We start from the raw sequence: 49,825 nt of genomic DNA on the forward strand, positions 1-49,825 counted from the left end.
TACGAGACCCGTACGTACGGTGGTGTGAGAGGCGCACTGGCTATCTTTTGGTAGTCAGCCGTCTACTCGATTGTGTACTGTTGTTTTCATCAAGCAATTTTATATCATATTAATCTATTAGATTTATGTAGTTTTTGCAAATGGTTTCATGTTAACATGATCACGTACACTAATTTTTACACTAATTTGTTGCACTAATGAATAAAGTTTTAGAAAAGTGCAAATTGGGAACTGCTCAGTGAATCAATTTCTCGAATTTTAATGTCTTTAAAAAATATCTCTGCGGCTTCACTTTGTAACTGAATTTTACCTTTTGTTAAAGGTTTTATGTTGGCCTGCTCATCAGTATATCTTGAGTTTTTTAAAATCATAACAACATGCCCATTCACAACATGTAAACTCTTATCTTCAAAACAATATAAATCTAAAGTATTCCATTCATCATGTTCTTTTTCATAATTTCCACTACGTAAACAATAGTTTTTATTAGGACTTTGAAAACCCAATGGTAGGAAGTCTTGAGAGGAGTGAGCCATAGGGTTTAAATGACCTTCTGGTTTATATGCCCTAATATCAATTGCCGATGTTAACTGGCTCCAAAAGTCTCCAGTATGTCCTTCCATAATCTGAAACTCTTGTGATAGCATCCATGATCTCCAATAATCAACACCAATTTGTCCTATTGAATGATATAGAATACCAGAGTCTTTTAACAAATTCTCTCTATAAGCCCATTTTTTATTTCCCCATTTATATTTTAGTTGGAAATGGTAATTTTCATACTCTTGTTTTGTTACCAAACATCCATAATACTCACCAGAATTTTTTACTATTAAGTTATCTCCTTCCTGAATTGTAGAAAATACATTATAGGAAGAATTGTTTAATCCAATGGGCTCAATAAGATTTCCTTGATCATCTTTAGGCTGTGCCCCATTGTAACCAGGTTGAATTTTATAACTTAAATAAACATCCCATTCCGAAAGATTTTGGTCAACTAAGTTTTTCCATTCGTACTTGCTGTTCTTATTAGAATACTGATTATTAGTGCTATTACATGATGTTAGTATTAGCGTTATGATAATTGAAAAATAGATAATCTTCATTTGAATATAATTAAACTTGACTCAAGTTGTGTTTTTGTTGTAAAAAAACATTCCGTATCAATTGATATAGAAATCCACCGTAAAATACAATCTCTTTTTCATATATTTGATACAATTCAGAATATTATTAAAAGTTTATGTACATTACAATTTCTATTTAATAAAGACTCATTTGTGTTAATTATGAAAAGCAATAATGAAATGAAAAGAAAAGAGAATACCTGTAAATTTAATTTTTTAAGCCTTGTAGTTTTCATAGCAGTAAGTACAGCTTTTAGTTCTGCTCAGAATTCAGAGCAACCTGTTGCAAACGATACTAGTAAAGTACAAGCACGGGTTATTGGATTAAAGAATATTTGTGTACATGTATTAGAACTTGAAAAAACGTTAAAACTTTATCGTGAGATTTTAGGTTTTAAATTAGACGATGCTGAAGTATATCAGGGCAAAGGTATTGAGGGGATGTTGGCAATGAAGCTAAAGGCAAATGACCTTACAATAACATTATCACTTACAGCTCCAGAATATATACATACCATTGGCCCTGTTGGAAATACCAACCATAACCATTTTATGCTTCAGGTGAATGATATTGGACCAATAGGAGATAAGTTGAAAGAAGAAGGTTACAAGTTGGAAAACGAAAATTATGTCCGCGACAAATATACTTTTTTTGTAGGTCCGAACGGTGAAATTATTGGACTTTCAGCTTGGTAAAAGCTTAATATATAGAAGTTCGTATGTTGTAAAGAGTTCTAATCATTATGTAGTAAAATCATCATAGAGACATTTTACCAAAATAGTACACAACTCAAAGACAAAGTTCCGTTTCAATACTGAAACAAGTTCAGCACAGGTAAACTTTATCGCTTGTTAAACGAAGGTAGTAGAATTTTTTTTACAAAGTCAAGTTTTTGGATCTCTTAAAATAACCCACAAAAAAAGCACCTAAATAGGTGCTTTTTCAAATTTATATGTTTCCGGTAATTTAGAACTGATAACGGATACTAAAAGCAATATCAAAGTCTAAATCATCAGAGAAATCGCCAAAGCCTAATTCAGGTCTAAAATCCAAAGCCAATAATAAAGGAATATCGAAACCGTATTCAATACCAATATCACCAGCAGCAAATAAAGAGGTTTCACTTTCTCCATCAAGTCCCTTTTTTCCAGAAAATGAAGCTAAACCACCACCAGCACCTACGTACCAGTTAAAAGCACCATCTAAAGGGAACACCCATTGGTATAAGCCAGTAAGTTTAACGGCATCATAACTATTGCTGTTTCTCCAGCCTAAATCTAACTCTAAACGGTTGTTGTCGCCTAAAGCCTTTTGATAAGATACTTCTGCTCCTAAACCATCGCTGTCACCCAATCGTAATCCAATGGCATTATTTGCAATGTCTTGAGCGTTAGATGTAAAAGCAAATCCTAATACTGCAATTGATAATAAAAATAATTTCTTCATAATTTAAAGTTTTGTTTCATTAATTATATACGGTCTTTCCTGTTAAAAAGACCATTATTTAATATTCAAAATAGCTTTGCAAAAATAACGCCAAAAAATGTATTTATATATAACTTCTCATTGGTTTTATATTAGTATTTATAAAAATAGATTTAATCAAAGCATTTTCTCAAACTTTAGTCTGGGAGTTTCCATTGAAATTGTCATTCCCAAGAATTTGGGAATCTAAACAAAGGTTGATATGGTGTTTATTTTAAAAATCTCAAAAATTACGATTAAAGCCATGTATTTAAGATAGATGAAATCGAAAAAAGCTTTATTTTAGCCAAAAATTGAAATTATGGCTGGTAATTCTTTCGGAAAACTATTTAATCTAACTACTTATGGCGAATCTCATGGCCCTGCATTAGGTGGTGTTATAGATGGTTGTCCATCTGGAATTGAGTTGGATTTAGATGAAATCCAAAATGAACTAAATAGAAGGAAACCAGGACAATCAGCTATTGTTACCCAACGTAAAGAACCAGATACTGTTAAGTTTCATTCCGGTATTTTTGAAGGGGTTACTACAGGAACATCCATTGGTTTTGTTATTGAAAATACCAATCAAAAATCTCATGATTACTCGCATATAAAAGATAGTTACAGACCAAGCCATGCAGATTATACTTATGATAAAAAATATGGTATAAGAGATTATCGTGGTGGCGGACGTAGTTCGGCTCGCGAAACGGCATGTCGTGTTGTTGCTGGAGCCATAGCAAAGCAAATGCTAAAAGGTATAGAAATAACGGCTTATGTTTCGGGCGTTGGTACTATGAAATTAGATAAACCATATAACGAATTAGACCTTACAAAAGTAGAATCGAATATCGTGCGTTGTCCAGATCAAGATATGGCGGCAAACATGGAAACCTTTATCAAGGAAGTGCGTGGTAAAGGCGATACCGTTGGTGGTATTGTAAGCTGTGTTATAAAAAATGTACCCGTTGGTTTGGGCGAACCTGTGTTCGATAAATTACATGCCGAACTAGGTAAAGCGATGCTCTCTATAAATGCCGTAAAAGGTTTTGAATACGGTAGTGGATTTCACGGAAGCACTATGTACGGTAGCGACCATAACGATTCGTTTAATAACGACGGTACCACAAAAACCAATTTTTCCGGTGGCATTCAAGGTGGTATAAGCAACGGAATGGATATCTATTTTAGTGTGGCTTTTAAACCCGTGGCAACTCTTATCCAGAAATATGAAACGATAGACAAAGCTGGAAACACAGTAGAAATGCAAGGTAAAGGGCGTCATGACCCCTGTGTAGTGCCAAGAGCCGTACCTATTGTTGAGGCTATGGCTGCATTGGTTTTAGCAGATTTTTATTTGATAAATAAGCTTTATAATTAGGTTTCTATAATATGCTTCTTTAAAATCCAGCCTAATATAATCCGAAAGTTCCTTGAACATCGTAATTTTTTAGTTTCCTAATAAGTCAATCCAAAACACAATCCTACTTTCGTTTCATGCAAACAACGAAAAAATTTTGGTACGGCATAGCAATTGGTGTTTTAGGAATAGTCCTTTTTTCTTCAAAAGCCGTTATGGTAAAGTTGGCCTATAATTATGAGGTCGATGCTATAAGTATTTTGTTGTTACGTATGTTGTTTGCGTTTCCTTTTTATCTGATTATCGCTTATGTCTATCGCCATCAAAATAAAGAAGTGGAAATCAAAAACAGCGATTACGCTTGGGTTGTGTTTTTTGGGTTTATTGGCTACTATTTGGCCAGTTATTTCGACTTTGTTGGGCTTACCTATATTAAGGCAAGTCTGGAGCGCATTATCTTGTTTTTATATCCAACCCTTGTTATTCTTTTAAATCGGTTCTTTTTAAAACAGCCGATTACCAAAATTCAAGCAGCTGCTATTGGTTTAACGTATTTGGGCATTGTTATTGCGTTTTCAGATGAAGTGGCTATATCTGGTTCCGAAGCCTATTTAGGAGGTTTTTTCATACTATTAAGTGCCATAACCTACGCCTCATATTTAGTGGGCAGCGGTTGGTTAATTCCAAAATTTGGGGTCATGAAATTCACTGCCTATGCTATGATTGTGTCTTGTGTTTGTGTGTTTGTTCATTATAGTATTATAAATGATACGAACTTATTTGATCTCTCTTGGGAAGTCTATGTATTAGGTTTTTTAATCGCCGTTTTCGCTACAGTAATTCCGTCTTTTTTGGTATCGGCTTCTATTAAAATGATTAGCTCTTCAAACTTTGCAATTGTGGCTGGAATCGGTCCCATTTCTACAATAATTTTAGCTGCTATTTTCTTGAATGAAACTTTAACGTTATTGCAACTATTTGGTGCTTTAGTGGTTATTGTGGGTATTCTACTGGTGTCCAAAAAAAAATCGTAAATTAACGCATGAAGATTAACGATATAACATTGTAGAGCGCGACAATTGAGACAAAAAATTGAGACTGCGACTTATTAATATATATTGTTAATTACTTTGTATGCTTCCTATTTCATTTTTTAATTGGTTGTGCTATATTAGCGTCCTATCATAAATTTTCACTCACTTAAATGGCTGTAGAAACCAAATATACCGAAGATAATATACGTTCACTAGACTGGAAAGAGCATATCCGTATGCGTCCAGGAATGTATATTGGAAAACTTGGTGATGGGTCTTCTCCAGATGATGGTATTTATATCCTTCTTAAAGAAGTTCTGGACAACTCCATTGATGAGTACGTTATGGGCGCTGGGAAAACCATCGAGATTTCCATTCAAGGTACTAAAGTTACTGTGCGTGACTATGGTCGTGGCATCCCGTTAGGAAAAGTGGTAGATGTGGTTTCTAAAATGAATACCGGTGGAAAGTACGATTCTAAAGCCTTTAAAAAATCAGTAGGTCTAAACGGTGTTGGTACCAAGGCTGTAAATGCGTTATCGTCATTTTTTAGAGTAGAATCTACGCGTGATAGTAAAAGCGCTTCCGCGGAATTTGAACAAGGTAATTTAACCAATCAAGAGCTGTTAGAGGACACATCTCGACGAAAAGGAACCAAAGTATCTTTCGTTCCAGATGAAATTATTTTCAAAAACTATAAATACCGAAGTGAGTATGTAGTAAAAATGCTTAAAAATTATGTGTACCTAAATCCAGGTTTAACCATAGTTTTTAATGGTGAAAAATATTATAGCGAAAACGGATTAAAGGATTTACTAGCTGAAAAGATTAGCGAAACAGATTTATTATATCCTATCATTCATTTAAGAGGAGATGATATAGAAGTTGCCTTAACCCATAGTAAAACGCAATACAGCGAAGAGTATAATAGTTTTGTAAACGGACAAAACACCACACAAGGGGGTACGCATTTAAATGCTTTTAGAGAATCGTTAGTAAGAACCATTCGTGAGTTTTATGGAAAAAACTATGATGCTTCTGATATTAGAAAATCTGTTGTTAGTGCCATTGCTATTAAGGTGATGGAGCCTGTTTTTGAAAGCCAGACAAAAACCAAATTAGGATCTACAGATATGGGAGGCGATTTGCCAACTGTAAGAACCTATATAAATGATTTTCTAAAAACGAAACTCGATAACTATTTACATAAAAATCAAGATGCCGCCGAAAAAATTCAGCGTAAAATTTTGCAGGCAGAGCGGGAGCGAAAGGAGTTATCCGGAATTAGAAAATTAGCAAAAGATAGAGCTAAAAAAGCAAGCCTTCATAATAAAAAATTACGCGATTGCCGTGTACACTTCGGTGATACTAAAAACGAGCGTAATTTAGAGTCTACACTTTTTATAACCGAGGGCGATTCGGCTTCGGGAAGTATAACAAAATCCAGAGATGTTAACACGCAAGCGGTATTTAGTCTAAAAGGAAAGCCATTAAACTGTTACGGACTTACTAAAAAGATTGTTTATGAAAATGAAGAATTCAATCTGCTTCAAGCGGCATTAAATATCGAGGAATCTCTTGAAGATTTACGTTATAATAATGTGGTAATTGCAACAGATGCCGATGTTGATGGGATGCATATTCGGTTATTGTTAATTACCTTTTTTCTACAGTTTTTTCCGGAAGTTATAAAGAATGGTCATTTGTATATTTTACAAACACCGTTATTCCGTGTAAGAAATAAAAAGGAAACCATTTATTGTTATTCTGAACAAGAACGGCGAGATGCCTTAGAAAAACTAAAACCAAAACCAGAAATAACTCGATTTAAAGGGCTTGGAGAAATTTCTCCAGATGAATTTAAGCATTTTATTGGTGACGATATTCGTTTAGATCCCATCATGTTAGATGATAATATGTCTATTGAAGATTTGTTATCTTTCTATATGGGTAAGAATACACCAACTAGACAGGAATTCATTATTGATAATCTTAAAGTGGAATTAGATTTAATTGAAGAATAAAGTAAAACCAACCACGAATTCACGAATATTTTTTATAAATTAAAGAAATACATTATGTATTATTTATGTAAAAAAGTGATAAAAGATGTCTTAAGGCTTTTTGTAAGCACATGATGTTACTGATAAAGCAAAGAAACGCAGAAAAAAGGACGAGTATTGCTTAGCGGCAAACCTAAAAAATAAGAGTATTTAATGACAGACGACCAAAACGACGATTTAATTAACAAGCAAGACGAACCCCAAGAAACGATTACCCGTGTTACGGGCATGTATAAAGATTGGTTTTTAGATTATGCATCGTATGTTATTTTAGAACGTGCTGTTCCTGCTATTGAAGACGGTTTTAAACCCGTACAACGTCGTATCATGCATTCCATGAAAGATTTGGATGATGGGCGTTACAATAAAGTAGCCAATATAGTTGGGCACACCATGCAGTATCATCCACACGGTGATGCTAGTATTGCCGATGCTATGGTGCAAATTGGTCAAAAAGACTTGTTAATTGACACCCAAGGAAACTGGGGAAATATTTTAACGGGAGACCGAGCTGCGGCATCTCGTTATATTGAAGCACGTATTTCTAAGTTTGGGTTAGATGTTGTTTTTAATCCTAAAATTACCGAATGGCAAGCCAGTTATGATGGTCGTAGAAAAGAGCCTGTAAACTTGCCTGTTATGTTTCCGTTATTGTTAGCACAAGGTGGCGAAGGGATTGCTGTCGGGCTTTCAACTAAAATATTACCACATAATTTCATTGAGCTTATAGATGGGTCTATTAAGCATTTACAAGGAAAGCGTTTTACAATTTTACCTGATTTCCCAACAGCTGGGATCGCGGATTTTTCAAATTATAACGATGGTTTAAGAGGGGGTAAAGTACGGGTGCGATCCAAGATTTCGCAGCTTGATAAAAACACACTTGTTATTACCGAATTGCCTTTTGGAACCACTACATCTTCATTAATTGATTCTATCTTAAAAGCGAATGATAAAGGTAAAATCAAAGTCAAAAAAATAGAAGATAATACTGCCGCAGAGGTTGAGATTTTGGTGCATTTGCCTTCGGGCTTATCTCCAGATAAAACGATTGATGCGTTGTATGCTTTCACGAGTTGTGAGTCATCTATATCGCCTTTAGGCTGTGTTATTGAAGATAATAAACCGCTGTTTGTAGGGGTTACAGAAATGTTACGCCGTTCTACAGATAACACAGTTCAGCTATTAAAACAAGAATTAGAAATAAAATTAGGGGAGTTTGAAGAGCAATGGCATTTTGCTTCCTTAGAACGTATTTTTATTGAAAACAGGATATACCGCGATATTGAAGAAGAAGAAACATGGGAAGGCGTTATAAATGCTATTGATAAAGGTTTAAAGCCTCATATAAAACATTTAAAGCGTACTGTAACCACAGAAGATATTACACGTTTAACAGAAATTCGAATCAAACGTATTTCAAAATTCGATATTGATAAAGCGCAACAAAAAATTGATGCTTTAGAAGATCAAATAGCAGAAGTAAAACATCACTTGGAGCATCTTATTGATTATGCGATTGCTTATTTCACGAGACTTAAAAAAGAGTATGGAGAAGGTAGGGAGCGCAAAACAGAAATAAGGACTTTTGATGATGTAGATGCCACTAAGGTTATTATTCGTAATACAAAGCTTTATGTAAATCGTGAAGAAGGTTTTATCGGGACTTCCTTGCGTAGAGACGAGTATGTGGCTGATTGTAGTGATATAGATGATATAATTGTATTTACTAAAGAGGGTAAAATGATGGTTACCAAAGTAGATTCTAAAACCTTTATTGGTAAAGATATCATTCATGTTGCTGTCTTTAAAAAGAAAGATAAACGCACTATATATAATTTGATTTATCGAGATGGTAAAGGTGGTCCTTCATATATCAAACGTTTTGCGGTTACTAGTATTACACGAGATAGAGCATATGATTTAACTAATGGCAATAAAGGGTCTATTAGTTTGTATTTTTCTGCAAACCCTAATGGAGAAGCAGAGGTTGTTACCGTTAATTTGCGACAAGCAGGTAGTATTAAAAAATTAAAATGGGATATTGATTTTGCTGATATTCTGATAAAAGGGCGTGTTTCAAAAGGAAATTTAGTAACTAAATATCCAGTAAAACGCGTTGAACTTAAAGAGAAAGGTTTATCTACTCTAAAACCTCGTAAAATTTGGTTTGACGATACCGTGCAACGTTTAAATGTTGATGGCAGAGGAGAGCTGGTTGGTGAGTTTAGAGGGGAAGATAAATTATTAATTATCAATCAATCTGGGATGGTTAAAACGGTTACACCAGAAGTGACTATGCATTTTGATGATGATATGATTGTGATGGAAAAATGGATTCCTAAAAAGCCAATATCTGCAGTTTATTTTAATGGCGAAAAAGACATGTATTATGTGAAACGCTTTTTAATTGAACAAGAAGGTAAGATCGAATCTTTTATTTCAGAACACCCTAATTCGCAATTAGAAATTATTTCTACCGATTGGAAACCTATGGCAGAAATTGTTTTTGCTAAAGAACGCGGCAAAGACCGAAAGGATAATCTAGAAATAAACCTTGAAGAATTTATTTCTATTAAAGGCATAAGTGCATTAGGAAATCAGCTAACCAAAGATAAAGTAAACCAAGTTAATTTATTAGACCCTTTGCCTTACGAAGCCCCAGAGGAAATTCATGCGGATGATTTAGAGGTTGTTGATGAAACTGAGGTGTCTCCTGAAAATTTAAAAGAGACAACCAGTGAAGTTTCAAAACCTAAAAGTGATTCTAAAGATGATTTAGAAATTGATGATGAAGGACAAATAACATTATTTTAAAATTTTAATAGGCTTAGAACCACTCTTATTGATTACTCTCAAGGCATTTTAATTTGTCTATAAAAAATTCTTTATAACCTATATTGGTTATTTCTCGCGAATATTTTGTACCTGTAAGTACTATAGATTTAATAGGTGATTTTTTCAAACTTAACATTTGTACACTAGATAAATTTCCTTTAAATCTAAATTCTTTATCACAATCTATATCCCAAGAATGGTAAAAAGAAATTGTTTGGTTGTTTTCGAGTGTAACTTTTACAGAAGATCTATTATTTGGTAAGTACGTAGCACAACCTATATCTTCAGAAAAATTGAAAAAAATATTTGTTTTTCGCCCTTGTTTATATAGCTCAACTGTTAAATTCTTATTAAGTGTATAGGGTTCTGTTCTAATTGTTGTTACGTTGTAAAATTTGTCATATTCATTAATTTGATAATGACAGGTATTACGGAACTTAATGCGCTCTTCTTCTCTGATTTTAGCAATTTCACCTTTCTTTGAAAGGTCATTGAGCAGTGTAACTTTGGCAATAGAATCTTTTCTTTTTAATTCGTTTAGTTCTTTTCTTTCCTTTTCCACAAGTTTTGTTATAGAATCACTTTTTCTTCTTAGTTCAAGTAATTCTTTCCTCTCTTGTGCTCTAACTTCAACAATAGAATCATACCTTTTCTTTTCAATAAGTTGCTTTCTAAGAGCTTCTTCAGTTTGATTTATAATATTATTCTTTTTTCTTGTGGCTACTGCTTTTTTTAGAGCTTTAACTTTTGCAACAGAATCGTTTCGTTGTCTTAGAAGTTCTAGAGTCCTTTTCTGATCCTTTTCAATTTTAGCAATAGCGTCTTTCCTTTTTCTTTCGGCCATTTCTTTTTCTAGAGCTTTAACTTTGGTAACAGAATCGTTTCGTTTTCTTAGAAGTTCTAATGCCTTTTCTTTCTCCTCTTCAATTTTAGCAATAGCGTCTTTCCTTTTTATTTCAGCTAATGCTTTTTCTTGCGCATTAACTTTAGCAACAGAATCGTTTCGTTTTCTTAGAAGTTCTAATCCCTTTTTTTGTTCCTCTTCAATTTTAGCAATAGCGTCTTTCCTTTTTCTTTCGGCCACTTCTTTTTCTAGAGCTTTAACTTTGGCAATAGAATCGTTTCGTTGCCTTAAGAGTTCTAGTGCCTTTTTTTGTTCCTCTTTAGCTGTGTTAATAGAGTCATTTATTCTTTTCTCATTTAATGCTAATCTTTCGTTTTCTTTCGCTTTAGCAATGGAGTCAATTCTCCTTTTTTCGATTAATGCTAATCTTTCGGTTTCTCTTATTTTAGCAATGGAGTCAATTCTTTTTCTTTCGGCTAATTCCTTAAGTTCTGCTTCTTTGGATTTGGCAATGGAGTCAATTCTTCTTTTTTCGATTAGTGCTAATCTTTCGGTTTCTTTAACTTTAGCAAAAGAACCCTTTTTTCTGATTTCATCTAATCGTTTCCTTTCTGCTTCATTTATTTTTGGAATAGAATCCTTTCTTTTGTCTTCTATTTTCCTTTTTATTTCTAGTATTTTATTTTCTTTAGTTTCTCTTTTTTCAATAGCCTTTGCTCTTTCTTTTTCTTCATAATCATAGAACAAATCCATCATATCTTCATTGATGTCTATGAATTCATCTTTTACAAAACCAACAAAATTCTTATATCTTACCTTATAAGTATATTTTCCTAAATAATCTAAAACAATGCATTTGTCATTTTCTTCAAACTCAGCTATTGTTAATGAAGACTTCTCTAAACTTTTATATAAACTGCCATTGTCAATAAATTTTGTAGCAATAGATGTTTCTTGCGAAAAGATATTTATTGTGAAGCTTAAAAATACTATTAATGGATAAATATGTTTAACCATAGGTTTGAGATTTGTGGGGCGTATGTATTAATTCGATGTAAATGTAATATATGAAAATTTCAAAATACAAAAATTAAGCTAAAGTGTAGATTTTAACCTATCAACCTAATGCATTTCTAGTAATAAACCATCGCCAACCAATAATGGCTATTTGTAGCTTAGTGGCTTTGGCTAAGTCTAATTGTTTTTTAGAATAACTGGGTAAGATTGCTTTATTAACCTTAGCTAAAAATTTGAATACTTGCTTTTTCACTTTCATGACATTTTAAACACAAAAATAGTAAAACTTATTCTAGACTAGGTTTTACTTTGTTTTTGATTTAGATAACTGACATAATAAATACTATTACATCAATTATAAGTTTGGCAAGTGTTATCATATTTTTAGGTTTTTTAAAATGTTAGTAAATAGATTAATTATATCAATGTTTTTTGAAGATATAGGTTTGCTGATGTGTTTGCCAAACGTTTTTATAAAAAACGGTTAATTTGAATTTGTAAGTAAAAATATTGAATGGGTTTTGATATTCGTGTTGCACTTATTAATTAATTGAACTTACACATGATGATTTTTTAGCTTTCATCTTAAACTAAATAGAAATTAGGATGGATACTTAATAAGAACTTAAAAATCGTAAATCAATAATCGTTAATCGTAAATTGTTATATTATCTTCGCAAAAAAAAAGTATTTCATGAGTATAGTGTTGGTTGTCCTTGGCTTTGTATTACTAGTAGTAGGTGGGGAGTTTTTGGTACGCTCATCAGTAGCCTTATCATTTAAGTTTAGTATATCCAAAATGGTTATTGGAATGACGGTGGTTTCCTTTGCAACCTCTGCGCCCGAGTTGTTAGTTAGCCTTCAAGCTGCCCTTTCTGGTTCGCCGGCCATAGCTATTAATAATGTTGTAGGCTCAAACATTGCAAACATTGGTTTGGTGTTAGGTATTACTGCGCTGGTAGGTTCAATTGCGGTAGATAAGTCTTTTTATAAACTGAATTGGCCCGTTATGATGGTGTTTTCAATAGTGTTGTATTATTTTCTTAAAAATGATGATGTACTTACTGCTATTGAAGGCGGTGTTTTATTTATTGGACTTATTGTGTTTTTAATTGTGCTATTACGAATTGCAAAAAAAGACACAGTTACAGAAGATGTTGATGATACGTTAGCTGTAGTTTCAAATTTTAAAATTGCTTTATGGTTATTAATAGGTGCAGCTGCACTCTATTTTGGAAGTGAATGGCTTGTAGATGGCTCAAAGGAAATTGCGCGCTCAATAGGTGTAAGTGAAGCCGTAATAGGAGTCTCTTTAATCGCTATAGGAACAAGTGTGCCAGAATTGGCTGCTTCCGTTATTGCAGCTGCAAAGCAGGAAAAGGCTATTTCTTTGGGTAATTTGATTGGTTCAAATATATTTAATATTGGGTCTGTTTTAGGGTTAACTTCAATTTTAAAACCTATTCCAGTTACAGAACCTCAAATATTGACTAACGATATTTTCTGGATGCTTGGTTTTTCAGCTATTTTGATACCGTTAATCTTTCTTCCTGAGCGTTTGCAGATTAGTAGAATTAAAGGTTTTGTTTTAGTGATTGGATATGGTGCATTTATGTTTATGGTGTTTACGCAAGGGAAGCTTTAATTTGTAATAATTTCACTTCTCATTTATCTCTCTTTTATCTATTGCAAATTGGTAATGTGTGGAATCGCTTGGCTTTGACAGAAAAGAAACGATAATTTTGTTTAACGCTTAATAAAAAACATTAAAACGATTTTTTTATCAGTGTAAGAATAAACGAACCTCTCTCAATAGTAGAACAACTTTCGGGTTATATAACATAAGCTAGCAAATAAATGCGTTAGGCCTGCCTGCCGGCAGGGATTGCAGTGGAAACCCACAGCGAGTTCCGGTAGCTATCGGGACGAGCGAAGACTTGCAACACAAAGCCCGACCCTTGTGGCAACCTGCCTACCAGCAGGCAAGCGCCCAAAACTTTATCATATAAAAAACGCCAACAAATTAATGTTAGCGTTCTTTGTATGTAAAACTATAAACCTTATTTAACTGGCTTAACAGTTTTAATAATTCTTGCAGCAACTTTGTATGGATCTGCATTTGAAGATGGACGACGATCTTCTAACCATCCTTTATATCCTTTTTCTACAGCGATAATTGGAATACGAATTGATGCTCCTCTATCTGAAACCCCCCAAGAGAAATCTGTAATAGATGCTGTCTCGTGCTTACCAGTTAAACGTTGTTCGTTAAACTCACCATAAACAGCAATGTGTTCAGCTGTAACAGGTCTAAATGCTTCACAAATTTCAGCATATTTTTCTTTAGATCCACAAGTTCTTAAGATTGTGTTGGAGAAGTTAGCGTGCATACCTGATCCATTCCAATCTGTATCACCTAATGGTTTTGGGTGGTACTCAATGTACATACCACGACCTTCAGTTAAACGATCTAATAAATATCTAGCAACCCAAATTTCATCTCCTGCTTTTTTAGCGCCTTTTGCAAACAATTGAAATTCCCATTGTCCAGATGCAACTTCTTGATTAATGCCTTCAAAGTTTAATCCAGCATCGATACATGCGTTAGCGTGCTCTTCAACTAAATCACGTCCGTGAGTATGTAATCCTCCAACTGAACAGTAGTACATGCCTTGTGGAGCTGGGTAACCACCTCTTGGGAATCCTAATGGTAATTCAGTATTTGTATTCATAATAAAGTATTCTTGCTCAAACCCGAACCAGAAATCGTTATCATCATCTTCAATAGTAGCACGTGCGTTAGACACATGTGGAGTTCCATCAGCATTCATTACTTCAGTCATAACTAAATAACCGTTGATTCTTTTAGGGTCTGGATAGATAGCAACTGGTTTTAAAATACAGTCAGATGCTCCACCTGAAGCCTGTTGCGTAGAAGAACCGTCAAAAGACCACAATCCTAATTCTTCTATTGTTCCTTGAAAGTTTTCATGCTCTTCTACTTTGGTTTTACTTCTCAAATTTTGAGTTGGGAAATAACCATCTAACCAAAGGTATTCTAATTTAATTTTTGCCATAATGAATCTTTTAAAATTGAAATATTGATAATAATATCACAAATATAGATTTTTATGTTTTTACTTTAAATTTATAGGGGTGTTTTAATAAATACATGAGTTATTTTTATTTATACCCTATTTTTTTAAGGTTTATTTTAAAAAAAGACTATTATTTTATAAAAAAACTGAAATAATCTTAAAAGAATTTTTCAGTTTAAAGGTTTTTTTGTCAAACCTGTTTACTTTTGCTTAACAATTCAATTTCAAAACGTTTTAAATAATGTCAATATTAAGATTTCACGCTATCAAAGAATCTCTTGCATACAAGCCAATTAAAATTGAAGCTACGGAAAGGCAGTCAGTATTATTTGGAAAAAATGTGTTTAATGAAAACACAATGCGTCAATATTTGACAAAAGATGCTTTTGTAGGCGTGATGAATGCGGTTCAGTTTGGGAAAAAGATTGATAGGAATATAGCAGACCAAGTAGCTTCTTCTATGAAAGATTGGGCATTGTCAAAGGGCGTAACCCATTATACACATTGGTTCCAGCCATTAACGGGTTCTACTGCTGAAAAGCATGATGCGTTTTTTGAAACTATTGGCGGGGGTATGGCTATTGAGAAATTTGGAGGTTCTCAATTGGTACAACAGGAACCTGACGCATCCAGTTTTCCAAGCGGAGGGATTAGAAACACCTTTGAGGCTAGGGGTTATACAGCATGGGATCCAACATCTCCAGCCTTTATTTATGGAACAACATTATGTATTCCTACCATATTTGTGGCGTATACAGGAGAAGCATTAGATTATAAAACCCCACTTTTAAGAGCTTTGCATGCGGTTGATGATGCTGCTACTGCTGTGTGTAAGTATTTTGATAAAAATGTTAAAAAGGTAACATCGTCGTTAGGGTGGGAGCAAGAATACTTTTTAATAGATAAAATGTTAGCAGCCAGTCGTCCAGATATTACAATGACGGGGCGTACTTTATTGGGGCACTCATCAGCCAAAGGGCAACAATTGGATGATCATTATTTTGGTTCTATTCCTAATAGGGCATTAAATTTTATGCGGGATTTAGAGACGGAATGTATGCTTTTAGGAATTCCCGTAAAAACAAGACATAATGAGGTGGCTCCAAATCAATTTGAATTAGCACCTATTTTTGAGGAGGCTAATTTAGCGGTAGATCATAATTCCTTATTAATGGATATTATGGGACGTGTGGCATCACATCATAATTTTAAAGTATTATTACATGAAAAACCCTTTGCAGGGGTAAGTGGTTCAGGAAAACACAATAACTGGTCATTATCAACGGATACGGGGATAAATCTTTTAGCGCCAGGAAAAACACCAATGAGTAGCTTACAATTTTTAACTTTTTTTATAAATACTATAAAAGCGGTTCATGAGAATGAAGCGCTGTTGAGAGCAACCATTGCTTCGGCAGGAAATGATCACAGATTGGGAGCTAATGAAGCGCCACCTGCAATTATTTCTGTGTTTATAGGAGGGCAACTTACTAAAGTATTAGAAGAGCTTGAGGGGGTAACTAAAGGGAAATTATCTCCGCAAGAAAAAACGGAATTAAAACTTAACGTAGTTGGGAAAATTCCAGATGTGCTTCTAGATAACACAGATAGAAATAGAACATCTCCTTTTGCCTTTACGGGTAATAAATTTGAGTTTAGAGCTGTAGGTTCAACAGCAAATTGTGGAAACCCAATGACGGTTTTAAATACCATAGTTGCTAAGCAATTAACAGATTTTAAAAAGGAAGTGGATATTTTAATAAATAAGAAAGATTTAAAGAAAGATGAAGCTGTTTTTAATGTATTAAGGGAATATATAAAATCAACCAAGGCTATTTTGTTTGATGGAAATAGTTATGGAGAAGCCTGGGAGAAAGAAGCTAAAAGACGGGGTTTAAGTAATAATAAAACCACTCCTGAAGCCTTAAAAGCTAAGATTTCTAAAAAAAGTATTTCCCTTTTTGAAGAAATGAATGTGATGAGCGAAATTGAAACTAAAGCACGTTATGAGATTGAAGTAGAAGCTTATATTAAACATATTCAAATTGAGAGTAGGGTGCTAGGTGATATTGCTAGAAATCATATTGTACCCACAGCAGTAAAATATCAAAATATTTTAATTGAAAATGTAAGAGGGTTAAAAGAAATTTTTGAAGAGAAATATCAAGGTGTAGCTAAAGAGCAAATCAATTTAATTGAAGAAATATCCAATCATATTGAAGGTATCAATGTGAATGTTGTTAAAATGATTGCAGAGCGAAAAAGCGCGAATAATTTTATAGATATTGAAGAGAGAGCGGAGGCGTATTCTAAGAAAGTAAGGGCTTTGTTTGATGATATTCGTTATCACTGTGATAAGTTAGAACTTCTAGTTGATGATGAACTTTGGCCCTTAACTAAATACAGAGAATTGTTATTTACACGATAGTGTTTAAAACTTCTTAAATCCTGCTTTAAAAAAGCGGGATTTTTTAATTCAAAAAAGTAAATTTGCACCACAATACAACATTATGAGTCAAGAAGTTTCAAAACGTTACGCGCAACGCGGAGTTTCAGCATCAAAAGAAGATGTTCACAATGCTATTAAGAACATTGATAAAGGATTGTTCCCTAAGGCATTTTGTAAAATAGTTCCAGATTATTTAACCAATGATGATGATTATTGCTTGATTATGCATGCCGATGGCGCAGGGACAAAGTCCTCTTTAGCGTATATGTATTGGAAGGAAACTGGCGATATATCCGTTTGGAAAGGGATTGCTCAAGATGCCTTAATCATGAATATTGACGATTTATTATGTGTTGGTGCTACCGACAATATCATGCTGTCTTCAACCATAGGAAGAAACAAGAATTTAATTCCAGGCGAGGTTTTATCAGCAATTATAAATGGCACAGAAGAACTGCTGGAAGATTTAAAATCTTTTGGTGTAACCATTCATTCAACAGGAGGAGAAACTGCCGATGTTGGTGATTTAGTAAGAACAATTATTGTTGATTCTACAGTAACAGCCAGAATGAAACGAAGTGAAGTCATAGATAATGCAAATATAAAAGCTGGCGACGTTATTGTTGGTTTAGAATCTTTTGGGCAAGCCAGTTACGAGAAGCAATACAATGGCGGCATGGGAAGCAACGGATTAACGTCTGCGCGCCATGATGTGTTTAGTAAGTATTTAGCAGAAAAATATCCTGAAAGTTTTGATGCTTCAGTGCCAGAAGAATTAGTGTATTCTGGAGGTGTTAAATTAACTGATTCAGTAAAAGATTCGCCTATAGATGCTGGTAAATTGGTGTTATCTCCAACACGGACCTATGCGCCAATTATTAAAAAAATCCTATCGGAATATAATAGTGAGTCCATTCATGGTATGGTACATTGTTCTGGTGGTGCACAGACTAAAATTCTTCATTTTGTTGATGAATTTCATATTGTAAAAGACAATATGTTTCCAATTCCACCATTGTTCAAATTGATACAAGAGCAATCAAAAACAGATTGGAAAGAAATGTATCAAGTGTTTAATTGTGGGCACAGAATGGAGTTATATGTAACTCCAGAAGTTGCTGATAATATTATAGCTATTTCTAAATCTTTCAATGTAGATGCTAAAATTATAGGTAGAGTAGAAGCGTCAAAAACTAAAAAACTTACAATAAAATCTGAGTTTGGGGAGTTTAGCTATTAAATCGAAAAAGAATTCCTTAAGGTTTTTGCATTGAGGTTTCGTTTGAAATTGTCATTCCCTTGAAATCGTAAGATTCGTGAATTCATTATTATTAAGTATTATCTAATGAATAAAGCAGGCATCTAAAATGAAGATTTTTGAAATGACTATCATCTATTTTTTATCAACAAGTTGAAACAAAATACTTCATTTGTGCTTTTTTTATTAAAACGGAATGGTTTTTGATAAAAAGAAAGTTTAAAAATAACCGAACATAACCATGAAGTATATTCTATTAATCTTAGTTTGCTTATCCTTTAATTTTAGTCATGCTCAGCCAGATACACTTTTTATAAAAGAGAAGATACCAAAATATACGGGACCTCAATGGACTCAAAAAAATAAAGCATCATTCGATTTAAGTGAGGTCGCCTTTGTAAATTGGAATTCTGGGGGTAGTAATTCTATTTCTGGTTTATTGGGCGTAAAATCTAAGCTTAATTATAAAGACAAGTATTTTAATTGGAAGAATAATGTAGAGGTTCGTTATGGTGTAAATAAACAAGAATCTAGAGAGCTTAGAAAAACCGATGATTTAATCGAGATAAATTCTAACATGGGTTTTAAGCCAGATAGTCTATCTAATTGGTTTTATTCTGCGAGACTTAACTTCAGAACTCAGTTAACAAATGGGTATAACTATCCAAATAAAGACACTCCTATTTCTAGATTGCTTGCACCTGGGTATTTGTTTTTTGGTGGCGGTATGGAATATGGGAAAAACATTGATAGGCTGTCTTTTTATTTTTCGCCATTAACCCTAAAGGCCACTTTTGTTTTAGATGAAGATTTGGCTAACGCTGGTTCTTTCGGTGTTGCTCCAGCGGTTTTAGATACTAATGGAAATGTAATTATCCCTGGTGAAAAAATAAGAACAGAAGTAGGTGTTTTGGTGACCAACAGCTATGAAATGGAATTAGCAGAAAACATTAATGTAAAAAATCAAGTGAGTCTGTATTCAGATTATGTAAACAACTTTGGAAATTTAGACTTAGACTGGAGATTAGATTTCGATTTTAAAGTAAACAGTTTTGTTAGGGCAACCTTAGGCTCTCATTTAAGATATGATGATGATGTTAAAACAATTAAACCATCAGAAATTGAAGGCGAGTTTGATGAGGCTGGCGCCAAAGTGCAATGGAAACAGTTTTTAGGCGTTGGTGTTGCTGTAGACTTCTGAAAAAAAAATAACTTCACGTTTTATTAGAGAAATTTGTTAACTTTTTTATGTTGATAAATTTTTAGATAATTGATTTATAGTATTTTAAGTGTATTTATTGGTAAACTTTATGATATTTGTCATGTTTTAAGTTGTATATTTATAGTTTATTTATGCTTTGTTAAATAACCTAATTATACCTAAAAATACGAATTCACTAATGATTACAGAACTTGCCCAAAAAAACCTCAAAACTTACACGCAAGACGAAGCTTTTAAAGCGGCGTTGAAATATTTTAAAAATGATGACCTTGCCGCTCGTGTATGGCTAAATAAATACGCGCTAAAAGACTCTCAAGGAAATATATATGAGTTAACACCAAACGATATGCATCGACGTATTGCTAAAGAACTGGCAAGTGTTGAGACTAAATATGCAAACCCGTTATCTGAAGAAGATATATTTAATTTTATTAAAGATTTTAAATACATTGTGCCGCAAGGAAGCCCCATGGCAGGAATTGGTAATCCGTTTCAAATAGGTTCACTTTCTAATTGTTTTGTTATAGGTAATGATGGAGAATCAGATTCCTATGGTGGTATTATGAAAATCGACCAAGAGCAAGTGCAACTCATGAAGCGTAGAGGAGGTGTTGGGCACGATTTATCACATGTGCGTCCAAAAGGTTCCGCAGTAAAAAATTCGGCATTAACATCAACAGGGCTTGTACCGTTTATGGAGCGTTATTCTAATTCTACAAGAGAGGTTGCTCAAGATGGAAGGCGAGGCGCACTTATGTTATCCGTTTCTATTAATCATCCAGATTCAGAAGATTTTATTAATGCTAAGTTAGAGCAAGGTAAAGTTACTGGGGCAAATGTATCGGTTAGAATTGATGATGGTTTTATGAACGCTGTTAAAAGTGGGGCAAAGTACACTCAAAAATATCCTATTTTCAGTGAGAACCCTAAAGTATCTAAATCGATTGATGCCAATGCACTTTGGAAAAAAATAGTACATAACGCATGGAAATCTGCTGAACCAGGAATTTTATTTTGGGATACCATTATTAATGAATCTGTTCCGGATTGTTATGCCGATTTAGGTTACAAAACAGTGTCCACAAATCCGTGTGGAGAAATACCGTTATGCCCTTATGATTCTTGCCGATTATTAGCTATCAACTTGTTTTCTTATGTAGAAAACCCTTTTACGGATAAAGCTAGTTTCAACTTCAAATTATTTAAAAAACATATTGCGGTTGCTCAGCGTATCATGGACGATATAATCGATTTGGAACTTATAAAAATTGATAACATTATTAAAAAGATTGATGCCGATCCCGAGTTGGATGAAATAAAAGCTACGGAGCGCAACTTGTGGGTTAACATTCAGCATAAGGCAGAAGAAGGCCGTAGAACGGGTGTTGGTATAACTGCAGAAGGGGATATGTTGGCTGGTTTAGGTATTCAATATGGCAGTAAAGAAGGAAATGCTTTTTCTTTAGAAGTCCATAAAACAATTGCTATTGAAGCATATCGTGCTTCAGTAAATTTAGCAAAAGAACGTGGTGCATTTTCAATTTTTGATGCAGAACGCGAAAAAAACAACCCTTTTATTCTGCGTTTAAAAGAAGCAGATAGTAAGTTGTATTACGACATGTTAGAGCATGGTAGACGAAATATTGCATTATTAACCATTGCGCCAACAGGAACTACGAGTTTAATGACTCAAACTACTTCCGGGATTGAGCCTGTATTTATGCCTGTTTATAAGCGTAGAAGAAAAGTTAATCCTAACGATAAGGAAGTACGTGTAGATTTTGTTGATGAGGTTGGAGATTCATGGGAGGAATATGTGGTTTTTCATCATCGCTTTAAGCAATGGATGGAAGTAAACGGCATAGATAGTTCAAAAAATTTTTCACAAAGTGAAATAGATGAGTTAATTAAAAAATCGCCTTATTATAAAGCAACATCAAATGATGTAGATTGGTTAAGTAAAGTGAGCATGCAAGGCGCCATTCAAAAATGGGTAGACCATTCCATTAGTGTAACCATAAATCTTCCTAATAATGTTACAGAAGATTTAGTTGGAGATTTATATTTGAAAGCATGGGAAGTAGGCTGTAAAGGTGTTACGGTTTACAGAGATGGCTCGCGTTCAGGGGTTTTAATTTCTAACGATGATAAAAAAGAAGATAAAACTAAGGATTCGTTAACAGCATTCCCAATAAAACGCCCTCAGGTTTTAGAAGCTGATGTAGTGCGTTTTCAAAATAATAAAGAAAAATGGATTGCGTTTATAGGTTTAATTGATGATAGTCCTTATGAAGTATTTACTGGTTTAGCTGATGATGAAGATGGTATTTTAATTCCGCGTTGGGTAAATAAAGGACTAATTATAAAAAACAGAAATGAGGATGGTAGCTCACGTTACGATTTTCAATATAAAAATACTAGAGGTTATAAAACGACTATTGAAGGTTTGTCGCATAAGTTTAATCCAGAGTTTTGGAATTACGCTAAACTCTTTTCTAGTACGTTGCGTCACGGAATGCCTATTGACAAGATTGTGGATTTAATTAATAGTTTACAATTGGATAGTGAATCTATAAACACATGGAAAAATGGTGTTGTACGTGCCCTAAAACGTTACGTGGCAGATGGAACAAAGGCAAAAGGACAAGCATGCGATAATTGTAAATCTGAAAATTTAATATACCAAGAAGGTTGCCTAACATGTAAAGATTGTGGTTCTTCTAAGTGCGGTTAATTGAAAAAGAATTCCTCTAGAATCCATTTTGAGGTTTCTGATGAAATTGTTATTCCTGTGAAGGCGGGGGTCTAAAGTTAGTTAGTTTGAAAAAGAAGCCAGTTGGCTTCCTTTTCCTTTTTGGTAATTTCAATTGGTCAATGGTTTTAGATAAACTCCTTTAGAATCAGGAGAAACGGAATGCTTATAACCAAGTCAATGATAAATATATAGGAAAACAACTTTAAAGTTGAAATGCCTAAGTTTTTATATAAAATAAGCTTTCGTTTGGCATGCGTTTCATTTAGCAAATACCATAAAAAAACAACCAAAAATAGCTTAACGATGAGTACGGGGATCATGTCGTGTTTAAAAAAAGAAAGCAACATATTTATTCCAAAGGACCATAAAATAAATGGTCTGTAAAAAATGAATATGGAAAATAATTGATGCATAGTAAGTATGATAACGCCATTTGTTAAAGAATATTTTTGATTTTTAGCTATTACGGTACTTCGTAATCATTAAAAATTCATAAATTATCGTATTTTTGATTCCCAATTAAAAAGGCAGATGTTAGAGAAGTTACAAATAGTAAAACAACGTTTTGATGAGGTTAGCGATTTAATTATCCAACCCGATATTATTACCGACCAAAAGCGTTATGTTGCATTAAATAAAGAATATAAAGACTTGCGAATTCTTATGGATAAGCGAGAATTATACCTAGAGTTTACTAATAATTTAGCTGAAGCTGAAGAAATAATTGCAGATGGTAGTGATGCCGAAATGGTTGAAATGGCTAAAATGCAATATGATGAAGCTAAAGAAGGAATTCCTAAATTAGAAGAAGAAATAAAAATGCTTTTAATTCCTAAAGACCCTGAAGATTCTAAAAATGCCGTAGTAGAATTACGTGCAGGAACTGGTGGTGATGAAGCTAGTATTTTTGCTGGCGATTTGTTTAGAATGTACACTAAATATTGTGAAAGTAGGGGCTGGAAAGTAGATACTATAGATTTTAGTGAAGGGACTAATGGAGGTTTTAAAGAAATTCAGTTTGAAGTTACAGGAGAAGATGTTTACGGAACTTTAAAATTTGAAGCAGGTGTACACCGTGTACAACGTGTACCACAAACTGAAACACAAGGTCGTGTGCATACAAGTGCAGCAACGGTAATGGTGTTTCCAGAAGCCGAAGAGTTTGATGTGGAGATTAACCCAAAAGATGTGCGTATTGATTTTTTCTGTTCGTCTGGTCCAGGAGGACAATCTGTAAATACGACATATTCTGCGGTGCGTTTAACGCATATTCCAACGGGGTTGGTGGCACAATGTCAAGATCAAAAATCTCAACATAAAAATAAAGAGAAAGCTTTTAAAGTATTACGTTCAAGATTGTATGATTTGGAGTTGGCGAAAAAACTAGAAGAAGATGCCGCTTTACGTGGCACCATGGTAACAAGTGGGGATAGAAGTGCTAAAATTAGAACCTATAACTATTCTCAGGGGCGTGTTACAGATCATAGAATAGGTCTGACACTATACGATTTATCAAACATTGTAAATGGTGATATTCAAAGAATTATAGATGAATTACAATTAGCCGATAATACTGAGAAGTTAAAGGCTAATACCGATGTGATTTAAAAACAGCCGAGAATTCACGAATATTTTTAGTTTGTCGTTCCTGCGAAGGCAGGAATCAACAAGGGAGTTATTTGGTTTAAATTTAAAAAATGACCCTCATAGAATAAATGGGAATAATAAAATATATTAAGTGACAACACAAGAGTTAGTAAATCAAATCAAACAAAAAAAATCCTTTCTATGCATTGGATTGGATGTCGATTTAAACAAAATCCCAAAACATCTTTTAAAAGAAGAAGATCCAATTTTTGCTTTTAATAAAGCTATAATTGATGCTACACACCATCTCTGCGTGGCTTACAAACCTAATACCGCATTTTACGAAGCATATGGTATAAAGGGGTGGAAAGCTCTAGAAAAAACCATCAAATATTTAAACAAAAACCATCCAGAAATTTTCACCATTGCTGATGCTAAACGTGGAGATATAGGTAACACAAGCACCATGTACGCTACCGCTTTTTTTGAGGATTTAGCGTTCGATTCTGTTACTGTTGCACCTTATATGGGAAAAGATTCTGTAGAGCCATTTTTATCTTTTGAAGATAAGCATACCATTATGTTGGCCTTAACATCTAATCAAGGTGCGTTTGATTTTCAAACAATACTGGTAGACGGAAAAGAACTATACAAACAGGTATTAGAAACTTCAAAATCTTGGAAAAATTCCAAAAACCTTATGTATGTTGTTGGTGCAACTAAAGCTGAATATTTTGCTGATATCAGAAGCATAATTCCAGATAGTTTTTTATTAGTACCTGGAGTTGGAGCACAAGGTGGTAATTTACAAGACGTTTGTAAATATGGGATGACGGATGCTGTTGGTCTGCTTATTAATTCTTCAAGAGGTATCATTTATGCTTCTAACAAAGAAGATTTTGCTCAAACGGCTGCATTAAAAGCTGAAGAACTTCAACGAGAAATGGCACAAATCTTGAGTGATCAGTCTTAATTGTGTCCGAGTAAAACTGGAAACCATAACAGCTACTGTTTAAAGAAATATATAAAAATGAACTACAATAATTTTACCCCAATGCCATTATTGCATTGGTTGATGGGGAATTCTTTTCTTGGTATGGCTCCAAGCTTACAAAAGCATTCAAATATTTTAAGAAGCTTCGTTTAGATCTTCAGAATAATCAATCTTGGTAGTGTCATCTACAAAGTTTGCAATCCTATTTTCTATTTCTTTTAAGCTAATTAATTTACTTAGGTTGGGTTTTATTTTACCAACTTTACAAAATTGTGTACTCATGACGTTCTTTAGTTTATATAAAGTACGGGTAAATACCTCATTTAGATGTTGTTAAAACGTTAAAGAATTATTAAATTTTATACAGCGGATTTGTTTTGCTCTCTATAAAGATATTTTAATCGATTAAGCTTGTTAAGAAGTTTAATGGCTCTGTATTCAGAAATGTCGCTTAAGGCAGAATCTGTTTGACGAAAATTATAAGCTTGCTCAACAAGTATTTTGTACTGCTTATTAAGTTGGTCTTGGCGAGTGTTTATTTCGTCAATTCGATTCATTTAGTATTTGATTAACAAGTACTTAAAGATACATTTTTTTTACAGATAAGCAATAAAAACAGGTGTAATTTATTTGCTATTTAAAACCTGTAATAGTAATCTTATGTTAAATGCTTCGTTGGTTTTATCAGCCAGATTTGGGTAGATTGTATAAAAAAACCGAATATTTAACATTCGGCTTTATAAGTTTTAGTTGTTTTATTTTTAGTCTTGCAAAGCAAAAACTTTCCTCAGCAAATCAGTTGTTCTTGATGAAAGTTTTGTACGTATCTCAAGTTCTTCAACAGCAATCATAGTATAAACCCCTTTTAAAGCTTGACCAGTTACATAATCGGTTAAATCTGGATTTACATTATTTGTAAAAGGAATGCTATTGTATTTGTTTATTAAATTATTCCATATAGTATCTGCGCCTACTTTACTAAATGAATTTTTAATAACAGGATTAAACTTATCATAAAGTGCTGTTTGCGTTTTAGAAGTTAAATACTGTGTTGCAGCATCGTTATTACCAAGTAAAATGTTTTTTGCATCGTCAAACGTAATACCTTTAACGGCATCAATAAATATAGGTGTTGCTTCTTTTATAGCATCTTCAGCAGCTCTATTTAATACTTTTAAGCCTTCATCAGCCAAATTGCTTAAGCCAATATCTCTTAAGGCTTTATCGACTTTTTGAAGCTCTTCTGGTAATAAAATTTTAACCAATTCATTTTTAAAAAAACCATCGGTTTGAGTAAGCTTGGTTACTTGTTTATCTATACCTAAGTCTAAGGCTTGTCTTAATCCAGAGGCGATTTCTGCATTGCCAAGTGCACCGCCGCCTTGTGGTAATTGGTTAACAACTTGCTGTAATTCAGCACAGGCCGTTACATTTAATATTAAGAGAATAGCTAAAAAATTACGTATCATGATTTTGGGTTTTATGTTTATTTAAAGCATTATTATTAAAATCTAGTTTGTGAATAGAATTATTGGTATTGTCTCAAGACTTCAACAACATAAGATATAATCCTCTTTAAGACACAAAAATAAATATATAGTCACTTTTTATAGAATTAAAAGGAATATATATCATAGCTTACTTTTCTAGGAAAAAATAACGGTCTTATTATTAAAAACCATTACTTTTCTATTAGCGTGCAGTTTAACTGCATTGGCAAGAACAATTTTTTCTAAATCACGGCCTTTGGTTATTAAATCTTCAATGGCATGCGCATGCGTTACACGAGTAACATCTTGTTCAATAATTGGGCCTGCATCTAACTCTTCTGTAACATAATGACTAGTAGCTCCAATAATTTTTACACCTCGTTTATAGGCAGAATGATAAGGCTTTGCACCGACAAAGGCAGGTAGAAAAGAGTGATGGATATTGATTATCTTATTAGTATATTTATCAATTAATTTTCCTGAAACAATTTGCATATAACGTGCTAAAACTATAAAATCGATTTTGTGTTTTTCTAATAATTCCAGTTGTTTGTTTTCTGCTTCTTCTTTCGTGTCTTTAGTAACTGGAACATGATAAAAAGGAATTTTGAAATTATCTGCAATCGATTTTAAATCAAGATGGTTACTAATTATAAAAGGAATTTCTAAGTTAAGCTCTCCAGAATTATAACGTCCTAATAAATCATATAGGCAATGGTCATATTTAGAAATAAACAATGCCATTTTTGGTTTTTTATCAGAAGAATAAATGCGCCATTTCATTTGAAATTTTTCAGCCAAATCACTTTTAAAAGAATTCTTGAAGTTATCGGTAGAAAAAGATTCAGAAATAAATTCACTTTCTAAACGCATAAAAAAGATATCCTGTTCCCTGTCAACATGCTGGTCTATATAAACTATATTTCCGCCTTCTTGAGCAATAAAATTAGTTACGGATGCTATAATTTTAGAACGATCTTTACAATGTATTAAAATGGTGATTTTATTCATGAAATTTTATTCTTTAGATGCTAAAATTAGTTTAAAAAAACATAAGATATAATATGTATTATAATTTTAGATAATTTTACGTAATCCATTTATTTTTTTGAATATTTCGTAAATTGCGATACTAAAATCCAAGAATCTTTACGAATGAACCAAGAAATACCTTATAAGCCAAAACATAAAGTACGCATAGTTACAGCGGCCTCACTTTTTGATGGACATGATGCATCTATAAATATTATGCGACGTATTATTCAAGCTACAGGTGTAGAAGTAATCCATTTAGGGCATGATAGAAGTGTTGAAGAGGTTGTAAATACAGCGATTCAAGAAGATGTTAATGCTATTTGTTTGACCTCATATCAAGGTGGGCACAACGAATATTTTAAATATATGTATGACCTTTTAAAAGAAAAGGGAGCAGAGCATATTAAGATTTTTGGCGGTGGCGGTGGCGTTATTTTGCCTTCGGAAATAAAAGAATTGATGGATTATGGTATTTCACGTATTTATTCTCCAGATGATGGTCGTGAAATGGGATTGCAAGGGATGGTTAACGATTTGGTGAAAAAGGCCGAAGCCCCTCTTAATCTCCCCAAAGGGGAGAAACTACAAACTGGAAAAGTTTGTAATGAAGATGACTCTTGGTTGTTAGAGATGGGAAAAGAAAAGGTTATAGAAAGCTTAAAAATTAAAGACGTAAAAACCATTGCGCGTTTAATTTCCCTTGCTGAAAATAATCACGAAGCTTTCGAAAGTCTTTTTACTCAGCAGAGTAAGAGTTCCTCCCCTTTGGGGAGGCTAGGTGGGGCTCCGGTTTTAGGAATTACAGGAACAGGAGGTGCAGGGAAATCGTCTTTAGTTGATGAATTAGTTAGACGATTTTTAATTGATTTTCCTGAAAAAACAGTTGGGATTATTTCGGTTGATCCTTCTAAACGAAAAACAGGTGGCGCTTTATTAGGAGATAGAATTAGAATGAATGCTATTAATTCTCCTAGAGTTTATATGCGCAGTTTAGCAACACGACAATCTAATTTAGCATTGTCTAAATATGTAAATGAAGCCGTTGAAGTTTTAAAAGCTGCGGAATTTGACTTAATTATTTTGGAAACTTCAGGGATTGGTCAATCTGATACAGAAATTATTGAACATTCTGATGTGTCTTTATATGTCATGACACCCGAATTTGGAGCTGCCACACAATTGGAAAAAATCGATATGCTAGATTTTGCTGATTTGGTGGCTATTAATAAATTCGACAAACGGGGTGCTCTTGATGCTTTACGCGATGTAAAAAAACAATACATGCGTAACAATAATCTTTGGGATATTCCTCAAGATGAATTACCCGTTTATGGAACGATTGCGTCTCAGTTTAACGACCCTGGAATGAATACGCTTTATAAAGCGGTTATAGATATGTTAGTTGAAAAAGCAGAAGCGGATTTAAAATCTACGTTCATCATTTCAAATGAAATGAGCGAGAAAATTTTCGTGATTCCGCCTTCAAGAACTCGGTATTTATCAGAAATAGCAGAAAGTAATCGCGCGTACGATAAAAAAGCTATTCAGCAAGTCGAGGTTGCCCAAAAGCTTTATGGTATATTTAAAACATTAGAATCTGTTGTTGGTTATTCACCAGAATTAGATAAATCAGGAATTGACTCTGAATCTGTAAATTCTTCAAATAATAAGGATTTTGTTAAGCTTCTTATTGCAGAATTCGACCGAGTAAAACTAAATTTAGATCCGCATAATTGGGAAATAATAACGGGTTGGGACGAGAAAGTTAATAAGTACAAAAGCCCAATTTATGCTTTCAAGGTAAGAGATAAAGAAATTAAATTAGAAACCCAAACCGAATCATTATCACATACAAAAATACCTAAAGTAGCTTTGCCAAAATATCAAGCATGGGGGGATGTTTTAGGATGGTGCTTACAAGAAAATGTTCCAGGAGAATTTCCATATACATCTGGATTATATCCTTTTAAAAGAACAGGAGAAGATCCAGCAAGAATGTTTGCAGGTGAAGGTGGGCCAGAGCGTACCAATAGACGTTTTCATTATGTAAGTGCAGGTTTACCTGCTAAACGTTTATCTACAGCTTTTGATAGTGTGACGCTATATGGTAACGACCCAGATTATCGTCCAGATATTTACGGGAAAATAGGTAATGCAGGCGTTTCTATTTGCTGTTTAGATGATGCTAAAAAACTATATTCTGGTTTTAATTTAGCAGATGTTATGACCTCGGTGAGTATGACCATTAATGGACCAGCACCCATGTTGTTAGGCTTTTTTATGAACGCAGCCATTGATCAACAATGCGAAATTTATATCAAAGAAAATGGCTTAGAAAAAAAAGTTGAATCGAAAATAGCTAAGATTTATAAAGACAAAGAACGACCAAAATATAATGGTAAACTACCCGAAGGAAATAATGGTTTAGGCTTAATGCTTTTGGGAGTAACAGGAAATCAGGTGTTGCCTGAAGCTATTTATCAAGATATTAAAACTAAAACCATTGCTCAAGTTCGGGGTACCGTTCAAGCCGATATTTTAAAAGAAGATCAAGCACAAAACACCTGTATTTTTTCTACAGAATTTGCCTTGCGCCTTATGGGTGATGTTCAAGAATATTTCATAGAAAATAATGTGCGTAACTTCTATTCGGTTTCTATTTCTGGGTATCATATAGCAGAAGCCGGTGCTAATCCAATCACTCAGCTAGCTTTAACGCTATCTAATGGATTTACTTACGTGGAATATTATTTAAGTCGAGGTATGGATATTAATAAGTTTGGTCCAAACTTGTCGTTTTTCTTCTCAAATGGTGTTGATCCAGAATATGCTGTAATTGGTCGTGTTGCTCGTAAAATATGGGCAAAAGCCATGAAGCATAAGTATGGTGCTAACCCAAGAGCACAAATGTTGAAGTATCATATTCAAACCTCTGGACGCAGTTTACATGCCCAAGAAATTGATTTTAATGATATTAGAACTACGCTTCAAGCGCTTTATGCTATTTACGATAACTGTAACTCCTTACATACCAATGCGTATGATGAAGCAATAACAACACCAACAGAAGAATCTGTACGTCGTGCTATGGCTATACAATTAATCATTAATAAAGAATTGGGATTAGCTAAAAATGAAAATCCTATACAAGGTTCTTTTATTATTGAAGAATTAACCGATTTGGTAGAAGATGCAGTGCTGTTAGAATTTGATAGAATTACCGAACGCGGCGGCGTTTTAGGAGCCATGGAAACCATGTATCAAAGATCTAAAATTCAAGAAGAAAGTTTGTATTACGAGACATTGAAGCATAACGGTAAATTTCCTATTATTGGTGTGAATACGTTTTTAAGCAGTAAAGGGTCTCCAACGGTATTACCTGCAGAAGTTATTCGGGCTACTGGGGAAGAAAAACAATTTCAAATTAAAACTTTAGAAAACCTTCATAAAATAAATGATACGGAAGCATTATTGAAAGAACTTCAACATAAAGCCATAAATAATGAGAATATTTTTGAAGCTTTAATGGAAGCCTGTAAGGTGTGTTCTTTAGGTGAAATTACAAAGGCGCTATTTGAAGTAGGAGGGCAGTATAGAAGAAATATGTAAGCAGAGAACCACTTTTTGTTTTTACAAAAAGTGTGTGAATCGCTTATCCCGAGCTTAGACTCGGGATCTTTAAATGAAAGTAAAACGTATTAAGAACCACTTTTTGTTTTTACAAAAAGTGTGTGAATCGCTTATCCCGAGCTTAGAATCGGGATCTTTAAATGAAAGTAAAACGTATTAAGAACCACTGTTTGTTTTTATTTTAAATCAACGCAACGCAACCATTTTTTGTATTCACCATCTAGTAATAAATATTAAAACCTACAAAAATGAAAAATTCCATCTTAATTCTGTTAGCCTTACTTTTAATCAATTGTACGTCTGATGACGCTAAGCCAAAAAATGATAATCCTGAATTATTAGGTAAATGGAGGGTCATAGAGCAATTAGCAGACCCAGGAGATGGTAGTGGTACTTTTCAGCCTATAAACAGTAACAGAACAGTAGAGTTTTTTAGTAATGGAACGGTTACCGCTAGTGGTACATTATGTTTTATGGGTACAGAAAACAACTCTGGTTCTGGAACTTTTGTACTTGATTCTGAAAGTGGATTAAATGGGGGAGAAATTACGCCAAATGATTGTAATTCCGATTTTTATAGAATCAGTTTTGAAATAGAATCTTCAAATTTAATATTGTGGTATCCTTGTATTGAAGGTTGTGGTGAAAAGTTTGTGAAAATTTTATAAGAACTTTACAAAGTTAACATCCAAGATCTCTGGAGTTTTCTAAACTTTTTTAATTCACTACGTAAAACAGGCAAGAAATCTTTTCCGTTACTGTTAGAACGTTCCAATCTATATGAGTTTTTGTACAACTTATTTGTAAGTCGTTTAAGTGAATCAATATGTTTGTGCTTTCTATCAGAATAACGTTCTAGTTCTGCATTTACAATTTCAGGAACTAAAGATACAGATTGTTGCACAATATCACCTGAAAAATAGATGTTGTTGTCTTCAGAACCATCTAATTTTAAGTTAGATAGGTCGTGGTTTAGGTACGTAGAGATGTTTTGAGATAAAGCGAAAATCTCTAAGGCTTTTTGATAAACCGGTAATTCCGATAGGTTTGATGGGGTATTCGATAGCATAATTTTTTTCTCTAAGCAATTTCATCAAAATTAGTCACAAGAAATTATATTCAACTTTAGATTTTAAAGTAATATTGTATATTTGCTTTAGATTTTAATTTTTTATAGTTAATTTTCTTTTAAATGGATATAGATGCTCTTAATGTTAAGATTTTAAAGTGTTTACAGCAAAATGCAAGACTTTCTAATGCCGAAATTGGAAGACAAGTTGGTATAAGTTCTCCTGCGGTTTCAGAACGTATTAAAAAGATGGAAGACATGGGGGTTATTGAAGGCTATAAAACCATCGTATCTCCATTTGAAATAGGTTATCAGCTAAAAGCAATTATTACATTGCGGGCCTTTATGGGGAAATTGAAACCTTTTTTGGATAAAGTAAAAACCTATGATGAAGTGATTAATTGTTACCGAATTACTGGTGATGAAAATATTGTTATGGAAGTGGTTTTAAAAAATCAAAAACATCTTGAAGCTTTTATAGATCAGCTTATTAGTTATGGTGAATCAAAAACACAAATTGTTTTGTCTCGTGTTGTTAAGCAAAAGGAAGTGATACCTATAAAATAGGTTTAGTCAATGCGCCAAGGCGGATTTTTTCTGTTTTTACCAGCATGATATAATATAATGTTATTTCCATCTGGGTCTTGCAAATGGGCTTCGCGCCACAACCACATTTTATCTTCAGGTAATTGTTTGAAAGTAATATCTTTTTTTAGAAGGCTAGAAACCCAGTCATCTAAATTTTCGTCTTCAAAATAAATAGAAATACCAGTCTCGTTTGGCAATTTATCAACTTGATGAATGGAAAATGTAGCATCACCATCAGGGCATTCAAACCTAACATACCTTGGACTGGCATCTACAATAAGGAGCAACCCCAAGGTTTTGTAAAATTCAACCGCTTTTTTAACATCTAAAGACGGAATTGTTATTTGATTTAAATTCATATTCTTTTCTTTTTAGTTTCCCTCGCGATAACTATCGGTTTTATGGAAATGCCTAATAAATTTGAAAAACTAAAACCTCAATATTTTGTTTTGAGGCGTTTTTTTCGATTTAAATATTGACTCAAAATAAATAATAAAAATACACAAAGTGCAGCTAGTATAGTTATAAAAAGCCATGTGTTATTAAAACCAAAACTATCTACCATTCGCATACCTGCATTGTGCCCGAAAATATGGGCCACAGAAAATGCAATGGAATATAATGCCATATACTCGCCTTGGTTTCCTTTTTTTGCTCTATCCATAGCAAAAGCGTTAGAAAACGGAAAAGCTATCATTTCTCCAAAAGTCATTAATAGCATCCCGATTACTAAAACACCTATCCAATCGGTCATAATTAATATGAGAAAACTCAAACCTGTAAGTATAGCACCAAATAGCATTAATCCAGATTTAGTAAACGTTGTGTTTTCTAGCCATTTAATTAAAGGCATTTCTAATGCGAAAATGATAAAACCATTCATTCCTAAAAGGATGCCTATTTCTAATTCGGTTAAAGCATGTACATCTTTATAGTATAAAGGCATCGTAGAGAAGTATTGTAAGAACACTACTCCAAAAATCATCATGGCCATTAAAAATATTAAGAATGCCTTATCATGATAAGCTGATTTTGGGTTTTCAGTTTTTACATCATCTAATGTTTTAGTCGTTTTTGGATTCAAAACATTAATAAGAACCAAAGTCGCAATGATACATGTAATACCATCAACCCAAAATAACCCGCCGTAACTAAGTGTGGTTATGATAATGCCGCCAATAGCTGGTCCTGCAGAAAATCCTAGATTTATGGCAAGTCTAATTAAAGTTACCGACCGTGTTTTGTTTTCAGGTTTGCTGTATGCACTCAGCGCTACAAACATGGCTGGTCTAAACATATCAGCAACGAGCATAACTAAAAATATGCCTAGACAAAAAGACTCAAATGTTATTAAAAACTGTAGGGCAATAAATAGTATTCCAGTAGTTAATAGGCTAAATGTCATAACTTTATAGTAGCCTATTTTGTCTGTAAGTTTTCCGCCTAACCAGGAACCAATTACAGAACCCAATCCAAAGGCACTCATAATCCAACCCACATCACTCAATGTAAAATTAAGGCTCTTGGTTAGGTATAATGATAAAAATGGAATCACCATAGTGCCAGCTCTATTTATTAAAGTGATAAGAGATAGCCACCATACTTCTTGAGATAAGCCTTTAAAAGTGTTTAAGTAATTGTTGAATAGTTTTTGCATGAGTTCTGATTGTTCAAGTTTCTGTTTCTACATGTTTTGGTTTTAATAGATTCTGATATGCATCAGAATTAGTTCAACTAAATCAATTTAATGCGCTAACTTTTAAATTAATGGTTTCACTAAAAATAAAAAGTCCGACTTTACAGCCGGACTTTTACATATTGTAATATTTTATATTTATATCACCACAATACATAACAAGTCCAACTTCCTGCTCTTAAACAAGAGGTCCATTGCTTTCTATAAATTGTGACGTTACTGCGCATTTTTAGTTTTTTAATTGTCCAAAGCTATACAAAATAAATGTAAGTTGTATTTTTGAAATGAAAATTTTTTAAAATGAAGAATGTATTCATACTGTTATTATTCATTGCATCATTAAGTTGTGCTCAAAAAAAACGTCCCATAAAAGGAGAAACTAAATTTCAAAAAGAATTAAATGCAGAATATAAAGATGCAACCAAATCGCCATTAAAAGATAAAGACAGAAAGGTATTTGAGGGCTTAGATTTTTTTAAGTTTGATTCTACTTATGTTATAAAAGCCGAATTGAAAAGAACATCAAACGCTAAATGGTTTAATATGAAAACAACCACAGATAGAATATCTAAGGAACGTGTTTTTGGAATTTTAACGTTTGAATTGAAAGGAGAAAAGCATCAATTAAATATTTATCAAGGAAAAGATTTAATGCAAAAAGAAGGCTATGAAAACTATTTGTTTTTACCTTTTTTAGATGAAACCAACGGATTGGAAAGTTATGGTGGCGGACGTTACATTGATGCTAGAATCCCTGAAACCGATACCATGATTATTGATTTTAATACGGCCTATAATCCTTACTGTGCTTATAATGATAAATATTCTTGCCCAATAGTACCAAGGAAAAATTATTTAAAAACTAGAGTAGAGGCTGGGGTGAAGGCTTTTGAGAAGCATTAGTTGAATTGTTGAACGAAGTCAGCTAGTTTTTCTGATAAAGTCAAGTTTCACTTCACCAAATACATCCCAGCAAAAACAGCCAAAAACCCAATTACAAAACTTGCAATGGTATAAACAGCAAAACTGGTAAAATCGCCAGATTTTAAAAACACATGATTTTCATAAGCAAAGGTTGAAAAGGTTGTAAATCCACCACAAAATCCGGTAGCTAAAAGCAAGGTTTGATTTTGCGAAAGTGTATCATTTTTAGCAGCTAAACCAAGTATAACACCAATAAGTAAACTTCCTATAATATTAGCAGCAAACGTACCATAAGGCATACCATTTTCGGCACTATTAAGATATTTTCCAATAATATAACGTAATACGCTACCAAAACCACCACCTAAAAAAACCAGTAAAATTTGTTTCATTTATTTAAAAATTAAAGAGCTTCAATATTTAGTATTGGATTTAAATTATAAATGCACATATGGGTTTATTTTATGGCAATGTAGATTTCTGTAATCAAATCGGCAGGATTAGGAGTTTCCATTGGGTCTGTAAGATATATTTCTAAGGTAGATCCATTTTCTTCAGGCATTAAGCTATTTTCTGAAATATACTTCATAGCCGTTTCCCAAGCTTCTTTTAAATTAACGTAGTTACCTTTTAAAGTCGTTTTAATAGCTTTAAAGGGTTTTAATTGTCCTGTTAAAATATCAGGTTCGGAAGAAATTACTTTTTCAGTAGTAGGGACACAGCAGGAAAACATAACCGCATTGTTTTCTTCATCCCATTTATGGTAAATTGTAAAAGGTGCACCGGCCATTTTTATTTTGTTGTTCATGGCATACCTGCCAACTTTAGGCATCATTTCTTGCATTTTGTTTGCCAAATCAGATATTTTCCATGAGGCTGTATTATAAATATAGTAGCCTCCACCGTGTTGTGTGATACCATCTACATTTACACTATATCTTTTCATGTCGGCAATAACAATACTATCTAACTTTTCCAGGCTGCGCTCGTAATGTGGTCCAATTTGTTTTTCCATTCCTCCCATTAAAGTAGCGAATGCTTTAAAGCCAAATGGTAAATCCTTACCAGAAATAGTCCAAGTAGCATCCGTTGTGCCATCTTCATTTGGCTTAAAATCCCATGACACATTAGAAGCAGGGAAATCGGCAAATTGCATTTGTTGCTGGATTGTTTTATTAGGAACGGCTTCAATAGTTTTCATGGTCCCAACACCATCTTTGTCTTCCCAAGAATAAGACCCATTAATACCTGAGGTTTGTTCTGGCAATGTTATTTTCATATCTGGGTTCGCTTCAACCCAAGACGACCAAGAGGCCCAATTTTTAAAATCAATGACGTTATTATATATAACCGGAGCAGGCGCTTTAATGGTACGCGTTCTAGTAACTTCAAACGAGTTGGGCTGTACAGCAATATAGATAGCCATACCAATAATAGCAATAAGCAATAAGAATAAAATATATTTAAATGCTTTCATCTGTTTAGTTTTAACTTTTTTGAAAAATTTAACAAATCAAATATAGGAATTTTTCAATTTCGATTAATAAATTATTACATTTGTTGTCTTAAAAATAAATTTTTAGTAGTTAAAAGTTGATTTTTTAAATGAATCAATAATTAATTGGTTGAAAAAGATAGTTTTTTATACGATAAAAAAATAATATTTAATAAAATGAAACTAAAGTCAATATTAAATTTGGTGTTAATCAGCACCATTTTATTATCATGTGGTCATGATAAATCTGAAAAAAAGATTGAGGAAATGGCCTCAAAAGAGACTTCTGGGTTTAATTATAATGTTGAGCAATTTGCTGATGTTAAAATTCTTAGATATCAAATCCCAGGATGGGAAGCGCTAACCTTGAAAGAGCAGAAGTTAGTTTACTATTTAACTCAAGCAGGATTATCTGGTAGAGATATTATGTGGGATCAGAACTACAGGCATAATCTTAAAATCAGAAAAGCACTTGAACATGTTTACGCTAACTATTCAGGAGATAAAACTTCTGATGATTGGAGTGCTTTTGAAACCTACCTAAAACGCGTTTGGTTTAGCAATGGTATTCATCATCATTATTCAAACGATAAAATAAAGCCAGTGTTTTCTTCTGATTATTTAAAGGCATTATTATCTGAAACCAAAACGGTCTTAGAAGGTGAAGCTTTCAATGTTATTTTTAATGATGTTGATTCTAAAAAAGTAAATCAAGCAAAAGATGTTGATAATGTAGCGTTATCCGCAGTTAATTTTTATGGACCAAATGTTACTAATGCTGATGCTGAAAGTTTTTATAAAACTAAGGTATCGCCCAATCCTAAAAAACCACTATCATTTGGTTTAAATTCGCAATTAGTAAAAGAGAATGGCAAGATAAAAGAGCGTGTTTATAAATCTGGAGGTTTATACGGAGAAGCTATAGACGAAATTGTTAAATGGCTCGAACTGGCAAAAGGTGTTGCAGAAAATGAAGCCCAGGGTCATGCCCTCGGGTTATTAATTGAGTACTATAAAACTGGAGATTTACAAACTTGGGATGATTATAATGTTACTTGGACAGCTGCTACGGATGGCAATATTGATTACATAAATAGTTTTATTGAAGTATATAACGACCCATTAGGGTATAGCGGGTCTTATGAAAGTATTATTCAAATCAATGATTTTGATATGTCTCAAAAAATGAAAGTTGTATCAGATAACGCCCAATGGTTCGAAGATAATTCTACATTAATGGATGCTCATAAAAAGGAGAATGTTGTGGGCGTAACTTATAAAGTGGTAAATGTTGCTGGTGAGGCTGGTGATGCTTCTCCAAGCACGCCTATTGGAGTTAATTTGCCTAACGCAAACTGGATACGCACAGCTGTTGGTAGTAAATCGGTTTCTTTAGGAAATATAATTAACGCTTCTAATAATGCTGGGAATACTGATCGTTTAAAAGAATTTGTTCATGATGATGAAGAATTATTAAATCATGAAAAACATGGAGAATTAGCCGACAAATTGGAAACCGCCTTACATGAGGTTATTGGGCATGCTTCAGGGCAATTAAACCCAGGAGTAGGGGAAACTAAAGAAACGCTTAAAAATTATGCGTCCACACTGGAAGAAGGTCGTGCCGATTTAGTAGCATTGTATTATATGTATCATCCCAAATTACAAGAATTGGGTTTAGTTGAAGATTGGGAAGCCGTTGGAAAAGCATCATATGATTCATACATTAGAAATGGCTTAATAACACAATTAATTCGATTAAATTTAGGTGATAATGTTGAAGAAGCTCATATGCGTAACAGACAATGGATATCTGCATGGGTATTTGAAAAAGGAAAACCAAGCAACATTATTGAAAAAGTAAGCAGATATGGTAAAACATATTTCAATATAAATGATTATACAAAATTACGTGAGTTATTTGGTCAATTATTAAGGGAAACACAGCGCATAAAATCTGAAGGCGATTATAAAGCAGTTGAAGCTTTAGTTGAAGGTTATGGTGTTAAAGTAGACCAAGATATTCATGGAGAAGTGTTAGAGCGAAATAAACAATTTATATCTGCACCATATACAGGTTATGTTAATCCAGTTTTAGTGGCAGAGATAAATGATGATGGAGATATAACAGGTGTAAATGTAACACAACCAAAAACATTTGTTAGTCAAATGTTAGATTACAGTAAACACTATGGTTTTTTGCCTGAAGTTAACTAGTAATTTTTAAAATATAATTAAAAAAAAACAGAATCTTTAAATTAGGGTTCTGTTTTTCTGTTTATGCTAAAGGCTAAAAGAATGCCATTTATTGTAATTAGAAGTGTAATAATTAAAAATATTCCCATGACGTCTTATTTTGAATAGATGTTTTATTATACATCTGCTAAAAATCAATAAATCATCAAAAATTATTATTTATGGATCGGTTCTTTTATTTACACTAAAAACTAATAGTATTATATTAATAACAATAAGTACACTCATAATTAGTAATATTTTCATCTCTTTTGGAATTGCTTGGTTTGTAATAGCTAATTATTAGATGCTTAGATTTAAAAAAGGTTGCGTCTAAATAACCACTTTATTTATATAACAAGAAAAGTTTTATTTTTCCTAGCCCATAATTGGATTTTTTAATTAGGAACTAAACTTTCTTAAATTATTAATAATAACATATTCTAGGAGTTTTCCTTTGCCTACTAATCCCAGTTTTTTTCTAATGTTTTTTTCTATGGGTTTCAATAGTAGATGTGCTTAAGTTTAGTTTTTTTGCTATACGTATGGAACTTTTACCGTTGCCGATGTATTGTAAAACTTGTAATTCTCTTTTAGTTAAAGTATTAACTTTGTTCTGCGTTTTTATATCTAAGGTTGAAAAAAAGAAAATGAGGGAGTTTACGGATTCTTTATGTGTTGTAATGGACTTTGTTGCTTCTAATATGGACAGGATTTCTTCTTTTGATAGTAGGTGACCTTCCTTTTTTATACTATTTATGGTTTTTAAAATTTCTTTGAGAGCTGCCATATATCTGTTTTGAATAACTAACAATCTAGGTGAACAATACGAATAAAAAAATCCCCAATACTGGGGATTTTTAGGTAAATAATTAGAGTCAGTAATTCAAATATAAGAGATAACTATCTTCTTTTAAAAGTATACACATCGGTATAAGTTTCATTCCCTTCAACATAGGTTTCGGTAATTACTAAATTGCCATTAATAATTTCTACTTTACCACTTTCTAGTATTAAATCACCGTTAGGGTAGTCTTCATTATATTGAGGCTCAATAAAATCTATATATTTAAAAGATACTAATGTTAGCGTTTTATCTACTTCATTATATGCCCATTTTCCTGTTTCTTCAGCCTTGTATTTTTCAATTTCATTAGAATAAATTGCTGCACAATTATTTGCTGAAGCATCGTAATCTATAGATTTATACTCCTCATCATCCAATACCTTAAAGTCGCCATTGCTTTCAATGATAAGGATTATTTCCTCTTTTAAATCTGCTTCATATGGCACGTTTATAGTTTGTCCGTTAGTACATGAAATTTGTGCTTCATCATCATCAAAGTCTGTAGATTCTATTTCAATCCAATCGCCAACAATAGAAGCGTTTCCGCCCCAAGCTTCAACTTCAACACATACAGTAACAGCTTGACTTATGTTATTGTTACTATCGTAAATACATAACGTTCCACAAAATTGTCCAGCGGGAATAGCGTCTCCAAAATCTACATCAATTAGGAACTCTTCGCCCGTCAAATTATTATTTCCTCTAGAAGTACTAAAGGCTTTGGAAGATGTTTTTCCTTTTGTGTTTGAGTTTTTACCTGTTAAAAAGCTAGACGTTGGAATGTCGAAATAATTTGATGCACTATTGTTGTTTACATCCTTAAACTGTAAATAAGCACCGGCAATATTGGTTTCTGAAGTTGAAAATTTTAAATTGAAACCAGATTTTTGATGGGCTTCTGCGTCATTGGAATTAATTTGAAGATCTATATTACTGTTAGGTGCCGGAGGTGCTCCGTCGTTTTTTGTTGCTCCATCTATGTCAATAGCTGAATTTAAATCATCAACTTCAATAGCTGAATTTTCAGTTTCGTTTTGCATATTGGCCAATTCATCATTTCCACTGTTGTCATTGTTTTCCGAATCGGAAGAACATGAGTAAGTTGCAATAGAAAAAATGGCTAGAATAAATAATGTTTTAATGGTTTTCATATAAATAGATTTAAGTGGTTAAATGTTTGTATTGTTGAAATAGAGGGATTTTGATTCCAAATGGACATCGGTTATTTTAGATAGCCCAGAGTGTTTTTTAAATTGTATGGAGTTGTTATGAATAAAAATAAAATTAATACTCAATTGATTATATTATTTTAAAGGGATGGATTATTAATAAGCTTTCAAACATAGGAAATTAATTGTTAATATGAAACTGATGTTTGAGAGTTCTGTTAATAATTGCAAATATGAATAAAATATGTAAACAAAAAAATCCCCAATACTGGGGATTTTGAGATGTACATCGAAAACTTTATAGTTAAACGGTAGTTTTTTTACTTATTGCTTTATTATACGTTTTGTAGTTGTTTTATTGGTCTCAAAAATAGTTAAAACTATGCACTTTAGTGCATCTCGCTTTAGCTTTTAAAAAACCTACCTTTGTGTTATGACAGAACAAAGTGTAAATAGGCATACAGTTTCGAGGATGGCCGTGCATATAGTATGGAGCACCAAATATCGTTATCCGGTCCTAACAGGTGATGTTCAAAAAAAGTGCAGAACACTTTTGATACAGGTGTGCGATGCTGAGGGAGTTAATGTTTTGAAGTGAGTTGTAAGTAAGGATCACGTGCATATGCGCATAGAACATCGATCTTCCCAGTCCGTGCGATCTTGTTAAAAAGCTAAAAGGGAGAAGTTCACGAAGGTTGAAGCAAGAATTTCCAGAATTGAACAAACGTTACTGGGGTGGTCATTTTTGGGCCATAGGATATGGGTGTTGGAGTACTAGGAATATCACTGACAAAATGGTAAATGAATATTTAGAGCATCATAGAAAATCAGATAACGACACAAATGCATTCATACTAGAGTAATCAAGTACTGCTTACTTTAGTCAAATTTAAAAACCTATGGCACTTTAGTCCATAGTGGTTTAGTTATATTTTGAGTCTTATTCATCATATTTTTTGAGGTTTTTATAATGCACCAATTTTATAGCAAAACCGCATGAGCTCCGTAGCGTTATGGCATTTACTTTTTCTAAGAATATTTTTTCTATGAGAGTAAACCGTGTGCTCGCTTATAAATAAAGCTTTGGCTATATCTTTAGTTTTGCAATTTTCGGCAATAAGTTTTATAACATCTTTTTCTCTTGACGTAAAAAAATTATTAAACTCTTTATAAACTTCCTCCTTAAACGCTTTTTGTTCAATGTGTGGTGCATTAAATTCCCATTGAACGGTATCGGGGTTATCAAAAAAAGAAATATCAGTTAATAAGGATAAATTACTTTTCATTTTACCATTTTTGGTCGCTTCAAAAAGGGACGATTGTCTCAAGATTTTAACGTAGCTGTTATCTTTTTTTCTGAATCGATAGGTTAGGTTTAGCGAACTGCTCTGTAAATTTAAACAGCTGTTGTTGGTAAGATGATTTACAGCCGCTTGGGTAATTCTGTTAATAAGATTCAAATCATCAGGGTGTGCAATGTTTAGTAGGGTTTCTAGCGTGAATTCATCTTCGTTATAGCTTAATAGTTTTTGGATATCTCTTTGAAATGAAACTTTAGAATATTGCCAGTCAACAACATATAAGCATTGTTTTGTGTTTAGTGGGAAGTTGTTTATACTAGAAAAATCGTTTTTATGAAAATTTAGTTTTTTCAATTTAGAAGAGGTTTCCCTTATAAATTTTGGATTAGGCTGAATCATTTGTTGTGAGATTTGGTTTTTGAAATTTTTAAACGATTAAGATTATTATTCAAATGAGAAGCTATAATAATAAAAGGGTTTTCTGTAAAATAATAGTAATTAAGAGTCTTTGATACCAACATTTTATATATTTAAAGCTTATATTTCTTCTTTAAAGCATAGTGCATCAATTCGCCTTTACCTTGCAATCCTAAAATCCGTAACATGTTTTGGAGCTAAAATTTAATCCTTCATAATACAAATATGGTTAGTAATGCAACATAAAATATACCCATTACTGGGTGTATTTCTCATTTAATTTAGATAAACATAATTTGTAAAAACTAAAAGCTAGATAAAAAGCATAAAAAACCGAAGTAAGGTATGGTGTATATGGTTTTAAGAGAATTCTTGATTATCAAGATATATTTTTTACTTAAAGAAATACTTAATAGCAGAAATAAACAATATAAAAGCAATAAAGGCAATGAGCACCCAGATGCTGCCAGCATAAAAACGTTTATGGAGTTTTAAATCTTTACGATAGGTATAGCCAATAACAATAGCAAAGACAATAAAGAAGATAATTCCAAAAATGATTTGACCTTTACTAAACATATCGTTATTTTTATGCAAATTTAATTAATAATGATGAGATTCCCGCCTTTGCGAGAATGACAAAATAATATTTATGAAAAATAAAATAGAAGCCGTAAAAGCATTCCATACAGCATTTAAAATCGGACACAGAGAAACGCCTAAAGCAGATTTAGGTTTGGCAAAGAATATGTTGCGTTATAAGCTTATGCGAGAAGAAAATGAAGAATATTTAGATGCAGCTAATAATAACGATTTAGTAGAAGTTGCTGATGCCCTTGGGGATATGCTTTACATTCTTTGTGGTACCATTATAGAACATGGAATGCAACATAAAATAGAAGAAGTGTTTGAAGAAATTCAGCGTAGTAATATGAGTAAACTAGGGGAGAACGGACAACCTATTTACCGAGAAGATGGTAAAGTGCTTAAAGGGCCTAACTACTTTAAGCCAGATATTCAATTTATATTAGACAAATAAAAAGAGCGACCAATTGGTCGCTCTTTTTATGATTTATTTAACTTCAAATCGCCACCCAAAAGGATCTTCAACTTTATTAGTTTGTATATCTGTAATACGCTTTTTCAAAAAGCTAGCGTATGTGTCATCTAGTTTTGGTAACTCGTAATCAACATCTTTATATCCAAATCCAGCAATTGGTGAAATAACCGCAGCTGTTCCTGCACCAAACATTTCTTTAAGCGAGCCATTTTTAGCAGCTTCAACCACTTCAGAAACCGATATTTTTCTAACCTCTACAGGAATGCCTTCTGCTTTAGCAAGTTCAATAATACTTTTACGGGTAATTCCGTCTAGAATTCTATCACTCGTTGGTCCTGTAATTAAAGTATCGTTTATACGAACAAAAATATTCATAGCACCTGCTTCCTCAATATACTCATGGGTATTATCATCTGTCCAAATAACTTGTTGATACCCTTTTTCTATAGCTAGTTGTGTTGGGTAAAACTGACCAGCATAATTGCCTCCAGCTTTAGCAAAGCCAACGCCGCCATTAGCAGAGCGTGAGTATTTTTCTTCAATTAAAACTCTTAATTCACCAGAAAAATAAGCGCCTGAAGGTGCCGTACAAATTATAAATTTATATTCATCGGCTGGAGAGGCATGAAACCCGTTTCCAGAAGCAAATATAAAAGGTCTTATGTATAGCGAACTTCCTTCGTTTGTTGGAATCCAGTCTTTATCAACTTCTAACAAAGCCTTTAAACCATCCATAAAATAATTTTCCGGTAGTTCAGGAATAGCCAATCGTTTTGATGAAATATTCAAACGTTTAAAATTATCTAACGGACGAAATAACCAGACATTCTTGTCTGCATCTTTGTAAGCTTTCATACCTTCAAAAACAGATTGTCCGTAATGAAAAATCTTTGCAGACGGATCTAAAGTAATCGGGTGGTAAGGAACGACTTTTGGTGCATGCCATTTCCCGTCTTTATAATTACATTCTAACATGTGATCAGAAAAAACATGTCCGAATTTTAAATTATCAAAATCTACATCGTTAATTTTTGTAGTTTTTGCCTTTATAATCTCTATATCGTTGATTATAGCATTCATAAGTCTAGTTATTAGGAACCACAAATTTAAAGAAAATCGCTTTTAAAAAATAGGTATATTTACATAAATCGCTTAAAAGTTAAAAATTTAAATCGTGAAGTCTATTACCTTAGTCGTTATATGTGTTTTAATGATGTGTTCTTGCAAGAATAAAAGTCAAGAAGACACTAAAATACCCGTTAAAGTTGAAAATATTGAGTATGTTTCTTTTGGAAAAAAAATAATTGCTGATGATGCTATTGCGTCAACTTCTATGGCATCACATTATAAAACCATGAATGTCGGCGATAGCATAAATTCTAAAATGAAAGCAAAAGTGAAAGATGTTTGCCAAGCTAAAGGATGCTGGATGCAATTGGATTTAGAAGATGGGAATGACGTGATGGTAAAGTTTAAAGATTATGGATTTTTTGTACCAAAAGATATAGCAGGCAAAACAGTTATCGTAAACGGAAAAGCATTTATAGAAGAAGTGTCGGTTAAAGAACAAAGACATTATGCTGAGGATGCTGGCAAATCTGCTGAATACATAGAAACAATAACAGAACCCAAAAGAACCTATTCATTTGAAGCTGATGGTGTTTTAATAATACAATAATTTGAAGCGAGAAGTAGTAATAACTGCGGATGGTTCTTCAACCATTCATTTGCCAGATTGGGATGAGCAATATCATTCCAAACATGGTGCTATACAAGAAGCTTATCATGTGTTTATAAAACATGGTTTACATCATTTTTGTCATTCTGAAATGAATTTATTATCGGATGTCACTTCGAGCTCAGTCGAGAAGTCTCATAATTTATTAAATGATGATGATATATCGATTCTAGAAATTGGTTTCGGTACTGGTTTAAACACTTTTATAACACTTTTGGAAGCCGAAAAATTGAATATAAATATCGATTATTTTGGTGTTGAAGCGTATCCGATTTCTATAGATGAAATTGAACAACTAAATTATCCGAAGCAATTGCAAGCTGAAAAAAATGAAGCCCTTTTTAATAAACTTCATCAAATGTCTTGGGGAGAAAAGCATGCCATAACATCCCATTTATCATTAACAAAACAAAAGAAGTTTTTTAATGAAATAGATGATACAGATAAATTCAATCTCGTTTATTTTGATGCGTTCGGCGCTAGGGTTCAACCAGAGTTATGGACAGAATCCATATTTCAGAAAATGTATAACGCTTTAAAAACGGGAGGTGTTTTGGTAACCTACTCAGCAAAAGGAAGTGTGCGTCGTGCTATGCAAGCCGTTGGTTTTACTGTAGAAAGACTTCCTGGGCCTCCTGGAAAACGCGAAATGCTCAGAGCTGTTAAATAGTTTACAGTCTCAGTCTCAGTAATCAGTCTCAGTTTTAGTTGTTGCTTTGTCCGGCTAGCTTTTGGTCTTCAGTCATCTGTCATCCGTCAATCAAAGTAATCACTGTTCTGTTAAACCTAATACAAAATGCTAGTAATCCATTAGGTCGTTTCGTAACTTTATAAAAAAAGAATATGCGCGTTTTAATAACAGGAGCAACAGGATTGATAGGACAAGAAATTGTAAAATGCTGCCATGAAAAAAACATAAAAGTAAACTACTTAACGACCAGTAAATCTAAAATAATCCAAATAGAAAACTATCAAGGGTTTTATTGGAACCCGAAAGCTATGGAAATCGATAGCAATTGTTTTAAAGATGTTGATACCATTATTCATTTGGCAGGAGCAACCGTTTCAAAACGATGGATACCCAAGTATAAAAAGGAAATTCTATCGAGTAGAAAAGAAACAACAGCCTTATTGGTTAATGCTTTAAAGGGGGAAAGTCATACCATAAAACAAGTCATTTCTGCAAGTGCCATTGGCGTATATCCAGATTCTTTAACTAATTATTACGACCATACATTTAGTGCCGTTAGTGACTCTTTTTTAGGGCAAGTAGTTACCGTGTGGGAAGATGCTGTGGATGAATTTTCCAAACTAAATATTACGGTATCAAAAATTAGGATTGGTTTAGTGTTATCAAATAAAGGTGGTGCTTTGCAAGAGCTAGTTAAGCCCATTAAATATGGACTAGGCTCAGCTTTTGGACATGGTAAACAGTGGCAATCATGGATCCATATAAACGATTTGGCTCATATGTTTTTGTATGTTTATAAACACCGTTTAAATGGTGTTTATAATGGTGTTGCACCAAACCCAGTTAGCAATAAGGAGTTAACTAAAACCATAGCCAATGTGATGCATAAACCTTTGTTTATGCCAAATATCCCCAAGTTTTTTATGAAACTCGTTTTAGGCGAAATGCATATGCTTTTATTTGAAAGTCAGCGTGTGAGTTGTAAAAGAATAACAGAAAAAGGGTTTTATTTTAAGTATAATAGTTTAGAGCCCGCTTTGAAGGATTTGTTGGGGTGAGTTTTTCAGCGGTTCGTTTAACGGTTTCGGTTATGGGTAGTTGCTTAACAGTATTAAGTTAGCAAAAAGGCACAGAGTGAGGGATATTCCGATTGGCACTTACCATCCCCAGGCAATTACTGATACCTATTGTTGCCATTTCGCTTTGTTATATTTTTCTTTGTCATATTCGCTTCTATATTTTTTAGGCTGCTAGTAACAATAGAAAAAAAATTATTTATAAGTAGAAATCCATTTGTTGATTTTTGATTCTAATAGCTCTAATGGAATACAACCAGTTTCTAAAATTTCATGGTGAAATTCACGTATATCGAATTGATTTCCCAACTCTTTTTTAGCTTTAGCCCGCAATTCACGGATTTTTAACTGACCAATTTTATACGATAGTGCTTGACCAGGATTTGCCATATAGCGCTCAATTTCAGAAATAATACTGGCCTCTGGTTCCGCTTCATTATTCAACGAGTATTGTATCGCTTTTTCACGAGACCAACCTTTTGTGTGTATGCCTGTATCAACCACCAAACGGATTGCACGGTGCATTTCCATCCCTAACATTCCGAAATATTGATAAGGATCGGAATATAAACCAAGTTCTTTACCCAGACTTTCGGTATATAATGCCCAACCTTCACCATAAGCACTATACCAAAGCGTTTTTCTAAAATCTGGTAAATCTTCGTTTTCTTGCGTTAATGAAATTTGATAATGATGCCCAGGAATTGCTTCGTGTAAAAATAAAGCTTCATCAGAAAATACATTGTATTTTGAAGCGTCAGGGATTGGTGTGTAAAAAACTCCAGGACGTGTACCGTCAAAAGAACCTCTGTTGTATTCTGCACTAGCAGAAGCTTCTCTGAATTTTTCGGTTCGTTTAATTATAAAAGGAGTTTTAGGTTTATTTCCGAATAATTTTTCTAATTGCGGTTTCATCCTTTCGTGAATCGAATTAAAGTTGTCAATGATTTCTTTTGGAGTTGAATAAGGCATTAATTCTTTATTCTCCCGGACATAGTTGAAGAAATTTTCTAGGCTTTCATTAAAACCAACTTGTTGTTTTACCTTTTCCATTTCTGATAAAATTCGAGCAACTTCTTTTAATCCAAGTTCGTGAATTTCATCCGCAGACATTGCGGTTGTTGTATATTTTTTTATGGAATGTTGATAGTATTCTTTTCCTTGAGGAATGCCATTGATTCCGCTATCTTTTCTGCCAGCGTTTGCATAGTCTGATTGTAAAAATATGTACATCGATTTAAATGATGGAATCAATTTATCATTCAATATTTTTGTATAAGAAGCAGTTAATTCTTTCTTTTCTTCAGTAGAAAAATCAGCTGGCAAATTTTTTATTGGCCAATAAAATAAATGATCTTTCAATGCTGTGGTTGCTAATACTTCAAACTGTGGTATGATTTTTTTAATCAACGAAGCTGGTAAAACATAACCTTCTTTAATTCCTTGTTTCATGCGTTTCTCAGCAGATAGTAACCAAACGTTGTATTTGTCTAATCTACTTAACCAGTTTTCATAATCTTTAGTGGTTTTAAAAGGTTGCGCACTACTTCCACTCGCAAACTGTCCCATTGTTAAATTGATTGTCCACATTTGGTTGATAGGCATTAAAATATCATTTTTAAAGCTGTTTTGCCCTAAAGCCATATCACAATCCCAATCTAAAACAGTTTTACTCATTTGCTGACTTTCAGTTAGGGTTTTATCTTGAAAATTGGCTAATTTTTCTTTATAATTAGTGTAGAAGTCATTAGTTTTTAAACTATATTCATCGGATAAAGTATTTGGAAATTGATCGTTAAAACGATTATCTCCAGCGAAGGTTGCTTTTAAAGGATTTAATGCTAATTTACCTTCGTTATAGTCTGTTAACAGCTGGTTAAAAACAATATCTTCTTTTAATGTTTCCATAGATGTTTCTATTTCTTTTTTACAAGAAGTATTACACATCATAAGTATTGAAATTGCTAAAATTATTTTTCTCATAATTGTTTATTATTTTCGTGCAATGAATGGTAATGCAAAGATAAAGTTCCGTTTCAATACTGAAACAATCCAGATAGTTATCGGGACCGCACAGGTGAACTTTATCGCTTGTTAAACGAAGGTAGTAGAATTTTTTTACAAAGTCAAGTTTTTATAAAAGCAAAAAACCACTTCAAACGAAGTGGTTTTAATAACTAATTAGGCACTTTCAGAAGTAAGTCCAAAAACTATTCATTTTTAAAAAGGATTGGAGTATTATTCATATTT

41 protein-coding genes and 1 pseudogene are annotated in these 49,825 nt (G+C 33.1%); 22 read left to right on the top strand and 20 right to left on the bottom strand.

The genetic code is table 11. The features are described from left to right. Nucleotides 1-209: 209 nt before the first annotated feature. The gene (locus ABD935_RS14590) at nt 210-1,106 is read right to left on the bottom strand and encodes a 3-keto-disaccharide hydrolase (RefSeq protein WP_345193248.1); all 897 of its coding nucleotides are present in this window, start codon (nt 1,104-1,106) and stop codon (nt 210-212) included. 183 nt (nt 1,107-1,289) lie between these two features. Between ABD935_RS14590 and ABD935_RS14595 the strand changes: the two genes are divergently transcribed. Further along, nucleotides 1,290-1,823: a VOC family protein gene (locus tag ABD935_RS14595; protein WP_345193250.1), complete on the top strand. Its 534-nt coding sequence runs from the start codon at nt 1,290-1,292 to the stop codon at nt 1,821-1,823. Nucleotides 1,824-2,094: 271 nt separating this feature from the next. Here ABD935_RS14595 and ABD935_RS14600 read toward each other — a convergent pair whose 3' ends face one another. Then, nucleotides 2,095-2,574, bottom strand: a complete 480-nt coding sequence (locus ABD935_RS14600) for a hypothetical protein (RefSeq protein WP_345193252.1) — start codon at nt 2,572-2,574, stop codon at nt 2,095-2,097. A gap of 340 nt (nt 2,575-2,914) precedes the next feature. Between ABD935_RS14600 and aroC the strand changes: the two genes are divergently transcribed. The 4 genes from aroC to ABD935_RS14620 all read left to right on the top strand — a co-directional run bounded on the left by aroC (nt 2,915) and on the right by ABD935_RS14620 (nt 9,869). Continuing rightward, nucleotides 2,915-3,976 (top strand): chorismate synthase, encoded by a 1,062-nt coding sequence (gene aroC / locus ABD935_RS14605; protein WP_345193253.1) that lies wholly within the window; start codon nt 2,915-2,917, stop codon nt 3,974-3,976. Nucleotides 3,977-4,092: 116 nt separating this feature from the next. After that, the gene (locus ABD935_RS14610; protein ID WP_345193255.1) at nt 4,093-4,989 is read left to right on the top strand and encodes a DMT family transporter; all 897 of its coding nucleotides are present in this window, start codon (nt 4,093-4,095) and stop codon (nt 4,987-4,989) included. A gap of 170 nt (nt 4,990-5,159) precedes the next feature. Further along, a complete protein-coding gene (locus ABD935_RS14615; protein WP_345193257.1) occupies nt 5,160-7,013 on the top strand; it encodes a DNA topoisomerase IV subunit B in 1,854 nt (617 codons plus the stop codon). 192 nt (nt 7,014-7,205) lie between these two features. Next, nucleotides 7,206-9,869, top strand: coding sequence for a DNA gyrase/topoisomerase IV subunit A (locus tag ABD935_RS14620; protein ID WP_345193259.1), 2,664 nt, complete (start codon nt 7,206-7,208; stop codon nt 9,867-9,869). A 25-nt stretch (nt 9,870-9,894) separates the two neighbouring features. Here the strand turns inward: ABD935_RS14620 and ABD935_RS14625 are convergent, their stop codons facing one another. After that, a complete protein-coding gene (locus ABD935_RS14625) occupies nt 9,895-11,751 on the bottom strand; it encodes a hypothetical protein (RefSeq protein WP_345193261.1) in 1,857 nt (618 codons plus the stop codon). Nucleotides 11,752-11,851: 100 nt separating this feature from the next. Beyond that, nucleotides 11,852-12,004 (bottom strand): SsrA-binding protein, encoded by a 153-nt coding sequence (locus ABD935_RS14630; RefSeq protein ID WP_345193263.1) that lies wholly within the window; start codon nt 12,002-12,004, stop codon nt 11,852-11,854. Between the two features lie 441 nt (nt 12,005-12,445). On the opposite strand from ABD935_RS14630, the gene ABD935_RS14635 reads away from it, so the two are divergent. Then, entirely contained in the window at nt 12,446-13,396 is a 951-nt protein-coding gene (locus ABD935_RS14635; RefSeq protein WP_345193265.1) for a calcium/sodium antiporter, read from the top strand. 415 nt (nt 13,397-13,811) lie between these two features. On the opposite strand, the gene ABD935_RS14640 is transcribed toward ABD935_RS14635, so the two are convergent. After that, nucleotides 13,812-14,828, bottom strand: a complete 1,017-nt coding sequence (locus ABD935_RS14640) for a glutamine synthetase beta-grasp domain-containing protein (protein ID WP_345193267.1) — start codon at nt 14,826-14,828, stop codon at nt 13,812-13,814. A gap of 262 nt (nt 14,829-15,090) precedes the next feature. Here ABD935_RS14640 and ABD935_RS14645 point away from each other — a divergent pair, with 262 nt between their 5' ends. The 6 genes from ABD935_RS14645 (at nt 15,091) to pyrF (ending at nt 25,093) form a co-directional block, all read left to right on the top strand. Next, complete coding sequence (locus ABD935_RS14645) at nt 15,091-17,277, top strand: glutamine synthetase III family protein (RefSeq protein ID WP_345193269.1); 2,187 nt, start codon at nt 15,091-15,093, stop codon at nt 17,275-17,277. An 82-nt stretch (nt 17,278-17,359) separates the two neighbouring features. Beyond that, nucleotides 17,360-18,538, top strand: a complete 1,179-nt coding sequence (locus ABD935_RS14650) for an AIR synthase related protein (RefSeq protein WP_345193271.1) — start codon at nt 17,360-17,362, stop codon at nt 18,536-18,538. Between the two features lie 259 nt (nt 18,539-18,797). Then, nucleotides 18,798-19,757: a DUF3078 domain-containing protein gene (locus ABD935_RS14655; protein WP_345193273.1), complete on the top strand. Its 960-nt coding sequence runs from the start codon at nt 18,798-18,800 to the stop codon at nt 19,755-19,757. Between the two features lie 199 nt (nt 19,758-19,956). Next, nucleotides 19,957-22,512 (top strand): adenosylcobalamin-dependent ribonucleoside-diphosphate reductase, encoded by a 2,556-nt coding sequence (locus ABD935_RS14660; RefSeq protein ID WP_345193275.1) that lies wholly within the window; start codon nt 19,957-19,959, stop codon nt 22,510-22,512. A 552-nt stretch (nt 22,513-23,064) separates the two neighbouring features. Then, entirely contained in the window at nt 23,065-24,141 is a 1,077-nt protein-coding gene (gene prfA, locus ABD935_RS14665) for a peptide chain release factor 1 (protein ID WP_345193277.1), read from the top strand. Nucleotides 24,142-24,271: 130 nt separating this feature from the next. Further along, on the top strand, nt 24,272-25,093 hold the full coding sequence (pyrF, locus tag ABD935_RS14670) for an orotidine-5'-phosphate decarboxylase (protein ID WP_345193279.1): 822 nt from the start codon (nt 24,272-24,274) through the stop codon (nt 25,091-25,093). A gap of 156 nt (nt 25,094-25,249) precedes the next feature. On the opposite strand, the gene ABD935_RS14675 is transcribed toward pyrF, so the two are convergent. The 4 genes from ABD935_RS14675 to purU form a co-directional block, all read right to left on the bottom strand. After that, complete coding sequence (locus ABD935_RS14675) at nt 25,250-25,396, bottom strand: hypothetical protein (RefSeq protein WP_345193281.1); 147 nt, start codon at nt 25,394-25,396, stop codon at nt 25,250-25,252. Nucleotides 25,397-25,473: 77 nt separating this feature from the next. Next, nucleotides 25,474-25,671 carry a Lacal_2735 family protein gene (locus ABD935_RS14680; RefSeq protein ID WP_345193283.1) on the bottom strand — a complete coding sequence of 66 codons (198 nt, stop codon included), beginning with the start codon at nt 25,669-25,671 and terminating at the stop codon, nt 25,474-25,476. Nucleotides 25,672-25,875: 204 nt separating this feature from the next. Continuing rightward, entirely contained in the window at nt 25,876-26,583 is a 708-nt protein-coding gene (locus tag ABD935_RS14685) for a DUF4197 domain-containing protein (protein WP_345193285.1), read from the bottom strand. A 177-nt stretch (nt 26,584-26,760) separates the two neighbouring features. Further along, complete coding sequence (gene purU, locus ABD935_RS14690; RefSeq protein ID WP_345193287.1) at nt 26,761-27,615, bottom strand: formyltetrahydrofolate deformylase; 855 nt, start codon at nt 27,613-27,615, stop codon at nt 26,761-26,763. A 144-nt stretch (nt 27,616-27,759) separates the two neighbouring features. Between purU and ABD935_RS14695 the strand changes: the two genes are divergently transcribed. Continuing rightward, nucleotides 27,760-31,248, top strand: coding sequence for a methylmalonyl-CoA mutase family protein (locus tag ABD935_RS14695; protein ID WP_345193289.1), 3,489 nt, complete (start codon nt 27,760-27,762; stop codon nt 31,246-31,248). A gap of 269 nt (nt 31,249-31,517) precedes the next feature. After that, on the top strand, nt 31,518-31,937 hold the full coding sequence (locus ABD935_RS14700) for a hypothetical protein (RefSeq protein WP_345193291.1): 420 nt from the start codon (nt 31,518-31,520) through the stop codon (nt 31,935-31,937). 5 nt (nt 31,938-31,942) lie between these two features. On the opposite strand, the gene ABD935_RS14705 is transcribed toward ABD935_RS14700, so the two are convergent. Further along, on the bottom strand, nt 31,943-32,338 hold the full coding sequence (locus ABD935_RS14705; protein ID WP_345193293.1) for a hypothetical protein: 396 nt from the start codon (nt 32,336-32,338) through the stop codon (nt 31,943-31,945). Between the two features lie 123 nt (nt 32,339-32,461). On the opposite strand from ABD935_RS14705, the gene ABD935_RS14710 reads away from it, so the two are divergent. Further along, on the top strand, nt 32,462-32,905 hold the full coding sequence (locus tag ABD935_RS14710; protein ID WP_345193295.1) for an Lrp/AsnC family transcriptional regulator: 444 nt from the start codon (nt 32,462-32,464) through the stop codon (nt 32,903-32,905). A 2-nt stretch (nt 32,906-32,907) separates the two neighbouring features. On the opposite strand, the gene ABD935_RS14715 is transcribed toward ABD935_RS14710, so the two are convergent. Together ABD935_RS14715 and ABD935_RS14720 are read right to left on the bottom strand one after the other, a co-directional pair. Further along, the gene (locus ABD935_RS14715; protein ID WP_345193297.1) at nt 32,908-33,285 is read right to left on the bottom strand and encodes a VOC family protein; all 378 of its coding nucleotides are present in this window, start codon (nt 33,283-33,285) and stop codon (nt 32,908-32,910) included. A gap of 77 nt (nt 33,286-33,362) precedes the next feature. Then, nucleotides 33,363-34,583, bottom strand: coding sequence for an MDR family MFS transporter (locus tag ABD935_RS14720; RefSeq protein WP_345193299.1), 1,221 nt, complete (start codon nt 34,581-34,583; stop codon nt 33,363-33,365). Between the two features lie 339 nt (nt 34,584-34,922). Between ABD935_RS14720 and ABD935_RS14725 the strand changes: the two genes are divergently transcribed. Further along, nucleotides 34,923-35,525, top strand: a complete 603-nt coding sequence (locus tag ABD935_RS14725; protein ID WP_345193301.1) for a DUF1684 domain-containing protein — start codon at nt 34,923-34,925, stop codon at nt 35,523-35,525. 47 nt (nt 35,526-35,572) lie between these two features. Here ABD935_RS14725 and crcB read toward each other — a convergent pair whose 3' ends face one another. Then, nucleotides 35,573-35,938: a fluoride efflux transporter CrcB gene (gene crcB / locus ABD935_RS14730; protein WP_345193303.1), complete on the bottom strand. Its 366-nt coding sequence runs from the start codon at nt 35,936-35,938 to the stop codon at nt 35,573-35,575. Nucleotides 35,939-36,003: 65 nt separating this feature from the next. Then, on the bottom strand, nt 36,004-37,023 hold the full coding sequence (locus tag ABD935_RS14735) for an SRPBCC family protein (protein WP_345193305.1): 1,020 nt from the start codon (nt 37,021-37,023) through the stop codon (nt 36,004-36,006). A 195-nt stretch (nt 37,024-37,218) separates the two neighbouring features. Between ABD935_RS14735 and ABD935_RS14740 the strand changes: the two genes are divergently transcribed. Continuing rightward, entirely contained in the window at nt 37,219-39,258 is a 2,040-nt protein-coding gene (locus ABD935_RS14740) for a dipeptidyl-peptidase 3 family protein (protein WP_345193307.1), read from the top strand. Between the two features lie 499 nt (nt 39,259-39,757). On the opposite strand, the gene ABD935_RS14745 is transcribed toward ABD935_RS14740, so the two are convergent. Both ABD935_RS14745 and ABD935_RS14750 read right to left on the bottom strand, forming a co-directional pair. Continuing rightward, on the bottom strand, nt 39,758-40,066 hold the full coding sequence (locus ABD935_RS14745; RefSeq protein WP_345193309.1) for a response regulator transcription factor: 309 nt from the start codon (nt 40,064-40,066) through the stop codon (nt 39,758-39,760). A 113-nt stretch (nt 40,067-40,179) separates the two neighbouring features. Then, nucleotides 40,180-41,274 carry a hypothetical protein gene (locus ABD935_RS14750; protein ID WP_345193312.1) on the bottom strand — a complete coding sequence of 365 codons (1,095 nt, stop codon included), beginning with the start codon at nt 41,272-41,274 and terminating at the stop codon, nt 40,180-40,182. A gap of 451 nt (nt 41,275-41,725) precedes the next feature. Here ABD935_RS14750 and tnpA point away from each other — a divergent pair. After that, nucleotides 41,726-42,155 (top strand): annotated as a pseudogene (tnpA, locus tag ABD935_RS14755) (IS200/IS605 family transposase). Between the two features lie 102 nt (nt 42,156-42,257). Here the strand turns inward: tnpA and ABD935_RS14760 are convergent. After that, nucleotides 42,258-42,947, bottom strand: a complete 690-nt coding sequence (locus ABD935_RS14760) for a LuxR C-terminal-related transcriptional regulator (protein ID WP_345193314.1) — start codon at nt 42,945-42,947, stop codon at nt 42,258-42,260. A 456-nt stretch (nt 42,948-43,403) separates the two neighbouring features. Further along, a complete protein-coding gene (locus tag ABD935_RS14765) occupies nt 43,404-43,589 on the bottom strand; it encodes a hypothetical protein (protein WP_345193316.1) in 186 nt (61 codons plus the stop codon). Between the two features lie 73 nt (nt 43,590-43,662). Between ABD935_RS14765 and ABD935_RS14770 the strand changes: the two genes are divergently transcribed. Next, nucleotides 43,663-44,049, top strand: coding sequence for a pyrophosphohydrolase domain-containing protein (locus ABD935_RS14770; protein WP_345193318.1), 387 nt, complete (start codon nt 43,663-43,665; stop codon nt 44,047-44,049). A gap of 33 nt (nt 44,050-44,082) precedes the next feature. Here the strand turns inward: ABD935_RS14770 and ABD935_RS14775 are convergent, their stop codons facing one another. Next, on the bottom strand, nt 44,083-45,150 hold the full coding sequence (locus ABD935_RS14775) for a branched-chain amino acid aminotransferase (protein ID WP_345193320.1): 1,068 nt from the start codon (nt 45,148-45,150) through the stop codon (nt 44,083-44,085). Between the two features lie 94 nt (nt 45,151-45,244). On the opposite strand from ABD935_RS14775, the gene ABD935_RS14780 reads away from it, so the two are divergent. The 3 genes from ABD935_RS14780 to ABD935_RS14790 all read left to right on the top strand — a co-directional run bounded on the left by ABD935_RS14780 (nt 45,245) and on the right by ABD935_RS14790 (nt 47,557). Beyond that, the gene (locus ABD935_RS14780) at nt 45,245-45,748 is read left to right on the top strand and encodes a DUF4920 domain-containing protein (protein WP_345193322.1); all 504 of its coding nucleotides are present in this window, start codon (nt 45,245-45,247) and stop codon (nt 45,746-45,748) included. A 1-nt stretch (nt 45,749) separates the two neighbouring features. Continuing rightward, nucleotides 45,750-46,478: a tRNA (5-methylaminomethyl-2-thiouridine)(34)-methyltransferase MnmC2 gene (mnmC2, locus tag ABD935_RS14785; RefSeq protein ID WP_345193324.1), complete on the top strand. Its 729-nt coding sequence runs from the start codon at nt 45,750-45,752 to the stop codon at nt 46,476-46,478. Between the two features lie 173 nt (nt 46,479-46,651). Beyond that, complete coding sequence (locus ABD935_RS14790; protein ID WP_345193326.1) at nt 46,652-47,557, top strand: TIGR01777 family oxidoreductase; 906 nt, start codon at nt 46,652-46,654, stop codon at nt 47,555-47,557. Nucleotides 47,558-47,770: 213 nt separating this feature from the next. Here the strand turns inward: ABD935_RS14790 and ABD935_RS14795 are convergent, their stop codons facing one another. Further along, complete coding sequence (locus tag ABD935_RS14795; RefSeq protein ID WP_345193328.1) at nt 47,771-49,558, bottom strand: DUF885 domain-containing protein; 1,788 nt, start codon at nt 49,556-49,558, stop codon at nt 47,771-47,773. Between the last annotated feature and the right edge of the window lie 267 nt (nt 49,559-49,825).

Origin of the sequence: Algibacter agarivorans (assembly GCF_039543245.1) — a bacterium.
Classification (GTDB): Bacteria; Bacteroidota; Bacteroidia; order Flavobacteriales; family Flavobacteriaceae; genus Algibacter_G; species Algibacter_G agarivorans.

Coding starts and splice junctions, on each gene's coding strand:
- ABD935_RS14645 (WP_345193269.1), top strand. CDS start 15,091: ATGTCAATATTAAGATTTCACGCTATCAAAGAATCTCTTGCATACAAG.
- ABD935_RS14770 (WP_345193318.1), top strand. CDS start 43,663: ATGAAAAATAAAATAGAAGCCGTAAAAGCATTCCATACAGCATTTAAA.
- ABD935_RS14790 (WP_345193326.1), top strand. CDS start 46,652: ATGCGCGTTTTAATAACAGGAGCAACAGGATTGATAGGACAAGAAATT.
- ABD935_RS14650 (WP_345193271.1), top strand. CDS start 17,360: ATGAGTCAAGAAGTTTCAAAACGTTACGCGCAACGCGGAGTTTCAGCA.
- ABD935_RS14725 (WP_345193301.1), top strand. CDS start 34,923: ATGAAGAATGTATTCATACTGTTATTATTCATTGCATCATTAAGTTGT.
- ABD935_RS14695 (WP_345193289.1), top strand. CDS start 27,760: ATGAACCAAGAAATACCTTATAAGCCAAAACATAAAGTACGCATAGTT.
- ABD935_RS14705 (WP_345193293.1), bottom strand. CDS start 32,338: ATGCTATCGAATACCCCATCAAACCTATCGGAATTACCGGTTTATCAA.
- ABD935_RS14610 (WP_345193255.1), top strand. CDS start 4,093: ATGCAAACAACGAAAAAATTTTGGTACGGCATAGCAATTGGTGTTTTA.
- ABD935_RS14795 (WP_345193328.1), bottom strand. CDS start 49,558: ATGAGAAAAATAATTTTAGCAATTTCAATACTTATGATGTGTAATACT.
- ABD935_RS14750 (WP_345193312.1), bottom strand. CDS start 41,274: ATGAAAACCATTAAAACATTATTTATTCTAGCCATTTTTTCTATTGCA.
- ABD935_RS14765 (WP_345193316.1), bottom strand. CDS start 43,589: ATGTTTAGTAAAGGTCAAATCATTTTTGGAATTATCTTCTTTATTGTC.
- ABD935_RS14700 (WP_345193291.1), top strand. CDS start 31,518: ATGAAAAATTCCATCTTAATTCTGTTAGCCTTACTTTTAATCAATTGT.
- ABD935_RS14635 (WP_345193265.1), top strand. CDS start 12,446: ATGAGTATAGTGTTGGTTGTCCTTGGCTTTGTATTACTAGTAGTAGGT.
- prfA (WP_345193277.1), top strand. CDS start 23,065: ATGTTAGAGAAGTTACAAATAGTAAAACAACGTTTTGATGAGGTTAGC.
- aroC (WP_345193253.1), top strand. CDS start 2,915: ATGGCTGGTAATTCTTTCGGAAAACTATTTAATCTAACTACTTATGGC.
- ABD935_RS14625 (WP_345193261.1), bottom strand. CDS start 11,751: ATGGTTAAACATATTTATCCATTAATAGTATTTTTAAGCTTCACAATA.
- ABD935_RS14595 (WP_345193250.1), top strand. CDS start 1,290: ATGAAAAGCAATAATGAAATGAAAAGAAAAGAGAATACCTGTAAATTT.
- ABD935_RS14675 (WP_345193281.1), bottom strand. CDS start 25,396: ATGAGTACACAATTTTGTAAAGTTGGTAAAATAAAACCCAACCTAAGT.
- ABD935_RS14685 (WP_345193285.1), bottom strand. CDS start 26,583: ATGATACGTAATTTTTTAGCTATTCTCTTAATATTAAATGTAACGGCC.
- ABD935_RS14720 (WP_345193299.1), bottom strand. CDS start 34,583: ATGCAAAAACTATTCAACAATTACTTAAACACTTTTAAAGGCTTATCT.
- ABD935_RS14655 (WP_345193273.1), top strand. CDS start 18,798: ATGAAGTATATTCTATTAATCTTAGTTTGCTTATCCTTTAATTTTAGT.
- purU (WP_345193287.1), bottom strand. CDS start 27,615: ATGAATAAAATCACCATTTTAATACATTGTAAAGATCGTTCTAAAATT.
- ABD935_RS14735 (WP_345193305.1), bottom strand. CDS start 37,023: ATGAAAGCATTTAAATATATTTTATTCTTATTGCTTATTGCTATTATT.
- ABD935_RS14715 (WP_345193297.1), bottom strand. CDS start 33,285: ATGAATTTAAATCAAATAACAATTCCGTCTTTAGATGTTAAAAAAGCG.
- ABD935_RS14590 (WP_345193248.1), bottom strand. CDS start 1,106: ATGAAGATTATCTATTTTTCAATTATCATAACGCTAATACTAACATCA.
- ABD935_RS14600 (WP_345193252.1), bottom strand. CDS start 2,574: ATGAAGAAATTATTTTTATTATCAATTGCAGTATTAGGATTTGCTTTT.
- ABD935_RS14615 (WP_345193257.1), top strand. CDS start 5,160: ATGGCTGTAGAAACCAAATATACCGAAGATAATATACGTTCACTAGAC.
- ABD935_RS14745 (WP_345193309.1), bottom strand. CDS start 40,066: ATGGCAGCTCTCAAAGAAATTTTAAAAACCATAAATAGTATAAAAAAG.
- ABD935_RS14660 (WP_345193275.1), top strand. CDS start 19,957: ATGATTACAGAACTTGCCCAAAAAAACCTCAAAACTTACACGCAAGAC.
- ABD935_RS14775 (WP_345193320.1), bottom strand. CDS start 45,150: ATGAATGCTATAATCAACGATATAGAGATTATAAAGGCAAAAACTACA.
- ABD935_RS14640 (WP_345193267.1), bottom strand. CDS start 14,828: ATGGCAAAAATTAAATTAGAATACCTTTGGTTAGATGGTTATTTCCCA.
- crcB (WP_345193303.1), bottom strand. CDS start 35,938: ATGAAACAAATTTTACTGGTTTTTTTAGGTGGTGGTTTTGGTAGCGTA.
- ABD935_RS14680 (WP_345193283.1), bottom strand. CDS start 25,671: ATGAATCGAATTGACGAAATAAACACTCGCCAAGACCAACTTAATAAG.
- ABD935_RS14740 (WP_345193307.1), top strand. CDS start 37,219: ATGAAACTAAAGTCAATATTAAATTTGGTGTTAATCAGCACCATTTTA.
- ABD935_RS14710 (WP_345193295.1), top strand. CDS start 32,462: ATGGATATAGATGCTCTTAATGTTAAGATTTTAAAGTGTTTACAGCAA.
- ABD935_RS14620 (WP_345193259.1), top strand. CDS start 7,206: ATGACAGACGACCAAAACGACGATTTAATTAACAAGCAAGACGAACCC.